The organism is Thorsellia kenyensis (assembly GCF_042432445.1).
GTDB lineage: Bacteria > Pseudomonadota > Gammaproteobacteria > Enterobacterales > Thorselliaceae > Thorsellia > Thorsellia kenyensis.
The window spans coordinates 57,672-103,058 of sequence record NZ_JBHLXE010000105.1 but is presented as its reverse complement, the minus strand read 5'-3'; the positions used below and the strand labels follow the sequence as shown (position 1 = coordinate 103,058).

General features: G+C 35.0%; 38 protein-coding genes, 3 tRNA genes and 1 rRNA gene (1 of these 42 cut by a window edge). 28 read left to right on the top strand and 14 right to left on the bottom strand.

Annotation, left to right across the window (positions count from 1 at the left end; translation table 11 throughout):
* Positions 1 to 149: 149 nt before the first annotated feature.
* The 3 genes from rrf to ACFFIT_RS11095 all read left to right on the top strand — a co-directional run bounded on the left by rrf (position 150) and on the right by ACFFIT_RS11095 (position 478).
* A 5S ribosomal RNA gene (gene rrf, locus ACFFIT_RS11105) occupies positions 150 to 265 on the top strand.
* Positions 266 to 319: 54 nt separating this feature from the next.
* Positions 320 to 396, top strand: a tRNA-Asp gene (locus ACFFIT_RS11100).
* Between the two features lie 6 nt (positions 397 to 402).
* Positions 403 to 478: transfer RNA gene (locus ACFFIT_RS11095), tRNA-Trp, on the top strand.
* An 843-nt stretch (positions 479 to 1,321) separates the two neighbouring features.
* Here ACFFIT_RS11095 and htpG read toward each other — a convergent pair.
* The gene (gene htpG, locus ACFFIT_RS11090; protein WP_385877740.1) at positions 1,322 to 3,214 is read right to left on the bottom strand and encodes a molecular chaperone HtpG; all 1,893 of its coding nucleotides are present in this window, start codon (positions 3,212 to 3,214) and stop codon (positions 1,322 to 1,324) included.
* A 402-nt stretch (positions 3,215 to 3,616) separates the two neighbouring features.
* Between htpG and hisB the strand changes: the two genes are divergently transcribed.
* The 4 genes from hisB to ACFFIT_RS11070 all read left to right on the top strand — a co-directional run bounded on the left by hisB (position 3,617) and on the right by ACFFIT_RS11070 (position 6,433).
* The gene (gene hisB, locus ACFFIT_RS11085) at positions 3,617 to 4,696 is read left to right on the top strand and encodes a bifunctional histidinol-phosphatase/imidazoleglycerol-phosphate dehydratase HisB (RefSeq protein WP_385877739.1); all 1,080 of its coding nucleotides are present in this window, start codon (positions 3,617 to 3,619) and stop codon (positions 4,694 to 4,696) included.
* On the top strand, positions 4,696 to 5,301 hold the full coding sequence (gene hisH, locus ACFFIT_RS11080) for an imidazole glycerol phosphate synthase subunit HisH (protein ID WP_385877735.1): 606 nt from the start codon (positions 4,696 to 4,698) through the stop codon (positions 5,299 to 5,301). Before hisB ends, hisH begins: the two co-directional genes overlap by 1 nt.
* A gap of 50 nt (positions 5,302 to 5,351) precedes the next feature.
* Positions 5,352 to 5,897, top strand: coding sequence for a hypoxanthine phosphoribosyltransferase (gene hpt / locus ACFFIT_RS11075; RefSeq protein WP_385877734.1), 546 nt, complete (start codon positions 5,352 to 5,354; stop codon positions 5,895 to 5,897).
* Positions 5,898 to 5,965: 68 nt separating this feature from the next.
* Positions 5,966 to 6,433 carry a hypothetical protein gene (locus ACFFIT_RS11070; RefSeq protein ID WP_385877733.1) on the top strand — a complete coding sequence of 156 codons (468 nt, stop codon included), beginning with the start codon at positions 5,966 to 5,968 and terminating at the stop codon, positions 6,431 to 6,433.
* A 426-nt stretch (positions 6,434 to 6,859) separates the two neighbouring features.
* Here the strand turns inward: ACFFIT_RS11070 and ACFFIT_RS11065 are convergent, their stop codons facing one another.
* The 5 genes from ACFFIT_RS11065 to pabC form a co-directional block, all read right to left on the bottom strand.
* Positions 6,860 to 7,735, bottom strand: coding sequence for a hypothetical protein (locus tag ACFFIT_RS11065; RefSeq protein WP_385877732.1), 876 nt, complete (start codon positions 7,733 to 7,735; stop codon positions 6,860 to 6,862).
* A 29-nt stretch (positions 7,736 to 7,764) separates the two neighbouring features.
* Positions 7,765 to 8,763, bottom strand: coding sequence for a hypothetical protein (locus ACFFIT_RS11060; RefSeq protein WP_385877731.1), 999 nt, complete (start codon positions 8,761 to 8,763; stop codon positions 7,765 to 7,767).
* 155 nt (positions 8,764 to 8,918) lie between these two features.
* Complete coding sequence (gene tmk, locus ACFFIT_RS11055; RefSeq protein ID WP_385877730.1) at positions 8,919 to 9,584, bottom strand: dTMP kinase; 666 nt, start codon at positions 9,582 to 9,584, stop codon at positions 8,919 to 8,921.
* 57 nt (positions 9,585 to 9,641) lie between these two features.
* Positions 9,642 to 10,661: an endolytic transglycosylase MltG gene (gene mltG, locus ACFFIT_RS11050; RefSeq protein WP_385877729.1), complete on the bottom strand. Its 1,020-nt coding sequence runs from the start codon at positions 10,659 to 10,661 to the stop codon at positions 9,642 to 9,644.
* Positions 10,662 to 11,197: 536 nt separating this feature from the next.
* The gene (gene pabC / locus ACFFIT_RS11045; protein ID WP_385877728.1) at positions 11,198 to 12,064 is read right to left on the bottom strand and encodes an aminodeoxychorismate lyase; all 867 of its coding nucleotides are present in this window, start codon (positions 12,062 to 12,064) and stop codon (positions 11,198 to 11,200) included.
* 412 nt (positions 12,065 to 12,476) lie between these two features.
* Here pabC and ACFFIT_RS11040 point away from each other — a divergent pair, with 412 nt between their 5' ends.
* The 3 genes from ACFFIT_RS11040 to ACFFIT_RS11030 all read left to right on the top strand — a co-directional run bounded on the left by ACFFIT_RS11040 (position 12,477) and on the right by ACFFIT_RS11030 (position 17,803).
* Positions 12,477 to 13,469, top strand: a complete 993-nt coding sequence (locus tag ACFFIT_RS11040) for an aldo/keto reductase (protein ID WP_385877727.1) — start codon at positions 12,477 to 12,479, stop codon at positions 13,467 to 13,469.
* A 218-nt stretch (positions 13,470 to 13,687) separates the two neighbouring features.
* On the top strand, positions 13,688 to 14,998 hold the full coding sequence (gene rsmB, locus ACFFIT_RS11035; RefSeq protein WP_385877726.1) for a 16S rRNA (cytosine(967)-C(5))-methyltransferase RsmB: 1,311 nt from the start codon (positions 13,688 to 13,690) through the stop codon (positions 14,996 to 14,998).
* A gap of 105 nt (positions 14,999 to 15,103) precedes the next feature.
* The gene (locus ACFFIT_RS11030; RefSeq protein WP_385877725.1) at positions 15,104 to 17,803 is read left to right on the top strand and encodes a class I adenylate cyclase domain-containing protein; all 2,700 of its coding nucleotides are present in this window, start codon (positions 15,104 to 15,106) and stop codon (positions 17,801 to 17,803) included.
* Between the two features lie 101 nt (positions 17,804 to 17,904).
* Here the strand turns inward: ACFFIT_RS11030 and cyaY are convergent, their stop codons facing one another.
* Positions 17,905 to 18,231, bottom strand: coding sequence for an iron donor protein CyaY (gene cyaY, locus ACFFIT_RS11025; RefSeq protein WP_385877724.1), 327 nt, complete (start codon positions 18,229 to 18,231; stop codon positions 17,905 to 17,907).
* Between the two features lie 266 nt (positions 18,232 to 18,497).
* On the opposite strand from cyaY, the gene lptM reads away from it, so the two are divergent.
* The 7 genes from lptM to ACFFIT_RS10990 all read left to right on the top strand — a co-directional run bounded on the left by lptM (position 18,498) and on the right by ACFFIT_RS10990 (position 23,586).
* Positions 18,498 to 18,620: an LPS translocon maturation chaperone LptM gene (gene lptM, locus ACFFIT_RS11020; RefSeq protein WP_385877723.1), complete on the top strand. Its 123-nt coding sequence runs from the start codon at positions 18,498 to 18,500 to the stop codon at positions 18,618 to 18,620.
* A 9-nt stretch (positions 18,621 to 18,629) separates the two neighbouring features.
* Positions 18,630 to 19,454, top strand: coding sequence for a diaminopimelate epimerase (gene dapF / locus ACFFIT_RS11015; RefSeq protein ID WP_385877722.1), 825 nt, complete (start codon positions 18,630 to 18,632; stop codon positions 19,452 to 19,454).
* On the top strand, positions 19,451 to 19,996 hold the full coding sequence (tadA, locus tag ACFFIT_RS11010; protein WP_385877721.1) for a tRNA adenosine(34) deaminase TadA: 546 nt from the start codon (positions 19,451 to 19,453) through the stop codon (positions 19,994 to 19,996). The genes dapF and tadA overlap by 4 nt, the downstream gene beginning before the upstream one ends.
* A gap of 156 nt (positions 19,997 to 20,152) precedes the next feature.
* Positions 20,153 to 20,229: transfer RNA gene (locus ACFFIT_RS11005), tRNA-Val, on the top strand.
* Between the two features lie 462 nt (positions 20,230 to 20,691).
* Positions 20,692 to 22,107 carry a pyruvate kinase PykF gene (pykF, locus tag ACFFIT_RS11000; protein WP_385877720.1) on the top strand — a complete coding sequence of 472 codons (1,416 nt, stop codon included), beginning with the start codon at positions 20,692 to 20,694 and terminating at the stop codon, positions 22,105 to 22,107.
* 220 nt (positions 22,108 to 22,327) lie between these two features.
* Positions 22,328 to 22,543, top strand: a complete 216-nt coding sequence (locus tag ACFFIT_RS10995) for an LPP leucine zipper domain-containing protein (protein WP_385877719.1) — start codon at positions 22,328 to 22,330, stop codon at positions 22,541 to 22,543.
* Positions 22,544 to 22,848: 305 nt separating this feature from the next.
* Complete coding sequence (locus tag ACFFIT_RS10990; RefSeq protein ID WP_385877718.1) at positions 22,849 to 23,586, top strand: RNA polymerase sigma factor FliA; 738 nt, start codon at positions 22,849 to 22,851, stop codon at positions 23,584 to 23,586.
* An 84-nt stretch (positions 23,587 to 23,670) separates the two neighbouring features.
* Here the strand turns inward: ACFFIT_RS10990 and ltaE are convergent, their stop codons facing one another.
* A complete protein-coding gene (gene ltaE / locus ACFFIT_RS10985) occupies positions 23,671 to 24,684 on the bottom strand; it encodes a low-specificity L-threonine aldolase (RefSeq protein ID WP_385877717.1) in 1,014 nt (337 codons plus the stop codon).
* A gap of 207 nt (positions 24,685 to 24,891) precedes the next feature.
* On the opposite strand from ltaE, the gene ACFFIT_RS10980 reads away from it, so the two are divergent.
* The gene (locus ACFFIT_RS10980; protein WP_385877716.1) at positions 24,892 to 26,118 is read left to right on the top strand and encodes a Bcr/CflA family multidrug efflux MFS transporter; all 1,227 of its coding nucleotides are present in this window, start codon (positions 24,892 to 24,894) and stop codon (positions 26,116 to 26,118) included.
* Between the two features lie 211 nt (positions 26,119 to 26,329).
* Here the strand turns inward: ACFFIT_RS10980 and uxuA are convergent, their stop codons facing one another.
* From uxuA to ACFFIT_RS10960, 4 genes are all read right to left on the bottom strand, one after another.
* Positions 26,330 to 27,514 carry a mannonate dehydratase gene (uxuA, locus tag ACFFIT_RS10975; RefSeq protein ID WP_385877715.1) on the bottom strand — a complete coding sequence of 395 codons (1,185 nt, stop codon included), beginning with the start codon at positions 27,512 to 27,514 and terminating at the stop codon, positions 26,330 to 26,332.
* Between the two features lie 42 nt (positions 27,515 to 27,556).
* Positions 27,557 to 28,315 (bottom strand): FCD domain-containing protein, encoded by a 759-nt coding sequence (locus tag ACFFIT_RS10970; protein ID WP_385877714.1) that lies wholly within the window; start codon positions 28,313 to 28,315, stop codon positions 27,557 to 27,559.
* Positions 28,316 to 28,376: 61 nt separating this feature from the next.
* Positions 28,377 to 30,158, bottom strand: coding sequence for a glycoside hydrolase family 2 protein (locus ACFFIT_RS10965; protein ID WP_385877713.1), 1,782 nt, complete (start codon positions 30,156 to 30,158; stop codon positions 28,377 to 28,379).
* Positions 30,159 to 30,224: 66 nt separating this feature from the next.
* Positions 30,225 to 31,235, bottom strand: coding sequence for a TRAP transporter substrate-binding protein (locus ACFFIT_RS10960; RefSeq protein ID WP_385877712.1), 1,011 nt, complete (start codon positions 31,233 to 31,235; stop codon positions 30,225 to 30,227).
* 378 nt (positions 31,236 to 31,613) lie between these two features.
* Between ACFFIT_RS10960 and ACFFIT_RS10955 the strand changes: the two genes are divergently transcribed.
* From ACFFIT_RS10955 to ACFFIT_RS10925, 7 genes are all read left to right on the top strand, one after another.
* Positions 31,614 to 32,123, top strand: coding sequence for a TRAP transporter small permease (locus tag ACFFIT_RS10955; protein ID WP_385877711.1), 510 nt, complete (start codon positions 31,614 to 31,616; stop codon positions 32,121 to 32,123).
* Positions 32,124 to 32,170: 47 nt separating this feature from the next.
* On the top strand, positions 32,171 to 33,469 hold the full coding sequence (locus tag ACFFIT_RS10950; RefSeq protein WP_385877710.1) for a TRAP transporter large permease: 1,299 nt from the start codon (positions 32,171 to 32,173) through the stop codon (positions 33,467 to 33,469).
* Between the two features lie 62 nt (positions 33,470 to 33,531).
* Positions 33,532 to 35,931 carry a glycoside hydrolase family 31 protein gene (locus tag ACFFIT_RS10945; protein WP_385877709.1) on the top strand — a complete coding sequence of 800 codons (2,400 nt, stop codon included), beginning with the start codon at positions 33,532 to 33,534 and terminating at the stop codon, positions 35,929 to 35,931.
* Between the two features lie 13 nt (positions 35,932 to 35,944).
* The gene (locus tag ACFFIT_RS10940; RefSeq protein ID WP_385877707.1) at positions 35,945 to 37,411 is read left to right on the top strand and encodes a mannitol dehydrogenase family protein; all 1,467 of its coding nucleotides are present in this window, start codon (positions 35,945 to 35,947) and stop codon (positions 37,409 to 37,411) included.
* Positions 37,408 to 38,820, top strand: a complete 1,413-nt coding sequence (uxaC, locus tag ACFFIT_RS10935; RefSeq protein ID WP_385877706.1) for a glucuronate isomerase — start codon at positions 37,408 to 37,410, stop codon at positions 38,818 to 38,820. Before ACFFIT_RS10940 ends, uxaC begins: the two co-directional genes overlap by 4 nt.
* On the top strand, positions 38,820 to 39,767 hold the full coding sequence (locus ACFFIT_RS10930; protein WP_385877705.1) for a sugar kinase: 948 nt from the start codon (positions 38,820 to 38,822) through the stop codon (positions 39,765 to 39,767). The genes uxaC and ACFFIT_RS10930 overlap by 1 nt, the downstream gene beginning before the upstream one ends.
* A 9-nt stretch (positions 39,768 to 39,776) precedes the next feature.
* On the top strand, positions 39,777 to 40,406 hold the full coding sequence (locus ACFFIT_RS10925; RefSeq protein ID WP_385877704.1) for a bifunctional 4-hydroxy-2-oxoglutarate aldolase/2-dehydro-3-deoxy-phosphogluconate aldolase: 630 nt from the start codon (positions 39,777 to 39,779) through the stop codon (positions 40,404 to 40,406).
* 49 nt (positions 40,407 to 40,455) lie between these two features.
* Here ACFFIT_RS10925 and ACFFIT_RS10920 read toward each other — a convergent pair whose 3' ends face one another.
* Both ACFFIT_RS10920 and ACFFIT_RS10915 read right to left on the bottom strand, forming a co-directional pair.
* A complete protein-coding gene (locus tag ACFFIT_RS10920; protein ID WP_385877703.1) occupies positions 40,456 to 41,454 on the bottom strand; it encodes a LacI family DNA-binding transcriptional regulator in 999 nt (332 codons plus the stop codon).
* A gap of 117 nt (positions 41,455 to 41,571) precedes the next feature.
* On the bottom strand, positions 41,572 to 42,096 hold the full coding sequence (locus tag ACFFIT_RS10915; protein ID WP_385877702.1) for a D-lyxose/D-mannose family sugar isomerase: 525 nt from the start codon (positions 42,094 to 42,096) through the stop codon (positions 41,572 to 41,574).
* A 163-nt stretch (positions 42,097 to 42,259) separates the two neighbouring features.
* Here ACFFIT_RS10915 and ACFFIT_RS10910 point away from each other — a divergent pair, with 163 nt between their 5' ends.
* The 3 genes in view from ACFFIT_RS10910 to ACFFIT_RS10900 are tightly spaced (at most 3 nt apart) and all read left to right on the top strand, a layout consistent with a single transcriptional unit that may run on beyond the window.
* Complete coding sequence (locus ACFFIT_RS10910) at positions 42,260 to 43,297, top strand: NAD(P)-dependent alcohol dehydrogenase (protein ID WP_385877701.1); 1,038 nt, start codon at positions 42,260 to 42,262, stop codon at positions 43,295 to 43,297.
* 3 nt (positions 43,298 to 43,300) lie between these two features.
* Positions 43,301 to 44,812, top strand: a complete 1,512-nt coding sequence (xylB, locus tag ACFFIT_RS10905) for a xylulokinase (RefSeq protein WP_385877700.1) — start codon at positions 43,301 to 43,303, stop codon at positions 44,810 to 44,812.
* On the top strand, positions 44,809 to 45,387 hold the 5' portion of the coding sequence (locus tag ACFFIT_RS10900) for a sugar ABC transporter ATP-binding protein (protein WP_385877699.1). 921 nt of this gene lie beyond the right edge of the window; 579 of the gene's 1,500 nt are visible here — the first part of the coding sequence; the start codon lies at positions 44,809 to 44,811; its stop codon lies off the right edge, out of view. The genes xylB and ACFFIT_RS10900 overlap by 4 nt, the downstream gene beginning before the upstream one ends.

Below are 45,387 nucleotides of genomic sequence, written 5' to 3'. Positions count from 1 at the left end.
TACTAATTGCCCGAGAGGCTTAACCTTACAACGCCGAAGTTGTTTTGGTGTTCTCGAATAGAGAGACTAAAGTGTTTAAACAGAGAGTGGTGTCATGCGAAGCGTGATACACAAAGAATAGCTTATTCTAATTAAGAGCAACAGAATTGCTTGGCGGCAATAGCGTTGTGGACCCACCTGATTCCATACCGAACTCAGAAGTGAAACGCAACTGCGCCGATGGTAGTGTGGGGTTTCCCCATGTGAGAGTAGGTCACCGCCAGGCACCAAATACGTTGTGAAATATTACTTATGTGTAATATTAAGAAGTAAAAAAATTGGAGCGGTAGTTCAGTTGGTTAGAATACCTGCCTGTCACGCAGGGGGTCGCGGGTTCGAGTCCCGTCCGTTCCGCCACTATTTAGGGGCGTAGTTCAATTGGTAGAGCACCGGTCTCCAAAACCGGGAGTTGTGAGTTCGAGTCTCTCCGCCCCTGCCATAAAAGAATAATAACTGCATGAGAAATCATGCAGTTTTTTTTTGCATGTAGTAAATGGCTCTAATTTTTAATTAATAGTTAAACTATAGAGTAAAATCAAAGTAATTATTATATCTATCAATTGTTCAAACTTTAAATGGATAAGTTATACTTAACTGTTTTAAAAAGTAATTTTATAATTAATTTAATAATGCTCTCTTTTAATACGATTAATAATCTAGATAGGATATAAATCACACTATTTATGTCTATTATGAGCCTGCTTTTATAATCCAACTTATACAGTGTTAAATGATGTTGCGGGAATAGCAATAGCTTACTTATATCCAATGGCTATCCATAACCTAATTAAGAAACAATACACTAATACTAGATGGTGCAACTATTCCCCAAACCACAGAAGCTATTCATACCAAGATCAATAACAAATTACAACGGTTAAGGGGGGGCAGCAAAAGTAAACATTACAAATAAAGCCGATAGACAGAATTGAAAGTCAAAAGCAATCTAATGAATAAAATGCTAAATTAAGATAAAAAAATACAGCTTCAAATAGATGGAAATGATAGCGATGTGATTCTTGTTGATTAAGTTAAAAATGGTGGGGAAAACCTGGAATTAATTAATAAAGAATTAAACAAAAAAAGATACATACACAAGCATCAAAAACCTACTAAATAGATTGCGAAGTATAATATCATAGAGTCGGTTACGCCGTGAAAACATACAATATGCTGAGTGCATAAACCCTATAACTTTCAACTATAAATATATATTTATGCTAAAAAAGAAGGATATAAACTCCCCTAAATAGTTTACTTTTCATTTAGGGGAGGAAAGGAGTTAGCCTATGAGTAATTTATTAAGGCGCTTTATAAACTCGTTAGGATCTTCTAGCGAGCCTTTTTCAGCTAATAAGGATTGTTCTAGTAATAACTCGACCCATTGAGCAAATTTATCTTCGTCTTTTTCATCACTTAGACGTTTCACTAGAGGATGATCTGGATTTAACGAGAAAATATATTTGACTTCTGGAGCCGCTTGCCCTGCAGCTGCAAACAGTTTTGCCATTTGTGTAGACATTTCATCTGCATCAGTAGAAACGATTGCTGGAGTATCAGTTAGACGGTGAGTCAGTTTTACATCCTTGACACGATCTTTTAAATAAGTTTTTACTCTGTCTACAACTGGCTCTAATGCTTTTTCAGCTTCTTTTTGTTCTTCAGTCTGTTCAGCAAGTTTATCGAGTGATTCATCTGCCTTACTGATAGATTGGAACGGCTTCTCTTCATATTCAGTAAAGTAGCTCATCATCCACTCATCAATGCGATCTGATAATAGAAGGACCTCAATTCCTTTTTTATTAAATAACTCTAAGTGAGGGCTACTTTTAGCCGCAGCATAGCTATCTGCTGTTATATAGTAAATTTTATCCTGTCCTTCTTTCATACGACTTATGTAGTCATCTAAACTGACTGTCGGTTCAGATGACTCAGTATTAGTTGAAGCGAATCTTAGTAACTTACCAATAGCGGCTTGATTGGAAGGATCTTCTGCTGGTCCTTCTTTTAACACTAAACCAAACTCTTTAAAGAATGTTTGGTAAGCTGCTGCATCATCCTTAGCCAATTTTTCAAGCATCTGTAACGAACGTTTTGTTAATGCACCACGCAAAGATTGAGTAACTTTATTATCTTGTAATATTTCACGGGATACATTAAGTGGTAAATCATTTGAATCAATAAGGCCGCGCATGAAACGTAAATAGTTTGGCATAAATTGTTCAGCATCATCCATGATAAATACGCGTTGTACATAGAGTTTAAGGCCTCGTTTATGCTCACGATTAAATAAATCCCAAGGTGCTTTAGAGGGAACAAACAATAAACTGGTATATTCTTGTTTTCCTTCAACACGATTATGACTCCAAGTCAGAGGATTGGCAAAATCATGTGAGATATGCTTATAGAACTCATGATATTCCTCATCAGTAATGTCACCTTTATTACGAGTCCATAATGCTTGTGCTTTGTTGATTTTTTCAAAGGTTACAGTGGTTGTTGGCTCTTCTTCTTCATTTTCGGGTGCTTCTGTTTTTTCTACTTGTAGTTCAACAGGTAAAGCAATGTGGTCTGAATATTTACTGATGATTGAACGTAATCGCCATTCACTGAGTAGTTCATCTTCATCGGCTCTTAAATGTAAGGTGATTTCAGTACCTCTATTCTCTTTTTCTATACCTGCGACTGTATATTCACCCTCTCCTTCAGATTCCCAAAAAACTGCCTCACTTGCAGGTAAACCAGCTTTACGAGTTCTAACGGTCACCTTATCTGCCACTATGAATGCAGAGTAAAAACCAACACCAAATTGACCTATCAACTGGCTATCTTTAGCTGAATCTGCACCCATTGATTCTAAAAAGGCTTTTGTGCCTGATTTGGCAATTGTACCTAAATTTTCAATGACTTCATCACGTGTCATACCAATCCCATTGTCATCAAGTGTGATTGTACGAGCTTCTTTATCAAATGATATACGTACTCTAAGTTCACCATCACCTTCGTACAAATCTGATTGAGATAGTGCCTTGAATCTTAATTTATCCGCCGCATCAGACGCATTTGAAATGAGTTCCCGCAAAAATATTTCTTTGTTGGAATAGAGTGAATGAATCATTAAATGTAGTAATTGCTTAACTTCTGATTGGAAGCCTCTGGTTTCTTTTTCTTGCATACTCATAAATACTCCTTTTGAATTGTTTGTTTTTTGCCACAGAGATATTTCCGTTGGAAAAAATGTATTATTGTTAGTAAGTGGGGTTATTTGTACAGTATTTTTCAAAATAAAGCTAATCTTGCTCTTTAATAAGGGCAAAAAATATTTTTTCAAGGGTACATAGCAAGTAACAAGCATATTTAATGAGGCAATTAACTAAAATTGCGAACCATCTTAAGGAATAATACATTTTTTGATGGTATCACCGGGCTAAAAAAGGTATTATTTATAGTAATTCACTCTTATGTAAATGTAAGATACCCATATAAATTAAATTGGCTAAACTTTTCAACATTAAGGCATCAATTTCACTTTGGAGTAGACATGTCCTCAACAACACCTCTTAACCCTGCAAAAAAAATGGAAAAAATACTTTTTATCGATCGTGACGGAACACTTATTAGTGAACCTCCAATTGATTTTCAAGTAGATAAATTAGAAAAATTAGCGTTGGAACCTCACGTTATCCCAGCCTTACTTAAACTGCAAAAGGATGGATATAAGTTTGTAATGGTAACGAACCAAGATGGCTTAGGCACAGAGAGTTTTCCAAGGGAAGATTTTGAACCTCCTCATCAGTTAATGATGCAAATTTTTGAGTCACAAGGTATTTACTTTGAGACTGTATTGATATGCCCCCATAAACCTGAAGATGATTGTGCTTGTCGCAAACCTAAATCTTTATTAGTCGATCAATGGTTAAATGAGATAGAAAAAGTAGATCGCATTATTGATAAAGATCATTCTTATGTCATAGGTGATAGAGAGACCGATGTTGAACTCGCATTAAATCTCAGTATCTCTGGCATTAAATATGCCCCCACAGATATGAATTGGGATAAAATTGCGGAGCAATTAACGGCTAGAAATCGACATGCACATGTGAGACGAGTGACGAAAGAGACTGCGATTGATGTCAAGGTTTGGTTGGATAAAGAAGGTGATAACCAAATTAAAACAGGTATTGGTTTTTTTGATCATATGTTAGACCAAATTTGTACTCATGGTGGGTTTAGGCTCAATGTTAATGTTGAGGGAGATTTATTCATTGACGATCATCATACTGTTGAAGATACCGGTCTTGCTTTAGGTGAAGCATTGTTAAAGGCGTTGGGAGATAAAAGAGGCATTGCTCGTTTTGGTTTTGTCCTTCCTATGGACGAATGCCTAGCGCGTTGTGCGCTTGATATTTCAGGACGTCCTCATTGTGAGTATAAGGCTGAATTTAAACATCAAAAAGTAGGCGATTTAACTACTGAAATGATTGAACATTTTTTCCGTTCTATCTCTTACGCAATGATGAGTACTTTACACATTAAAACCAAAGGTAAAAATGATCATCATAGAGCTGAAAGCTTATTTAAAGTTTTTGGACGTACACTTCGCCAAGCGATTAGAGTCGAAGGGGACGTATTACCGAGTTCTAAGGGAGTGCTTTAATGAGGAGTCAACCCAATCTGGTTATTGTCAATACTGGTTGCGCTAATTTAACTTCGGTAAACTTTGCATTTCAACGCCTTGGTATTGATGCATTAATAACGGATAATCCAGATACTATCCGTAAAGCAGATAAAGTATTACTCCCTGGAGTAGGTACTGCCAAGGCCGCCATGATGGAGCTGAAACAAAGGGAATTAATCGAAGTCATTGGGGCATTAACACAGCCTGTTCTTGGTATATGTCTTGGTATGCAACTTTTGACATCTTTTAGTCAAGAGACGTCCGGTGTCACTTTGCTCAACAAGATCAAAGCAGATACTTTATTGATGGAACCTAATGGGTTACCAGTCCCTCATTGTGGATGGAATCAAGTCATCCCTGTAGAAGATCATCCTTTATTTTTTGGTATATCACAAGAAGCCTATTTTTATTTTGTGCATAGCTATGCCGTGCCTATTGGGGGATATACACTGGCTAAAACCCTCTATGGTAATCAATTCAGCGCTGCTATTATGCAAAATAATTTCATTGGCGTGCAGTTCCACCCTGAACGATCCGGTAAGGTGGGTAGCCAATTGCTAAAAAATTTTGTTGAACGCGTTTAAGTGCGTTTACTGTATAACCACTCTTTTACCTAATGGAATAGATAGAAAAAATGATAAAGCATCACGTTGATATTCTAATTGATGAAAACTCACTCGCCGCTTGCGTTAAGCAATTAGGTGATAATATATCGACTTATTACGCTACTTTACAAAAGAACTCAACTCATCCATTAATTTTAATTGGGCTATTACGTGGCTCCTATATGTTTATGGCTGATTTATCTAGAAAAATTACTTGCCCTCATACCATTGATTTTATGACTGCATCTAGTTATGGCTCAGCGACCATGAGTAGTGGCGATGTTAAAATACTCAAAGATTTAGAGGAGGATATTGCAGGTAAACATGTCCTGATTATTGAAGACATCATAGATTCGGGTAATACCCTAAGTAAAGTCACTCAAATCTTAAGTTTGCGTCAACCTGCTTCAATTGAAATTTGTACTTTACTTGATAAACCAGCTAGACGTGAAACTGAAGTTCGAGCTAAATGGTCAGGGTTCACCATTGAAGATCAATTCGTCGTGGGTTATGGTATAGACTATGCTGAACATTATAGGCATTTGCCTTATATAGGCATTGTGGTTCCTGAATGATATAAAATATCGACAAGGAATTCTAAATTAGATGAATTTGAGTAGATAATAGTTTGAGGACCAATTTGATGAAAAAATTTCCAAAGTTTAATATAAGTTTACTGTTTTTACTAAGCACACTATTAATGGGTTGTCAAAACTTGGCTAATGAACAAGCTTCTGAGTCAGGTGATGGCGTAAAATATCAACTGGATGAACAAAAGAGCGAAAGCTCAGCGGTTTTAGATGCACCTAAAAAGGTGGTTAATCCTTGTCCTGAATGTGGTCAAAAAAGAGAGTTCAGAGGTGAGTTTGTCTATTTTGCTGATGCTGCTATTTTAAGAGAATGTGGTTCTCAAGCAGCACTGCCTGTGGGCGTTAATCCTAAGATGCAGCTTGCTTATGAATTACATCGTTCGGCACCTGAAGCACCGCTTTATTTTGTCGCTAAAGGTCAAGTTGAGTTGATGCCTTCAATGGAAGAAGGGCTCACGCAAAGACAATTAGTAGTTGATGGGGATAATTGGTATTTTGACGCTTACGCACATTGCGAATAATAAGAAAACTTGATGTAATTTTTTATAAAATTCGCCTGTAATCGTAATTAAACTAGGATTATTAGACCAAATAAATTTTATCTAGGTTTATTGTTATGTTAATCGATCCTTGACTAAATCCCCTACTTGTTTTAACAATCATATAGATAAATTACTGGTATTTAAGCCCTTAAATAGGTCCATAAACCAAAATAATCAAATTTTCCAAAAAAAATTTTCTTATCTGTGCTGATTGGAAGAATAGTTCTGAATACCAAAGGTAATCCTTTGGTATTCAATTGATTTGGTGGATTAATTTTAGTGATTTCCGATTGACACCAAGATGTGATGTTCTATTGGGTTACTTTGAGATAAATAACTTGGTACTACTATTATCAATAAAGACATAGGGTACAAAAATCTTTTCGGATTAATTTTTCGTGAAACTTATAGGGGTAACATGTTAGGATACATTGACATCTCTATAAGTCTAATTTTATCCTGCTCATTAAATACAAATCGGATGATATTATTGCTGTGATGAATAACATAACAAGTCGCATTATAAATATCGGAGAAACATTCATTATTTGATTGCTTAATTAAATCTTTTGGAGCATAAGCTTGAAATAAATCATCTTTTGAACTTCCTATTCTAATGCCTCTAGCTGTTTGATACTGATTTGTGAGTATTTTAATTGCGATTATAGTATTACTCTTATCTGTCTCTAAGCTATGACAATCATTAATTTGATTTACTCCTAACTCAGGCATCATAGGGTGTTGCAAAACAGTATAAATAACTAAATCATCATAACTGAATTTATTTGCTGGAGTATTAATACCAACACCAAGATCAACACATCGATTTAAGTCTTGAATCCATTCGGGGGCAAATAATATACCTGAAAAGCCATCTAATGCGATATGATAGTAATTATTTCTTATAATAAAATCATTTTTATTAATAGGTTCACCTAAACGAGTGATTATTTTATCTGATTCAAGTCCTTCTGATTTTACCCATCCCGAAGTCACTATTCCTTTTGTTGACGTATATTCAACAAATGTAAACTCGTTATAAGTAGCATAAGCGTTTACGGTATCACCGTGGATAATAAATAAATCTTTGATTTTACATGATTCATTTGTTGGTTGTGAGTAAAAATATAAACGCTCTAATTGTTTAACTTTTTGATATAAATAAGGAGATTCTCCATATTCTTTATCATCTAATACGTCACACTTATCCGCTGAATAGATAAAAGAGGAAAATAAAATACTAAAAAACAATATAAAATATTTAATTATAATAAGTTTCATATGATTTGCCATAGGTTATGGATTAGTTGCTATAATTCTATTGCCACTCTATAAAGCCTCACACTATCATCTATTGGCTTGTATTTTAAATATAAGGCATATTTTTCTGGGTAAATAGTGGTGTCATTTTTCAGATAAAAATTAATAATCAATTGTTCATTTGCTAATGAGATACTGTCTATGCAATAACTATTATAATTAACAACGTTTCCAAAGGTTCTTGATGTCATAAATCTTTCCGCTTTTAACTTGATACAATTTTTTATTAAGTTATCGTTTTCATCTAACTCAATATTTGCTAATACAAAATAGATTGACGCGACAATCCAATCAAAAAAGGCATTGTCTTTTTCGGTATCTTTAAGTTGCTTATAATTGCCATCACCTGTTTTTTTGTATGTCAAATATTCTATAAAGAGATTCTCGTATACCCAATCAGTCTTATTTTGTTTTAATTTTACAGATGACTTTTTAAGCTGATTAATCATTCGAGCACTGGCATTATTTTGAGTGCCATTCCCAATACCTTGTTCTTCTGGGTAGCAATTTTGATCTATATCGTATCCTAGGTAATAATAAAAAGATTTTAATGTTTCTTTGTTTTCTTGAAGTTCCACTGATATGCCATCAGGTGTTAAACAAAGAGAATAGATTAAGCTATTATTTATATAAATCACATTATTTTCGAAGGAGGCAAAAGATGGGGAAGACCAAGCTAAAAAAACAGAATTATGCTCCATTTCTTTTTTAATATTGAATCGATATATCTTTTCATTATAGTCCATAGTTTCTTTGTTATCGCTAATAATTTCCTCGGTAAGTATCCCTTTTTGATCTTCCTCAATGGTAAACTGATTGCAACAAGGTTTTTTTTTCTCCTGATAATAAATTATTTGACCTTGATTTAATATTGGAACATCAGAATAAAAGTAACTAGATTCACCATCATTCACTATTAAGCCAAATATATCAGAGGAAAACACATTAAAACTGATGATTAGTAGTAATAAATTTAAAATTTTTTTCATGGATTATTGGCCATTATATGATCAATTAGGTGGAAATTTAGTATGCTTTATGACTCGATATGTCTTAGCAAATAACCAGAGATTTTTTAATCTAAAAAATAATTGTTTATTTGATTTTTATTAAATTTTATAATTGTACTTATTATGTTACGAGTTTACCTACAATAGTCAAACTTTTTTTCGTGATTCTCAAAATGTACGTCTAATGCTTTTTTTATCTCTTGATTAACTTTTTCAATGGGTTGAGTCGCATCAATTATAATAATTGATGGATCTTTTTGAGCAAAATCAAGATAGGCTTCTCGAACACGGTTAAAAAATGCCAAATCTTCTTTTTCAATCCTGTCTAATTCTCCGCGCACTCTAGCTCTTTGTAACCCAATCTCAGGGGTAACGTCTAGATAGAGAGTTAATTGAGGTTTGAATGAGTCTAATACTAACGTTTTTAATGTTAACATGAACGTTGCATCAAACCCTCTTCCTGCACCTTGATAAGCTTGTGATGATAGGTCATGACGGTCGCCAATAACATAGTCTCCGCGCAATAAAGCAGGTTTAATAATATTTTCCACTAATTGAATTCTAGCTGCATACAGAACAAGCAATTCAGCTTTTCTGGTTAAAACTTCCCCATCTAAATCAGCTTTAAATATATTTCTTAATTTTTCAGCTAAAGGAGTTCCCCCGGGTTCACGAGTAAAGAGGATTTGATTTGATTTAATTCCCCGGTTTTGTAAATAGTGTTTAATTTGCTCTTGGGCATTTGTTTTACCAGCACCCTCCAGTCCTTCTACTACGAAAAATTGGCCATCTGTAGTCATAATAATTGTAAACCTTGTTATTTGTCGTGTGTTGTGTATTTTTATCGATTTAAAAAATCAGTTTTTGAGTGTTTTTAGATAGTCTCTTACTGATTTGTTATGTGCTTGTAAATTTTCATTAAATACATGCCCACCTTTGCCATCAGCTACAAAATATAAATAGTTTGTATTGGCTGGATTTGCGGCAGCTTGGATAGATTCTTTAGCAACAAGACTTATAGGGGTAGGAGGTAATCCCTCTATAGTATAAGTATTGTATGGTGTTGATGTCTCTAAATCTTTTTTACGAATATTTCCTTGATATTGAGATCCCATTCCGTAAATGACAGTAGGATCTGTTTGAAGACGCATATTTTTATTTAAGCGATTGACAAAAACGGATGCCACTTTATTGCGTTCACTCGACACTGCTGTCTCTTTTTCTATGATGGATGCCATAATCAGTAATTCATATTTATCTTTGTAAGGTAACTCTTTTTGCCTGCTTTCCCACGCCTCATCTAAGGTTTTATTTAAAGCTCTATTCGCTCTTAATAGAATTTCTTTATCGCTCGTATTAAACGTATAATTATAGGTATCAGGATAAATCATCCCCTCGGGATAGAGAGACCCCTCCATATCAAATAGTGCCCTAAGAGTATCGTCAGAATAGTCTTCTAATGTATGTTTGATATTAGGTGCTTTTTTTAAGGTTTCTAATGCATCCGAAAGTCTAGTCCCCTCTATAAATTGTATGGTGAATTGAGCCTCTTTGCCGCTAACAAAAAGCATAAGCATTTCTCTCGTGCTCATTCCTGGCATTAGACGAAAAGTACCAGCTTTAATTTTTGCAAGCTCAGGTTCAAGCCTAAGTAGCCATTGTAAAAATTGGGCACTATCACTGTCCATAATTTTGTCTTGGACTAACAGCTCACCTAATGCGACCCTACCTGTTCCAGGCTCAATAGTGAACAAGCGTTCTTCTTTTATAAGAATCTTTTCCTCTGCCAGTTGTTTGACATTTTGGTAAGTCATATTGGCAATTGCAAGGATTGCTAATAGAGCAAATAGAGAGAGAACAAATAATTTTTTCTTCATGGCAGTTCCTAGGGCGTATAGCGGATTAATATCAGAGCAGATCTGACGACAATGAGGCAAATTATACCTACTATATAGGGAGATTGAAACAATCTACTGTGAGAGATTTATATTGATTATAATGAATTTAAAAACAAACATACTGCGTAAGCTAAGCCTTCATTTACTGAGTTTAACTTTAAGCACAGCACGAAACTTTCCATAGCTTTTAAAATAAGTCTAGAAGGAATTGAACATTAAAAATGGCACTTATTGGCAGGTACTCAATTGCAGCATTCTAGTAATATAGGATCATCACAGTCATTTGTTTGGTTCATATTGGGATAATACATTGTTTGAAACAAACTCACTTTATCTTTGTCTAATCAGACTAAGAATATAATAATATATCTCAGGTGGAATTAAGTTTGGCCTAGTAAAAAGATTGCCTTTAGTCAGTAGCCCTAGTTTGTTATAAACTCTTTTCTCAGCTATGTGAAGCAAGTTGATTCGCAAAAATTATACGCTAAGCAACTATTTGCCTTCTAGCTAAGCAACTATTTGCCTTCTAATAGTTGAGTAAATAGATAAGGCCAAGCCTCTCTTTTCAGTGGTGAATAATCCCAATATTGCGTATCACTCACATAAAGCCGCTTGATGGGAATGAGAGGCATTAATGCACTCGATAACATGATTTCATCAGCTTCTTGTAATGTAGTAGTAGGTTCTTTGACAATTTTTAGTTCACAAAATCCACTGGCTTGTAAAAGACTAATGACTCGATTCCTCATTAGCCCATTGATGCCAGCTTGAGTGATGTCTGGAGTAAAAATAATATCGCCTTTTCGCCAAAAAATATTCGCTGCAGAAGCTTCTATTATGTTCTTTTCTTGATCTAATACAATCATGTCATCATAACTACTCAAAGAGAGTTCTCTTTTAATAAGAACTTGTTCAAGCCTATTGAGATGTTTAATTCCAGCAAGTAACGGTTGATGTGCTAAGTTTATACTGCTTATACCTACATCAATTCCAATTTTTTGCCAATCAACATATTGAGTAGGGTAGTGGCTTAGGGTAATAATTCTGTTAATATTTTGGCAACCTAAAGGGCTATAGCCTCTAGTACCTTCACCTCGAGTTAGAATAATTTTAAGAACTCCTTGTGTTTCAATAGGAGTCCCCTTGGCTTTATGGATAAGGTAATAAGATTCTTCAAGGATTTTTTCAGATAACATATCCCAAGAAATGTCGGGAAAATAAAGTCTTTCTGTATCGTTATGTAGTCTTGCTATGTGATGATCAAAATAGATTATTTTTTGGTGGTACACAAGGGCTGTAGTAAAACAGCCATCACCATAGCTAAGCCCTCTATCCAACGCATTGATTTGAGAAGAAGGTTCTCCATTTATCATCATTAACATAGTAAAAACCTTTATATTCATAGCGCTATTTCGAAAAGTATTGAATCTCATATCGAAATAGGCCATATTGAGAAATGTAAGGACAAAATAAAACAAAAAAATGAAACAAAAAAATGAAACGAAAAAATAATTTACCTAATAATCTAACCAATAAATAGATAAAAATTATATACCTAGCTAAGTGGTGAGTCTAAATTATCTTTTAAAGCTGCTTTAACTTAAATATTCTTTGTATTTGTGATGCTTTTAAAGTGTATTTTGAGGCATCTTGATGTATCATCTGAGGTAATTTATCAAAGAGTATTTATCAAGTAATGTCGCATCATAACTTATTTTTTTTTCTTTGATAAGCGCTGCTTTTAACTATTTGTTAAAATAGTCAATTCATTTGGCAATCTGTTGAGGTAAATCAATGCAACAAAAATTCCCCCTAAAAAATAAATTTCCGACAAGTAGCCGAATTATCTATGGATGCATGGGACTAGGTGGTGGATGGGATAATAATCCTGTAACCCCTGAAAACCTGAAATTAACCCATGAAGTCGTTGAAACAGCTTTATCAGTCGGTATTAACTTTTTCGATCATGCTGATATTTATACTTTTGGTAAAGCTGAAGAAACATTTTCTCAATTATTTAAAACAGACTCTACCCTTAGAGAAAAAATTATTTTACAAAGTAAGTGTTGCATTCGTTTTGCAGATGATAAAGAGGTAGGTCGTTATGATGCGTCAAAAGATTATATTATTAAATCGGTAGAAGGCTCACTCAAAAGGCTTGGCACTGAATACCTAGATATTTTGTTGCTGCATAGACCAGATCCACTTATGGAACCTGATGAAATTGCCCTGGCCTTTGAGAAATTAAAAAAAGAAGGCAAAGTGCAAAATTTTGGCGTTTCAAATATGCATCAAGGGCAGCTGGCTTTATTGACACGTTCACTTCCTTATCCTTTACTCGTTAATCAATTAGAAATGAGCCTAGCTAAACATGATTGGGTTGATATCGGGACGACTTTTAATGATTGCCAATCAAGACAATTAAGGTTTATTGGGGAAACGATTGAATACTGTCGAATGAACGAAATTCAACTTCAAGCATGGGGTGCACTTGCTAATGGCCTTTACACCGGTGCGGCTCTTTGCAATGAGACGTTAGATGAAAAAGACCACGAAAATGTTTTAAATACCAAGGCGCTTCTCACTAAATTGGCTGAAAAGTACGCCGTTTATGCTGATGCCATTTTGATCGCTTGGTTATTGCGCCATCCCGCAGGGATACAACCGATTATTGGCACAACTAATCTTTCTCGAATTAAGTCAGTGACTCAAGCCTTGAGAATTGAACTAAGTCGTGAAGATTGGTATGCTTTATATGTTACAGCAAGAGGCCATCGATTGCCTTAAAAGAAAAAATCTTATCAGCTTGCTTCAATAAACTTAAGTGACAAGAACGTTTTAACTTCATTGAAGCAAGCTGTATATGACTATCCTATTTTGTTCAACAACGCCATGTATACTCTCTACGAATAAAAGCGACTAATAAATAGTCTTATGTTTTATCATCGACTGATTATGATGTATTGTTTCTTAGGAGCTATTATGCGTTTAACTATGATAATTTTATGAATTCCACACAATACAATATTAGAAGTATCGCGGCAAAAACATTAAATGAGGTTCTTGAAAAAGGAGCTTCATTATCAAGTATCCTTCCACTTATGCAACAACAAGTATCAGGAAAAGACAAAGGTCTGTTGCAAGAAATTTGCTATGGGGTGCTTCGTTCTCTACCGGAACTTGACTGGTTTGCCAATCAATTAATGGATAAACCTTTAGATAGAAAGCAAAAAACAATACATTATTTGATTCTAATTGGGTTTTATCAATTACATTATATGAGAATACCTGCTCATGCCGCAATATCTGAAACTGTAAATGCGGTTAGTGCGCTAAAGCGACCTCAGTTAAAAGGATTGATAAATGGTGTTCTTAGGCAGTTTCAACGTCAAGAAAGTTTACTTCTATCGCGACTTGAAAATCTAGAGGTGAGATTTTGGCATCCTGATTGGTTATTAAAACGTATTCAAAAAGCCTACTCTGGCGATTGGTTAAAGATTATAGAAGCGAATAATCAAAAACCACCAATGTGGTTAAGGGTGAATCCTAATTACGCCTCAGTTACTGAGTACTTGACGGAACTATCACAAGAAGAGATAGCAAGTCATGCACATGAAACATTATCATCTGCACTGATCCTTGATACGCCTGTACCTGTGGATAGATTAATTGGCTTTGATAAAGGAGCGGTTACTGTCCAAGATATTCATGCCCAATATGCAGCCCATTTGATAGAACCTAAAGAGGGTGAACTCATTTTAGATTTATGCGCGGCTCCAGGTGGTAAAACAACACATCTTCTTGAACTAGCACCAAAGGCTAAAGTGATTGCAGTTGAAATAGATGAAACAAGAGGCATCAGGATTAAAGAAAATTTAAAACGCTTGCATAAAAACGCTGAAGTCATCATTGGTGATGGCACAACGCCAGAAGTTTGGGCTAATGGGCGGCAGTTTGATAAAATTTTGCTAGATGCACCATGTTCTGCAACGGGAGTGATAAGACGCCACCCAGACATTAAATGGCTTCGCCGTTCTACTGATATTCCTGAGTTAGTTTCACTGCAATATAAATTACTTAATGCAATTTGGCCTTATCTTAAAGAGGGAGGGACATTAGTCTATGCAACGTGTTCTATTTTACCTGAAGAAAATAGCCAGCAAATTAAGGCGTTTCTTGCTAAACATCCGAGTGCTAAACTTAAAGAGATTAATGCACCAGAAGATTTTCAAAAAGCGACTACTTCAGTCGGATTGCAACTTTTACCGTCGCCATCTGGTGGGGATGGTTTCTATTATGCCGTCTTGGAAAAATGATTATCTTGGTCAAATGATATTCAAATTCAAAAAAAAACGTTAAAATACTGTTAATTTTTTTTTAAAAGTTATTTTCTTACTATCCAACAATTGATTTGGTACTTTGTGCAAATTTATTTAGAGCGATTAAAACAGCGAATAGACGCTATCAATCAGTTAAGAATTGAGCGGGCATTAGAAGGAATGCCTGCCCATTTTTGTCTTGTCTATCAACTAATCCCTCTTTTTTTGCATTATGAGCATCCTGCTATGCCTGGCTATTTATTGCAAGGTTCCCCTCATGGTATCACAGGATTTCAACCCAATAATCAGGATATCGCTCTTTTATTACAAGAAGTGGATTCACTATTAAACGACCCAGAATTTTCGTTTCACACATTCAGCGCTAACAAAGTAAGCAATTCAAGGGAAAATAACTCAAATTGGCAGGCTCCTATCATAGCGGTCTATTCTATGGGGAGCACCTCTTATCTTGGGCAAAATCAATATTCCGATCTTGATATTTGGGTATGTCATCAATCCTGGCTTTCTGAGTCTGAGCTCGAACAACTCGCTCACAAATGTTCGTTGCTTGAACTATGGGCGAGTAACTTAGGTGTTGACTTGACCCTATTTTTGGTCGACGAAAATCGATTTAGGCATAAATTAAGTGGTGAGCTTGATAATGATGATTGTGGTACTTCTCAGCACTATTTATTATTAGATGAATTTTATCGCTCAGCGGTTCGGTTAGCTGGTAAAAGGTTACTATGGTACCTTATACCTAAAGAGGAAGAGAGTCATTATGATGAATATGTCACCTATTTATATTCTCATGGAGTGTTAAAACCCAATGAGTGGCTAGATTTAGGCGGAGTAGGTGCAATGTCAGCTCGTGAATATTTTGGAGCGAGTCTATGGCAACTTTATAAGAGCATTGATTCTCCTTATAAATCGGTCATCAAAAGTTTATTACTTGAAGCGTATTTCGCTCAATCTCCTAAAACTACTTTGCTCGCCATAGAAATCAAAGACTATTTGCAACAAGGAGATATTATCGCTTCTGGTTTAGATGCTTATTTATTTATGTTGAAAAAAATCAGTGATTATTTGATTTCGAATGAAGATTTTGACCGATTGGAATTTATAAGACGCTGCTTTTATTTGAAAATTAATGATGCAGATAGACAAAGTAAAGAGAGCTTGGCCTCAGGTACTAAAGAGAACTTTTCAAGTCCTTGGCGTAGAAAGCTGATTGCTCAGTTGGTGAAAAGCTGGGGGTGGTCTGAGGAGAAAGTTGCATTTTTAGACAATAGAGCACATTGGAAAATTGAAGAAGTTAAAGAAGCTTATGATGAAATTTTAGTTGCAGTAATGGAAAGTTATCGCAATTTAATCCGTTTTGCAAGGCAACACGATCTCAGTGTCAGTGCAAGTCCTAGAGACATTAGTATTTTGACTCGTAAGCTTTATGCAGCCTATGAACAATTACCAGGAAAAATTACGTTAATAAATCCTCAAATTTCACCTGATATTTCGGAAAAGCATTTAACATACGTCTATGTACCAAAAGGCAGAGTAAACAGGACAGGATGGTATCTTTTTAACAGAGCGCCTTATGCAAAGGAGATGCTAGGTGCCAGAACCATAGAATATAGTTTTTATCTATCTAAGCTGATTTTGTCAAGCTATTTGAATGGTCTTTGGATTGATGAAACGGTTATCTCTTTATTTAACCAAACACCACACCAACATGACAAAATCCTACGGTTTTATCAGGATTTAAAAAAACTAATCCCTAAAGAGGTAGAAAGTCCTTCTCCTACAGATCTTTATGCACCCGCAGAAATTAGGGATATGCTAGTCGTGCTCAATCTAGAAAAAGATCCTACCATTGATTATTTAGATGAAATTCATTTTGCTACTGAACAGCAAGGAGGTAAATATCTTGAATTTAATGATTCTACACTTTCCTATGAGCTCAATGGCGAATTAATTTGCCTTGTGGGTAGCGTAGATATTATTTATCGAAACAGTTGGAACGAGATGCGAACACTACATTTTAATCAACAGTTTGCGCTAATAGATGCTTTAGAATCCATTTTATCTAAAATGCATCAATATGCGATTCCCCCAAAAAATTTGGATGTAGTAAGTTATGGACATTACGAAAATATTAAAATGGCTGAAGAAGTCAAAACAATTTTTATGCAATCAATTAATTTAAGATTAATCCATGCCATCAAAGATGAAACTGAAACAGTCCAGCAGAGTATTCATAAGAGAACCCCTGCTATGCAATTAAGTCCTGATGATGAAGAAGCACTTTATTTACTAGGTCGGCAGACAGGGGTTAAGTTGATAGTTCTTGGCCAACAAATTTTTGGACTATTTTTTGAACGTTTAGGGGTGAAAGTAAAACAATTTGAGCACACCCATGATATTTTTAAAGACATTACTGAACATAAGTTAGAAATGCTCAGTCATAATAAATCAGTAAATACTTCATCTCTTATAGGAATAAAGCAGCACAACATTCCACAAATTATAGAAAGTTATGCGTGTGAAGGAATCATTCAATTTTTCTTTGAGACACTCTCTGATAGCCGATATTTCAATACATATATCTTAGATGAAAGAAATGCACTAGAAGTATATTATCATTGTGAAGGTTCTCAAGAAGCTTTGGTAAACGATGTAAGTCGTTTCTATTCCGCTTCACATGAACGATTTACTCTCTCTTCAAGAGGGGTAAGTTTTAATCTACCACAATTTTACCATGTGAAAACACAAGGAACGAGTCAAATAATTACTCCTTACGAGTGAGATATTAGATTAAATGCTTTCATGGGAAAATGGCCCATATTCTAATCAATTAAAAAAATCTCACCAATTTATCCCAAGAAGAAAAGTATATAAGCACGAATTTATTTAATCAAAAATGTCTCGCCAGATTGGCGGCACAGAGCATCAGTTAATACATCAAATAAATCATCCCCAGCCCTGATACATAACCATTTATTGGATGCTTTATCAAATGCAAAGTGGTGTCCATTGAATTTAGTCGCCATCCAGACCTGATGAAGCGGTTCTTGCTTATTTAAAATGATTTTACTGTTGTCATGAAAGCTTATTGTTAGAATACCCGAATGAATTTCATAATCTAAATCATAATCACCAGTGTAATTATCTAACGCATCTTCAATATAAAAGAACAATGTATCTACTTTTTCATGAAATTCTAAATCTTGCATGGTTTACCTGCCAATGATTATTAATAAAAACTTTCTCGTCAGCCTAAATTCTTTGAAGATATCATATCATATCCCATCAAAAGTTTCTGATTTTTAAAAAGGCAAATTGTTAAATTTACAGTCAAGTGAGTAAACGAGGCACTGAACTAATTCTGGGAAAAATGAAGAAAAATGAATTCATAAGTTGACGATTAGAGATGCCTTGTAGATAATGAGGTGATTGTCTTAATAATTCAAAAATTCATTTTACAAAGTAGGTGTATTCAATGGCCAAGTTAACTAAAATAGGATGTATTATCATGCTATTTCTCTCTTTAACTCAAATTGTAGGGTGTGGGCTAAAGGGGCCTTTATATATGCCTAAAGCTTTTGTATCGATAAATAAGTAGATTCTGAATATGCAATTTACAAAGATGCATGGGCTAGGTAACGATTTTATGGTTATTGATGCCGTAACTCAAAATGTATTTCTTACTCCACAAACGATTAAACATCTAGCAGATAGACATCTTGGAGTAGGTTTTGATCAACTTTTATTAGTTGAGCCTCCTTATGAACCAGATGTGGATTTCCATTATCGCATTTTTAATGCCGATGGATCAGAGGTCGCCCAATGTGGTAATGGTGCTCGTTGTTTTGCTCGATTTGTTCAACATAAAGGACTCATCAAAAGTAATACTATCAGTGTATCGACACAAAATAGAAAAATGGTGTTATCAATTCTATCTAATGGTCATGTTAAAGTAGATATGCAAGCACCTATTTTCGATCCCGCATTGATTCCATTTAAAGCCATAAAACAAGAAAAGACGTATCTTTTGAGAGTAGATGATAAAACAGTTTTTTGTGGTGCAGTTTCTATGGGAAATCCTCATTGTGTTCTGACGGTAGATGATATAGATAAGGCTCCCTTAGAGTCATTAGGTGCAAGCATTGAATTACATGAGCGTTTCCCTGATAGAGTAAATGTTGGGTTTATGCAAATATTGACAAAAGATAGCATTGCCCTTCGAGTGTTTGAGCGAGGGGTGGGAGAAACCAAAGCATGCGGGAGCGGTGCTTGTGCTGCTGTAGCAGTAGGTATTTTGCAAGGTGAACTTATTAACAAAGTAACCGTAAAACTTTTGGGCGGAGAACTTGTGATTGAATGGCAGGGAGAAGGTCATCCTCTTTATATGACTGGACCTGCTGAGATAGTTTACGACGGATATATCACACTATGAGCCTCACTTTAGCCCCTAATTTAGCCGACGAGAACGTTAATTTAGATAGCTATTGGATGCAAAAAGCTTATGAACAGGCTTTGATTGCCCAGTCACTTAATGAAATTCCGGTAGGAGCAGTTCTGGTTGCTGATAATGCATTGGTTGCAGCTGGGTACAATCAAATGATTTTATCTCACGATCCTTCAGCCCATGCTGAAGTGATTGCTTTAAGAAAAGCAGGACAAAACATCAAAAATTATCGTTTTTTAGAGACTACGCTTTATGTGACGCTGGAGCCTTGTATCATGTGCGCAGGGACGCTTATCCATGCACGAGTAAAGCGAGTGGTTTTCGGTGCTTATGATATGAAAACAGGGGCCGCAGGTTCGTTTATTGATATTTTCACTCAAGAGAATCTGAATCATTATATTGAGGTTCAAGGCGGAGTTTTACAGGCACAATGCCAGCAACTTTTGAGTGATTTTTTTAAAAGAAGGCGTAAAGAAAGAAAAGCTGAAAAACAGGAACGTACCTTAAATCATATAAATAACGATATCTGATCTTGTACTGGATGAAAATGCTAGCCGATGACTTCTATTAATTTCTGTATCTTCGGGTCGTTAAGGTTATTTATTAGGCGTTCAGACTAATGATTTATTAAAATAAGTTGCACGAAAAAAAATAATTGCTATCATAGTGTCTGTAACAATTAATAAGTGTCTATAGCTCAGTTGGTTAGAGCACCACCTTGACATGGTGGGGGTCGGTGGTTCGAGTCCACTTAGACACACCAATCTACAAAGTACCAATCTACAAAGTACCAATCTAAAAATTCATTTCTAAATTAGGCTCAACAAGTTATAACCTAGCTATTAAATAATCCTGAAATTATTTGATAAGTGGTATAGTAAAATTACAGTTGAATAAGTCACAATTTTACTCATTTTAGGTTATGCATAGTGTTACTTTTAGTAAAAATCGTTCTAGGATGCATATTTTTATATCTGCCTATCTCTTTTAAATATACCTCATCGCTTATTTATTGCCATTATTCGATAGTTGATACTAAAGTTGTACAATGTTTTTGTGAGCAAAATAGGATAAAGTGACTTAAAGCAACTTAAGGCCATTTATACTCAGAAAGAAAAGCTTTCTTCCTCTTCATGCTTTATAATAGTAAATAAATTCCTTATAATGCATTTAGTGAATTATCAGAACTATCTTTTTTGATTTAACTATAACAGAGTGACTAAAAATGAAAAAAACTAAAATTGTTTGTACGATAGGTCCAAAAACCGAGTCTGAAGAGATGCTTGGCAAATTAATTGATGCCGGTATGAATGTAATGCGTTTAAATTTTTCTCATGGTGATTATGAAGAGCATGGTCAGAGAATTAAGAATTTTAGGGCGATTTTAGCTAAAAAAAATACTCTAGGTGCTATTTTATTAGATACTAAAGGGCCTGAAATAAGAACAGTTAAGCTAGAAGAGGGGAGAGATGTTGCTCTGGTCCCTGGTCAAAGATTTACTTTTACTACGGACAGTTCAGTCATCGGTAATAATGAAAAAGTCGCTGTAACTTATTCTGGATTTGCCAAAGATCTCAGCGTGGGTAATACTGTGCTGGTTGATGATGGTTTAATTGGTATGAAAGTGATTGAATTAACCCCAACAGAAGTGATTTGTGAAGTATTAAATGCGGGTGAACTTGGAGAAAATAAAGGGATCAATTTACCTAACGTCACTGTTAATTTACCTGCCTTATCTGAAAAAGATAAAAATGATCTTATTTTTGGGTGTGAACAAAACGTTGATTACATTGCAGCATCTTTTATTCGTAAGAAAGCTGACGTGCTAGAAATGCGAGAGCACCTTGATAAAAATGGTGGTCAACATATTAAAATTATCTCTAAAATTGAAAACCAAGAGGGGCTAAACAATTTTGATGAAATTTTAGAAGTTTCAGATGGTATCATGGTTGCTCGAGGTGATTTAGGTGTGGAAATTCCTGTAGAGGAAGTCATTTTTGCTCAGAAAATGATGATTGAAAAATGTAATGCAGCGCGTAAAATTGTTATTACTGCAACTCAAATGCTGGACTCAATGATTAAAAACCCTCGTCCAACACGTGCTGAAGCAGGGGATGTTGCTAATGCGGTGATAGATGGAACGGATGCGGTGATGCTATCTGGGGAAAGTGCTAAGGGTAAATATCCTCTTGAAGCGGTTACAACGATGGCTACAATTTGTCAGCGTACAGATAGAATTATGCCGATGCGTGTAGACATTAGAGCACCAGGAAAAAAATTACGTATTACCGAAGCTGTGTGTCTCGGGGCAGTTGAAACAGCTGAAACATTAGATGCATCTCTAATTGTGGTTGCCACTGAAGGTGGAAAATCTGCTAAGTCTATACGTAAGTATTTTCCACATGCAATGATATTAGCGCTGACAACGAATCCTACGACTGCACGTCAGCTGTCCTTATGCAAAGGCGTTATACCTATGATCACAGACAAAATTGACTCTACCGATGATTTTTATCATTTAGGAAAAAAAATGGCTGTGAGTTCAGGTCTAGCTCAAAGAGGTGACGTTGTGGTGATGGTTTCTGGTGCTTTAGTACCCCAAGGAACAACGAATACAGCCTCAGTCCATGTTTTAGATTAAAAAAACATGAATAGATGTTTGTTTTTATATGTAACAAGGTGTAGAATAGAGAAAGGTATCAGTAAGCATTTTAATTATCTTCAAAACTGATTGGGTTTTAGATTACTTAAAAAGCGTAAAATAAAACATAGAAAATTATTTCTTTTTTATGTGATACCTGCGATAATAGTATCGCTACATGGAAATAATTTAAATTAATTTTTTTTTAGAGGATGTAATAATGAATCGTAAAATCGTTTTAGGTGCTATCGTTTTAGCTTCTACAGTTCTTGCTGGTTGTGCTTCTAACTCACGTGTTGATGCAATCGAATCTAAAGTTGACGGTATCTCTGGTCAATTAACTGCTATCAGCGGCCAATTAGATGCAGCTTTAGGTGAAGCTAAACGTGCTAACGATCGTTTAGACAACATGCAAAAGAAATCTTACGTTAAATAAGATTCTTTTAAATGTTTTTTTGGCGCACTTAGTGCGCCATTTTTTTTGCCTTTTTTTTGCCTTTTTTTTGCTTTTTGACTTATTGTGCCCATTTAATCTTTTCTTTACATAGCCAAATTATGATTTTGAGTGTATTATAACAACAATATGTTTTATTTAGTTTAATGGGGTAATTCGCAGGTAAGTTGTCTCAAATATTTATACTCAGTACCTATTGGGTGTTAGATAGTTAAAATAGTTCACATGATTTTATGTTAGTTTAAACCGATTTAATCGCACTAAGGTTTTAATATTAGGTAAAAGTGATGTATAAAGCTGATCTATACAATTCTTCAGGTTCTATGAACAAAAGGGCACAGTGGGAACAATTTGCCCCTCTTGTCAGACAAGAGGCCCTCCGACTCCAAGTACGTTTACCTGCCTCTGTTCAATTAGACGATCTTATTCAAGCAGGGGCAATTGGGCTATTAGATGCGCTAGATAAATTTGACTCTTCACATGGAACAGCCTTTAGTACATATGCAGTTCAAAGAATCCGAGGTTCCATGTTAGATGAACTTAGAAGTCGAGATTGGGCTCCTAGAAGCGTTAGACGTAATGCTCGAGATATTGCTAAAGCGATTAATAAATTAGAGCAATTGCTACTAAGGCAACCCTCAGAAGTTGAAGTCGCAGAATACTTAGGGATTACGTTAGAAGAGTATTGGAAAATGCTTCAAGACACAAATAATACCCAAATCATTGACTATGAAGAGTGGCAAGATGAAAATGAAGAAACCATCATCGATGCAGCCGCTTCTATTGAACTTGAGCAAGAACAGCAAAATCCATTAAAATCTCTTATGGGAGATGAACTAAAAACACAAGTGATTGAAGCGATAGAAACCCTACCCGAAAAAGAAAAAATGGTACTTCATCTTTACTACCAAGAAGATCTTAATCTCAAAGAGATCGGCGCCGTACTTAATGTAGGAGAATCAAGGGTGTGCCAGTTGCATAGTCAAGCGGTGAAAAGAATAAGAGCCTATCTTTCAGATTATTAGTCGTTTTTTTACCAGTATTTTAAGGTGTCTGATTTTAAAAGCATTAAAAAAGGCCTACGATGAGGCCTAGTCGGATTAACTTAATTAATATCCGCTTATTACTTTCATGATATGCTGAAATTTTACTTCGTTGATGTCTTTGTGAAGAACTAATCGCAATTGTGTTCCACTACCATAGTATCCTATCAAAATGCCATTTTTCTCCATCAATTGATGTAACTTTTGCAACTTTTCTTCTGTATCATCAATAAAGAGCATGTTTGTATGTGCTTGGTTACCTTCAAGATGAAAGCCTTTTTCCATAAGTAACTTAGCGAGTAATTCTGCATGCAGATGATCTTCTTTTAAACGTTCCACGTTATGATCTAAAGCATATAAGCCTGCACTTGCAAGTACTCCACTTTGACGCAAGCCACCACCAAGCATTTTTCTCCAAGACCGAGCTCGTGCAATAAAATCTTTGCTACCACATAATACTGATCCGACAGGAGCCCCTAAACCTTTAGATAAACAAATTGATACAGAGTCGTAACATGATACGAGATCATGAATTGCTATACCTGTCTCAATAGATGCATTAAAGATTCTAGCACCATCAAGATGCGTTTTTAAGCCATGGGTCGATTTTGCCCAATGACAAACATCCTGCTGATACGTTAAGTCAACGACTCGACCATTGAATGTATTCTCAAAGCAAAGTAGTGCCATTGGGGCAAAATGAATATCTTTGGGTTTTATGCTTTTTTTAATTAATTCAAATTCTATCTGACCATTCGCAGATTGAGGAAGTGCCGTAGGTAATGTACTTCCTAACACTGCACTTCCTCCCCCCTCATATTTAAAAATATGTGCATCAGAACCTACGATAAATGCCTCACCTCGCTGGCAATGTGATAAGATAGCCACAAGATTAGATTGTGTACCAGAGGGCATAAATAATGCCGCTTCTTTTTGGGTTAATTTGCACAGTGTTTCTTGTAGTTGATTAACTGAGGGATCATCAGAATATACATCGTCTCCAACAACAGCATTTGCCATGGCTTGACGCATATCATTACAAGGACGGGTTACTGTATCGCTTCTTAAATCAATTATCATTTTTTTCTCCAGTACTCTGTTTAATCGTTATATTTGAGGAGTAATTTACCATTAAAAGGGCTTGAAGACACGATATTTGTTGTACAGAATGCACCTTAAACCCTGGTAAATACGAATCTTATTAGGTAAATATTTATGTGGAGACAGGTTAATTTCATCTGTTTTTTCAAGTTTTTTGATTTATTTGCATAAAAGGCCTTTATGATAATGAATTCTTCCTCCCAGCAAATTGAGCCCAATAACAAGGACGTTGAATTTTTTCGCAAGAAACGATTTGTTCTGCTTTTAGGCATAATTTCTATGTTAATGCCTTTAGCTGTTGATCTCTATTTATCAGCTATACCGGCTATGGCTAAGTTTTTTCAAACAACCGATGGGCATGTCCAAATAACACTAAGTAGCTATATTTTAGGATTTGCTTTAGGGCAACTGATATATGGTCCTATCTCAGACAGTATAGGGCGACGTCCCATCATTATTTATGGTATATTAAGTTTTGCTTTGATATCAATTATTTGCGGATTTGTTTCCAGCATTCAACAATTGATCCTTTTACGATTTTTCCATGGCTTTGTTGCAGCCTCTGCTGCAGTGGTCATCAATGCCTTATTAAGGGACATATATGAGAATAAAGAATTCTCAAGAATGTTTTCTATGGTGCTTTTAGTAAGTAATATCGCGCCATTAACTGCCCCTTTATTAGGGGGGTGGATTTTATTATGGTTTAATTGGCAGGCAATATTTTGGGTATTAGGTACGTTGTCTGTTGTTACTCTTTTCGTCTCTTTTTTATATATTAAGGAAACGCTTAAACCTGAAAATAAGCAGCGATTTAGTTTAAGGCATATTCGAAAAAATTTTTATGCCATTGTAACAAATCGTGCAGTTTTCTTTTTTATTTTAACTACAGCCTTCTCATTTGCAGGTATGTTTGCATTTATTACTGCGGGCTCTAGCGTTTATATTGGACAATTTGGTATAAGCGAAGCACATTTTGGTTACTATTTTGGCTTGAATGTGCTTTGTATGATGTTACTTAATATAACGAATACCCGTTTAGTAAAACATGTAGGGGTATTTAAAATGTTTTGTATCGGAATATCGTTACAAGCATCTATGGGTTTATTGCTCATTATTGCTGCTTGGCTTAAATTTCCATTTATCTATTTTGTTTTTTGTATATCTGGTTTTGTGGGAAGCTTAGCGATGGTCAATTCAAACGCAATGGCCATGATTATGGATAAATTTCCTAATTTTGCAGGTACCGCCTCCTCATTAACAGGGACATTTCGGTTTGGGGTTGCTGCCCTGGTTGGGATGTTATTAGCAAGAGTGCACACCCAAAGTGTCTGGCCTATGGTGTTGACCATGAGTGGATGCGCATTTATTGCGATGTTATTTGCCTTAATTGCTATTAAATCTGTGAAAAAGTAATTGCTTGACTGTATCTGAGTGGGGACTGATGGACTCTTGTAGTGAGTGATATTAAAAATTAATTAAAAATCCATAAGTAGTTTGTATAGAATTTAATACTTTGCAGAGATATTTCATTTAGTTATCTCTGCAAGAGATTCTACAAGTAAATAACTTACTGTTAGGTGGGTTGTTACATATTCATTGTGTTTGGCATTTCACTCTATTAAAACTAGCTTAATAAGGAAGATTGATTAATAGCATATTCAATTCCTCGTAATTCTGCTAATCCTTTTAATCTGCCAATGCATGAATAACCAGGATTGGTTTTTTTGTGTAAATCATCAATCATTTGGTGACCATGGTCTGGTCTAAAAGGAATAAGAATAAGATCGCCACTCTTTTGCCTATTTTTTTCGATGTCCAAGAGTGCTTTAATTATGTGGTACATATTGGCATCTCCTTCTAGATGGCCCGCTTCATAAAAACATCTAGGATCTGCTTCTCTTTTCACTGATCTTAAATGAACAAAGTAAATTCTTTCCTTAAATGCTTCTATCATTCCAAGTAAATCATTATCCGCTCTGACTCCATATGAACCAACACAAAAGGTAATGCCATTTTGTGTGCTTGGGACTGCATCAAGCAATAATTTTACATCTTCCTGTGTAGATATTATTCTAGGCAGACCCAATATAGGATATGGGGGATCATCAGGATGAATTGCCATGCGGATATTTTCTTTCTCACAAACTGGCATTAATTCGTTAAGAAAATAGAATAAGTGTTTTCTTAAAAGAGAAGCATCGATATGATGATAAGTATCTAATGCAGATTGAAATTCTTGAAGTGTATACCCTTCCTCAGAACCAGGTAATCCCGCAATGATATTATTAGTTAGTGTCTTTACCTCAGTTTCTGTTAATTGTTTAAAATAGATGCTTGCTTTGTCATAATCTTCTTTCGAATAAGAATTTTCAGCACCTGGTCTTTTTAAAATAAAAAGCTCAAAAGCTGCAAATGCATGATAGTCAAATCTTAATGCCTTAGCGCCATTTTCTAATTTAAATCCTAAATCAGTTCTTGTCCAATCAAGAATTGGCATAAAATTATAGCAAATCGTTTTAATACCACACTGTGATAAATTAACTAGTGTTTGCTTATAATTTTCAATCCAAATGTGAAAATTACCTGTCTGTGTTTTAATTTCTTCATGTACAGGGACACTCTCGACTACAGACCAAACAAGACCAGCTTCTTCAATTAAATTTTTTCTAGTTAATATTTCTTCTATTGACCATATTTCACCATTTGGAATATGGTGCAAAGCTGTAACGATACCCGTAGCTCCAGCTTGCCTAATATCTTGTAAGCTGACAGGGTCTTTAGGTCCGAACCAGCGCCATGTTTGTTCCATCTTCATTTCCTTTATTAAGTTGCTATAATTGATACTGATAAATTATTTGAATAAAAAACCATCAAATTCAGGATCATCAACATTAGATAGCTTAAATAATGTCTGTTTTACATTTTCTAAGTGTTGCCACATGGCATCTCTAGCCCCTGTTGGATCCCTTCGTTGCAGGGCAAAAAGAATTTTTTCATGATCATCTATCCATTGAGTTCGATAACTCTTATCTAAAATTCTTTTATGAAGTTGAGCCCACATTTCACTTTTATTCCTTAATAGCCATAGTGCCTTGATGGTCTCAACTAAAATAGAGTTTTGGGATGCCTCAGCTATCGTCAGATGGAAAGTTTCATCTGCTTCATAATCTTCAATATGTTGTCCTAAATTCAGTTTATCCTCTTCAATAGTCTCTTTAAGTTTTACTATTTCTTGTTTAGTAATATTGATTGCAGCAAAACTTGCTATTTGGCTTTCCAAAATTTGTCTAGCTTGAAGTAACTCAAAAGGACCACACTCTATGTCCATAGAAAATGGGCTGCTCTCAGATTTTAGAGAATTATCATTTTCCTCTTCCATATTAGGTAGTTGAATAATATAAACTCCTGATCCTTGTTTTACTTCAACATACCCCTGTATTTCCAGCATTATAATTGCTTCTCTAACAATAGAACGACTAACGCCGAGGTTTTCAGCCAGTTCTCTTTCTGGCATGAGCCTATCATTGATATGATAGTTCCCGCTATTGAGTATTTCTTTTATCTTTTCAGCAATTGCTTTGTAAGGTCTATTTGAGTTGGCATGCTTCATTTATCTATTCCTTTTAGTTCTGAACAAGCATACTCCATTTATTTTATTGGTCAACCAATTTCTAGAGCGATTGATAAAAATTAGATAGCACTGAAAATGCCTGTTTCTTTGTTTTCTTATCATTGGCAATAAGGCCTTTAAGGTTCCATCCTTGCTGATAAATATTTTGTCTTCTTTCTACTCTAAAATCATAAAGAATCCAAGGAGATATCCCCTTAACATAAGATAAACATTTTAAATAAGCAATTTGTTTTTCATATACTTCTGTCATATACATTTCACTAAAAAAACCAGACATAGGTTTATTTGGTCCAATATAGCCATCAGCTCCCATTTCAGAAATAATTACGGGTTTATCTGGATTTGAATTTTTTCCAATTTCAATCAAATCGTTGAAGTTTTCTTCATACCAGCCATAATATTCATTTATACCGATCACATCTAAATATTCAGTTAATCTGTCTTCTATTGTATTATTTGAATGATTGATTAAACAGGCAGCTGAAACTAAGCGTGTCGGATCGTAGTCCTTTGCCATTTTAGCTAGCGATGACATAAAGTGTAATCGTTCATCAGTGTCAGCATTTTCATTACCAATAGACCAAATAATTACACTTGCTCTATTCATATCCCGAATAATTAGCTCAAGCAGCTGATTTTTTGCGTCTTTTAATGTGGCATGATTATCGAATGCAATAGCCCAGTAAACGGGAATTTCAGCCCAAAGAAGGATTCCGTAATGATCGGCAAGTTGGACTGCTTTTTCATGGTGTGGATAATGTGCAAATCTCATATAATTACAGCCAAGTTCTTTGGCGTGTTTAAATCGACGATGAAGATCTTTCTCTGTAACCACTTTTCCTAATAAAAGATCATCTTCATGTACACTGATCCCTTTTAAAAAAACAGGCCTAGAATTAAGTAAAATTTCAGTACCTCTTACCTCAACTTGTCGAAATCCAACAAAATCAGTAACTGAATCATTTTGGTATGTAAGCTTAACTTGGTATAATTTTGGAAAGTCAGGCGACCATAATTCAGGTAAGGCGTTAAATTCAAATAATGTTTCTCCATGAGTAATCGGGATAGTCTGTTTTATTCCAAGTTCATCAATAGACAGTAGGGCATCTTTTGCATGGCCATGCGCCGTAACTTTTACAATTAACGTATTGTATTTAGAATCAGGTTTTAAATAAATATGAAAACTTTTTATGTACTCTTGAGGAAGATGGAATAATTCAACTTCTCTGTATATACCACCATAATTAAACCAATCGGTATTTCTCATAGGAACGCGGTCTAATGTTCTCGTATTATTAACACAGATCATTAGGGTATTAGTACCTTCCTTTAAATTCTCTGTTAATTCGGCAAATATAGGCGTTGAACCACCATAATGATTACCAATATATTTGTTATTCAAGAATATTTTGCATTCATATTGTGCAGCCCCTATTTTAAGAAAAGTCAGTGGCTTATCTTGGCTTTTGGTATAAGTAAATTGTTTTGTATACCACGCGCTTCCTTCAAAAAAATACCACTTTTCTTTTTGCATTTGCCAGCATGAGGGAACAGGAATGGTTTCTCCTTGATAGGGATCATAATCCCAAGGTTCAATTCTGTCTTGCTGTTTTGTAGGTAGCATCTCAAACCATTTTTGCCTTAGACCTGTATCTAAAAGATCTACTGCAAAATTCCAATCACCATCTAGAGAAATAGCCGGCCTATTGGCGGAAAAAATCATGGTCTCGTGATTGAGATTTTGTAAGTTAAATGGTAGGTCATAATTTTCATCATGTAGGCAATTTAAGGCATTTTCAGCTAAAGAAGATCTTTCAAGCATGTGATTATATCCTTTGTATAAGGTTCATCTTATGAAGCGTAAGATGAACCTTATATTGTATGTTATTTATTTTAAGGCTTCGATTTGTTTTACATATTCCGCAATTGCTGGATTATTGATGGCTTCATCTCTAATAGGTTTTACAGCATCTTGGAAGGGTTTTTTCTCAACGGTAACAAATTGAACATTCATTGTCTCTTCAGCTTCTTTCATTGAGGCTGCTGTCATTTCTTGCCAAAGAGTTTTATGATGTTGCATAGACGCATCAGCTGCTTGCTGTATTATTTTTTGGTCCTCGGGGCTGAGTCCATCCCATACAGTAGAGCTTATTAACAGAACATCTGGGATCATGGTGTGTTCATCTAATGAAAAAATATTTGCAACTTCGCCGTGTCTTGCAGTTGTCAATGCGGTTGGATTATTTTCAGCTCCGTCTACTACACCTTGCTGCAGTGCTGTGTATAATTCACCATAGGCTAGAGGTGTTGGGGCACCTCCCATTAATTCAATCATCTTAACTGCTGTAGGACTAGGTTGAACTCTAATTTTTAAACCATTTAAATCTGCAGGGGTGTTGATGGGTTTTTTAGCATAAAAACTTCTTGCACCAGCGTCGTAATAGGTCAATCCAATGAATCCTTTATCTTTTGAAGCCTGAAGGATCTCTTTCCCAACCTCTCCTTCTAATGCACGATAGTAATGATCAATATCAGTGAATAAATAAGGAACATTAAAAGCACCATAAGCAGGTTCAAAAGACTCCATTTCACTTGCATTGGATTTAACCATATCAAGGGCGCCATTTTGCATCAATTCCATTGATTCTCTTTGAGTTCCTAATTGACTATTTGGATAGATGCGAATTTTGATGCCACCATCACTTAAGCGTTTCGCTTCATCTGCCATAAATTGCATTGATAAATGTACCGGATGATTTTTATCTTGATTATGGCTTAATTTGAGTGTGGCATCAGCAAATGCAGTAGCTGATGTAAAAAGAGTGGTGACTATAACAAGAGCACTTAGAGAAAATTTAATTTTGTTATGTTGTTTTTTTGAATCTACACGATTTAGCATATGTTACCTCTCATTGTGAATGTGAATTAATTGATTATCACTGATTTGAGGTGTTCATTAAATGAACACAAACAAAATATGAAGATGAGAAAGAAGAGTTATGTCCAGTGATGCTAAAACTATGAATGACCCCACTTAAAAGTTCAACCAAAAAATCTTAATTGGTAGACCTTTGTCATGTTTTTACTTTAAATGATCGACCAATTTTTCTAATTGTGATATAAATCACTAAATAAAATACGATTGTATGTTTGAATGCCTGTTAGGCAAAAAGGTTTGATTGAGATTTAAATGTAATCTTTGATTTTATGAATTTAATTTAAACATCTAATTAATACAGAAATTTAAGTTAACGAAGAATTGTAAAAGGGTGGTTGTATGAAATTTTTAAATGATATGTTGAATAAAATAGCGCAAATTTTTTGTGTTTTGATTGGTACAACGTTAGTTTTTTGTGTTGTTTGGCAGGTATTCTCACGATATGTTTTAAATTCTCCAAGTACTTTTACTGACGAACTTGCTAGATTCTTGTTTATATGGGTGGCGTTATTTGGCGCTGCATATACTGTAGGATTAAAGAAGCATTTAGCTATTGATTTTCTTTTAGTGAAATATGAGAACACCCCAAAAAAATTAGCATTATTACGCATATTGATTACTTTGATAAGCTTAGCTTTTGTAGGCCTTATCATGATTTATGGTGGTATAAATTTAGTACAAAAAACGTTTTCTACGGGGCAAATATCTCCTGCCTTAGGTATTCAAATGGGCATAGTTTACATTGCTATTCCAATAAGTGGAGTCATGATGCTTTGGTACATGATGGTTGAATTAGTACAAAGCATTGACTTGTTCAGAACTGGAAATGAAAGAAAGTCTAGCATCTAATTTTCATTGCTTGATATCAAAAAGAATTATTGGCAGGAGTAAGAATTATGGATTGGCAAGTACTTATTGTTTTATTTGGTAGTTTTTTCGTTTTATTAGGAATTGGTGTACCAGTCTCTTTTGCGATAGGAATTTCAAGTTTGTTGACAATTCTATTGGCCTTACCGATGGATGCTGCAATTGCGGTCATATCTCAAAAAATGGCTACAGGGCTAGATAGCTTTGCTTTATTGGCCATTCCTTTTTTCATACTAGCAGGAAACATTATGAATCAAGGGGGGATTGCGATGAGGCTTGTTGAATTTGCAAAAATCCTTGCAGGTCGACTACCAGGTTCTTTGGCTCACGTAAATATTATTGCAAATATGCTATTTGGTGCAATTTCTGGTTCAGCAGTTGCTTCTGGTGCAGCAATTGGCGGGACAATGGCTCCATTACAAAAAAAAGAAGGCTATGATCCTGCCTTTTCAGCCGCTGTTAATATCACCTCATGTCCAACCGGATTGTTAATACCTCCAAGTAATGCATTCATTGTGTATTCATTAATCTCAGGCGGGACTTCCGTGGGCGCTCTGTTTCTGGCGGGCTATATTCCAGGGATTTTAATGGGACTTGGACTTATGCTTGTTGCTGCTATCATATCAAAAAGAAGAGGTTATACCATAACGATTAAACCAACAAGAAGCGAAGTATTTAAAAAAACGTTCGATGCAATTCCTAGCTTAGGTTTAATTGTTGTCATCATGGGTGGGATTGTTGGCGGTATATTTACTGCAACGGAGGCTTCTGCTATCGCGGTAGTTTATACTTTTGTTCTTGCTGTTTTGGTATATAAAGAGGTAAGCCTAAAGCAGTTACCTAAGATCATGCTGGAATCGATTGTTACTTCTTCTATAGTATTACTCTTGATTGGCGCTTCTATGGGAATGTCTTGGGCTATGTCTAACGCTGATATACCTTATATGATCAGTGACAGTTTACTTGAATTATCTGATAATCCGTACATCATTCTTCTGCTTATTACAATCATTCTTTTGATTGTTGGAATATTCATGGATATGACACCGGCATTATTAATTTTTACGCCTATCTTTTTACCTGTAGTAACAGAATTAGGCATTGATCCTGTACATTTTGGTATTGTGATCGTGTTCAATCTCGCAATTGGTATTTGTACACCTCCTGTGGGTAGTGCTCTTTTTATTGGCTGTTCTGTCGGGGGAGTAAAGATTACAGATGTTTTAAAACCATTAATTCCTTTTTACGCTATCCTTTTAGTAACACTATTACTCGTAACCTATATCCCACAAATCAGTTTATTTTTGCCAGAATTATTTTTAGGTTAGATTAATTTTTTAGTATTGTTCTCGTTTATTTCTTTATTACTTTTAAGTATAGGTTGTTGAATATGAAAACCGTAAAAAACTGGGTTATTGAAAGTATTACTCCAAATTTCATTGAGTTGATTTGTGATGAAAAGCATTCCTTAAGGATTTATGTTTTAGAAGAAACCCTTTTTAGAGTCATGTTTCAAAAAGAGGGTAAGTTGCAACTTGATAGAACTTGGACTGTTGCACCAGGCTCTAATGAAACGCCTATAGAGGGACGTTCTCGATTTGATTTATCTGGTTTCTCTTGTCCAAATTTCAGCACCGAACAGATTTCTAAACATGAATTGAGAATAGAAACGACTCATTTAAGATTGAGCATAACTCAGCCACTATGCTTGCATTGGGAACATAAATTAGACGGCCAGTGGCAGTCTTTAGTGCATGACAGAAAAACAGGAGCTTATCAATTAGGTGTAAATTCATATAAAAATGCACATTTTATGAATTTTGCACCAGATACTAAGTTTTATGGTTTGGGGGAAAAGTCAGGATGGCTAGAAAGAACTAAAAAACGTTTCGAAATGCGCAATTTAGATGCCATGGGGTATGATGCTGAAAATACTGATCCTCTCTATAAACATATACCATTTTTTATTGCAAAACCTAATTCTCACTTAGGTACCCAAGGGGCTTATGGTGTTTTTTATGATAATTTAGCTCATAGTTGGTTCGATTTAGGTAACGAGCTTGATAACTATCATGTGCGCTACACAAGTTACAGAGCTGAAGATGGTGATTTAGATTATTATTTTATATATGGAACAAAAATAAAATCGGTGACTCAACAGTTTGTGAATTTAACTGGTAGAACACTTTTTGGCCCTAAATGGGGGCTAGGTTATAGTGGTTCTACCATGCAATATACTGATTTACCAGATTCACAAAAATTACTTACTCAGTTTTTAGATAAAACCTTCGAGCATCAAATAGCTTGCGATTCATTTCAAATGTCATCCGGTTATACTTCTATTGGAGACAAACGCTATGTTTTTAACTGGAATAAGGAAAAATTTCCTGATATTTTTGCGTTTACCAACTATTTTCACTCTAAGGGAGTACATCTTGCGGCAAATATAAAACCTTGTTTATTGCACGATCATCCATATTATCAAGAAGCTAAGTCTAATAGACTTTTCATTCAAGATAGCCAATCAGATTCTCCCGAATTTTCTGTATTTTGGGACGCTGAAGGTTCACATCTAGACTTTACGCAACCCAAAACAATTGAATGGTGGAAAAAACAAGTCACAGAACAGCTTTTATCAAAAGGAATTGAGTCTACTTGGAATGACAATAATGAATATGAAATATGGGATAGTGGGGCTCGTTGCTTTGGTTTTGGTCAAGAAATTCCCATTAATTTAATAAGGCCTATTCAACCGCTATTAATGATGAGATCTTCCTTTGAAGCGCAAAAAGAGTTTGCTCCTGAAAAAAGGCCCTACCTTATTTCTCGTTCTGGATGTCCTGGAATGCAACGATATGTTCAAACTTGGAGTGGTGACAATAGAACGAATTGGAATACTCTAAAATTTAACATTCAGATGGGTTTAGGAATGAGTCTTTCTGGTTTGTATAATGTAGGTCATGATGTCGGCGGATTTTCTGGTCAAAGGCCTGATTCAGAATTATTCATTCGCTGGGTTCAAAATGGCATTATGAATCCAAGATTTACAATTCATTCATGGAATGATGATGGGAGTGTTACTGAGCCTTGGATGCATTCAGAAGCGACGCCAGTTATCCAAGATATAATTGCGTTAAGATATAAACTCTTACCTTATATCTATGATGCGTTCTACAAAGCTTGTGCTTATAACGAGCCTATGCTGAGGCCTACTTTTTTAGATCATGAACATGATTTAGAAACCTTTGTCCCTTCTGATGATTATTTATTTGGTCAAGATTTATTGATTGCTAGTGTTGTTGAACCGGGTGCTCGTAAGCGAACAGTTTATTTACCTGATAATACTGTCGGTTGGTATGATTTTTACAGTGAGCAATGGTTAAGTGCAAAACAAACAATAACACTTGAAGCTCCTCTTGAAAGAATACCTCTTCTTGTTAAAGCGGGTACTTGCTTACCAATGAGTGAAAGGATTGGAGCGGTGAATGCAAAACTTGATGATAAACGGGTTATTAAAGTCTATCCGTTTAAGGGAGTGAATGAGGGTTCTTGTTTAATTTATGATGATGATGGTGAAAGTTACAATTATCTAGATGGCTTTTATTTAAAGTTAAATATTGCAATGAAAACTAATGGCGAGACAATTGAGTTAACTGTTGAAACCGAAGGAAGTTACACTCCTGCTTATAAAACCATTGATTTTGTAGTGGTAGGTAATGACTCAAGGCAATTATTTGTGAATGGTCAAAAGCAACAAAACTGCCGTTATATTTTTGAATTAAATGGTTAATAAGGATCTCAAAATGACGTTTACCGCTTCGAATTCAGAGGTTCAAGTTCAAAAAAAATTGCTCAAACCCAAAATAATTCATTTGGGTTTTGGCGCATTTCACAGAGCCCACCAAGCCAGATATTTTGATGAACTTTACAAGAAAGGTGAAAGTGATTATGGAATATGTGGTGTCAATTTGTATAGTGGAGTACCCTTAATTCAGTCACTAAAGCTGAGTAATTATCAATATCCTATACTAGAACAGACTGCGACTTCTTCTGATGTAATTAATATTGACAGCGTGGTGAAATGTTTACATCCACAAATTGATGGTTCTCAGGCTATCATAGAACAAATAGCTGATTGTTACACAGAGATTGTTTCTTTAACGATAACAGAAAAAGGCTATTATATTGATGAGGCGACTCAGAGACTTGATATACTGAATCCCTACATTGCTCAAGATTTAAATAATTTACATACACCACAAACTGCGATTGGATATATCGTGGCAGGATTAAAACTTCGTTATGAAAGAGATATGGTTCCTATTACCATATTATCTTGTGACAATCTTCAAAATAATGGTAATAAAATTAGAATTGCGGTAATTGATTTCGCTCATCAAATTGACCCGGGTTTAGCGAACTGGATCAGCACTCATATTTGTTTTCCTTCAACTATGGTGGACAGAATTGTTCCTGCAATGACTGAAACAAGCTTTGATGAGTTTACCAAAATCACCAGACTTTCTCATCCAGGTGCTTTGATGACAGAATCATTTCGTCAGTGGGTAGTTGAGGATAATTTTGCTCAGCCAAGACCAAAATTAGAATTAGTGGGTGTTCAATTTGTTAAGGATGTTATGCCTTTTGAAGAGATGAAATTAGGTATGTTAAATGCCAGTCATTCATTTCTTGCGTATTTAGGTTTTCTTGGCGGTTTTAAAACAATTGACGAAGTAATTAATGAGGAAAGTTTTCGACAAGCCACATTAGATTTGATGATTAAATATCAGATCCCTACATTAAAAATAACAGATCAAGGTTTTTTAATAGATTATGCCTATGCATTAATAAAACGATTTTCAAATCCTCATCTAAAGCATCAAACTCAGCAAATCGCTCAAGATGGAAGTCTTAAAATTCCCCAAAGGCTATTACATAGCCTTAAATGGCATTTAGCCCAAAACACTGTTCCTATCCTACCTGCCCTAGCTATAGTAGGATGGATGAGATATGTTGCAGGTATTAATGAAAGCGGGGAAGTATTTAATGTTGTAGATCCGAAATCTCAAGAATTTAAATCTATTTATCAAGAGTATAGCTTTACCGATGGATATGTAGAAACATTATTAAGCATCTCAACAATTTTTGGTCAAGATCTTGGTAAAAATACTGCTTTAGTTAATACCTTATGCAAACTATTTAATGCGTTAAATAAACATGGAGCTAAAGTCTTTGTAAAACAATTAGTCACTCAAGAGTACAAATTATGAAAACCTTTCTAGACGATGATTTTTTATTACTGTCCGAGCCTGCAAAAATTTTATACCACCAATTTGCAAAAGATATGCCTATTTATGATTATCATTCCCACCTCAGCCCTAAGCAAATAGCTTTAGATACTAAATTTGAAAATTTAACTGATATATGGCTCAAAGGAGATCACTACAAATGGCGAGCGATGAGAACATTTGGCATCGATGAAACTTTAATAACAGGTGACGCGAGTGATGAAGATAAATTTTTAGCATTTGCCAAAATGATTCCCTACACTATTGGTAATCCCATTTATCATTGGACTCATTTGGAACTGAATCGTCCTTTTGGAATTAACGAAGGAATACTATGCATAAAAAATGCAGGTGATATATGGAACAGAGTAAATCAAAAACTTAAAGAGGATGATTTTTCTTCACGAGGAATTTTAATGAAAATGAATGTTAGGGTGGTGGGAACAACAGATTGCCCTACGTCTTCGTTAAAATATCATCAAATACTTGGAGCGGCTAATGATGGGGCATTCAAAATGGTGCCTAGTTTTCGGCCTGATCCTGTGCTAAAGATTGAGCGCAATGGCTTTGTTGAATATATAGATAAATTGTCAGAGGCTTCAAATATTTCTATCAATTCATATCAAAGTCTAAAGGATGCTTTAATTCAAAGAATAGACTTTTTTAATGAACTAGGTTGTGTAGCGGCTGATCATGGACTAGAAATTTTAAGATATCATTTATGTAGTTCTGAATTAGAATTAGAAAGGATCTTTACTAAGGCTCTAAAAAAACAATCATTAAGTGAAGATGAAGTGGCTCAATATTTTACTGCAATGCATACTTTCTTGGGTGAACAATACCATGCTCGTGGATGGGCGATGCAAATGCATATAGGAGCTATTAGGAATAATAATACAAGGATGTTTAATCAGCTAGGAGCTGATGCAGGCTTTGATTCGATAGGGGATAGAACCTATGCGTATGAACTATCGAAATTATTAGATGAGTTAGATAAGAGAAATGTACTACCTAAAACTGTCATTTATTGTTTAAATCCCAGAGATAATGAAATGATTGCAAGCATGATTGGTAATTTTCAATCTAATATTCCAGGAAAAATTCAATTTGGCTCAGGGTGGTGGTTTAATGATCAAAAAGATGGCATGCAAAGACAGCTTCAACAACTCTCATCTTTAGGTTTACTGAGTCAATTCATAGGTATGACTACTGATTCAAGGAGCTTTTTATCTTTTACGCGGCATGAATATTTTAGGCGTATTTTATGCCAAATGGTGGGGCAATGGATTGTAGAAAAAGAAGTACCGGATGATTTTGAATTTTTGGGTAAAATAATTCAGTCAATATGCTATGACAACGCTCATAATTATTTTAATCGAGAGGTCCGTTGATGTTAAACATAGGTATGCTTGGTGAGTGTATGATTGAACTAAAAGGTGAGCCTTTTCGTTCGGTATCACAATCTTATGGTGGCGATACACTAAACACTGCGGTCTATTTAAGTCGTTGTATTCGTAATAATTTCAATGAAACAGATGTGAAAGTACATTTTGTGACTGCTGTTGGAGAAGATGCTTTAAGTCAAAAGCTCGTTGAAAAATGGGTTGAGGAAGGGATAGAAACTGATTTTGTTTTTACATCTAAGACACGTCACTGTGGATTGTATTTTATTCAGTTAGATGAGAGAGGAGAGCGTTCATTTCAATATTGGCGCAATGATTCGGCTGCGAAGTATTTCTTTACTGAGTTTTATGATGACAAGAGAATTGAATTACTGGCGCAGCTAGATTATCTGTTGCTAAGTGGAATATCTCTTGCCATTTTACCTGATGAAGATAAACCAAAATTAATTGAGCTTTTGAAAAAGTTAAAGGCTAAAGATGTAACAATTGTTTTTGATGGAAATTTTAGACCCAAATTATGGGGTGATTTAGATATAAGTACTATTAAGGGATGGTATGAAGAGATCTATAAGTTGTGTGATATTGCATTAGTAACAGATGAAGATGAATTTGCCATATTTGGCAAGTGTCATACTGATGCTTTGCTATCACGTCTCCATCATTATGGGGTTGATAAAATTGTGATAAAAATGGGCGCAGATGGATGTTTATTAAGTCAGTTTGGTGAAGAAAAAAAACATGTTGCAACTGAGAAAATTCCTCATGTTGTCGATACGACTTCTGCTGGCGATTCATTTAACGCAGGGTTTTTATATGGGATTTTTTCTGGAGACTCTTTGGTAGGGGCCTGTGATTTTGGTAATTATGTTGCAGGACAAGTAATTCAATACCCTGGCGCAATTATTGAACCTAGTGTTAAGTTTATTAAAAAATAAGAGGCTAAAATGTTAAAAGAGAAACTCAGTCAATTTCAAATTGTTCCTGTTATTGTGATTGAAAATAAAGATGATGCGTATAAATTAGGTCAAATTCTTATGGAAGAGGGGCTTCCTGTTGCTGAAATTACTTTTAGAACAAAGGCTGCAGCAGAATCTATTCGAATAATGAGAGATAATTTTCCTGAGCTATTAATCGGCGCTGGAACAGTTTTAACAGGTAAGGATGTTAAAATAGCAAAAGAAGCTGGGGTAGATTTTATTGTTTCTCCTGGTTTTAATCCTAGAACCATCGATGCGTGTAGAAATGAAGGTATACCTATTGTACCCGGTGCTAATAATCCAACAGCGATTGAAATGGCATTAGAACTGGATGTGACATTACTAAAGTTTTTCCCAGCAGAAGCCTCTGGGGGTGTTCCTATGATTAAGGCTTTACTTGCACCTTATCAAGACATTTATTTTATGCCTACTGGTGGGATCACAATAACTAATATTCAATCTTATTTATCTATCGATAGAGTGGTTGCATGCGGCGGTTCTTGGATGGTAAATGAAATTTTCTTTAAAGAACAAAATTTTGATAAAATACGGCAAGAAATAAAAACAATAGTAACTTTATTGGGAAAAAATAAATAATAAAATCAGGCAGGTCGATTAATTTGAATATGAGTAAATTAAATAGTATTTAGATTTGTAATTGACCTCTAACAACGACATTCCCTATCGTAGAAAGCTCTTCATTGATTCGTCTAAGAGCCATGTTAATCGCTTGCCAGGCAATTTCATTAAGGTCACTAACAATACAAGGGAACTTGAATCCATAAATATTAGCGTGAGAAACTTCATCAATACTAAATAGGCAAAAGTCTTTTTGGGGCATCAATCCCTTTTCAATACATGCTTTTATAATCCCTAGTGATATTTGGTTGTTACACCCCACAAAATAATCAGGAATATTCGCTTTTTTTAAGTGCTCTACTGTAGCTAGATATGCTTCATTCATCAAAAAATCCGCAAAAATAGTTTCAATGTTGGTATAGTTTTCTAATATCATTTTGATACCGGAAACTCTTTCTTGTGCAACAAGGGAATCTTTTGGTCCGGAGATTATGGTAACTTTTTTTACCTTTTGATTGACCAAATAGCGACCTACTTGAATTCCACAATCTATATTATCGATATAAACACCACTAAAAGGGCTGTCAGGAATATGTCTATCTAACAAAATGACTGGAATTCCCAGAATTTTAAGTTGTTTAAAATAGGGAGGATTATAAGAAATTTCAGAGGATACTACTGCGAGAATAATGGCGTCAACGCCATAACCAATTAATTTATCGATTATATTTTGTTCATTATGAATGGATTCATAGGAATCAAAAATTAGAGTATCATAACCATTTTGATGGGCTTCTTCAGTCATGAACTTGGCTAAGTGACTAAAAAAAGGATTAGAAAGATCTGGTGTTACAATACCTATTGTCTTAGATGATTTAGCTCTCAGATTTCTAGCTGCGGTATTGACAACATAGCCTACTTTTTCAGCAGCATCTAGTATTCTTTTTAACGTTGTTTGATTTACTTTTTCTGGCTGAGAAAAAGCTCTAGATACAGTCACCTTACTGACATTCGCTAATTGGGCCACATTATCTAATGTAACTTTATTTATACGATAATTAGCCAAAATATCTCCTAAGAAAGTCTCAATGAAACATAACATTTATCTTAATGTTATTTTATCATGATTTGGAAGAATAGAGGACATATTTTAGAAAAATTTATACTACATGTTTTTCTAGTGTCATCGTATAATCCTAGGATCAGTAAAAATATCGTATTCATCTCTACTTTGGCTTGAAAACTCGGAAATAACAGCTCCTTCAATACCAGCTTGAAACCAGTGTAAAGTATTAGGTTCAATGGTGTATTGATCCCCAGGTTTTAATATGATGTAGTGATCACATGTGTACCAGTTTTCGTCTCCTTTAGGTACCCGATATTTTTTTTGTTGATCTAATGTTAATGAATTATCGTCAACAAATAGCACAACCTCGCCATATCTACACCTAAATGTTTCTTTTTTTCCGGAAGATGAACCCACAGGAGGATGTTTATGTTCGGGACATGTTTGATGTGGAAACAAAATCAAATCTTTTGCGCAATATTCTGGTTCATTAATGTAGGTTATTAATTGAAGTCCTGTTTGCGGATAACTATCTAGATTGAATGTTGCTATTTCAATTTTTTCCTTTTCTTGATTACTCAATATGATATTTGCTTTGTCAAAAAACTCTAGTGTTTTAATGATGAAATGATTATTTTTCATGGTTTTCCTTTTATCTTAATCATGCAATATGATTAATTTAATACATTAATAATATTTTTATTTAAAAGAAATTTGAAAATATGATGTGTATCACATACAAAATAAATCTAATTGAGTATTATTTTTTCACTTAAATGAAATCGATTACATAAAAGAGGTTATTATGAAAGCATTAGTTCTAGTAGAAACTGGGAAGTTAGAAATTCAAGATTATTATAGTAATCATATTTTAGGCCCAGATGATGTTGAAATTAAAATTAATACCGTTGGTATTTGTGGCAGTGATGTGCATTATTTTACTCATGGTAGGATTGGTCCTTTTGTTGTTAACTCTCCTATGGTTTTAGGGCATGAGGCTTCGGGAACAGTTATTGCAAAAGGTGAAAATGTTAATCATCTCAATATAGGTGATAGGGTTTGCATGGAGCCAGGCATTCCTAATATGAATTCAAGTCAAACAATGGCAGGGATTTATAATTTAGATCCTGAGGTAAGATTTTGGGCTACGCCTCCGATTGATGGTTGTCTAAGAGATTCAGTGATTCACCCGGCTGCCTTCACTTTTAAGTTACCTGATAATGTCTCTTTTGAGGAAGGGGCATTAGTCGAACCTCTTGCTATTGGTATGCAATCTGCAACAAAAGCAAATATAAAGCCAGGCGATATTGGTCTTGTATTTGGTGCTGGCCCAATTGGAATAATTACAGCACTTTGTGCTTTAGCGGGTGGTTGTTCAGATGTGATCATATGCGATATTTTTGATGAAAAATTGAATGTAGCGAATAAATATCCAGGTTTACATCCAATAAATAGTAATAATTCTGAGGAATTAAAGCGAAAAGTTGAAGAATTAACTTCGAAGGAAGGGGTCAACGTACTATTTGAATGCTCAGGAGCAGCTGCTGTAATAAAAAAAGTTACGCAACACGTTGCTCCTGGTGGAACTATAGTTCTAGTAGGTATGCCAATAGATCCTGTTCCTGTGGATATTGTATCTGCTCAAGCAAAAGAGATAACATTTAAAACCATTTTTCGATACGCAAATATGTATCCAAGAACCATTCGGTTACTTGCTGCTAAAAAATTAAATGTAGGCCCTTTGATTAGTGCAAGATATAAATTTAAAGATAGTATAGAAGCTTTTGAAAGAGCAGCTAAAGGCTTGGGTTCTGATGTTAAAATCATTCTGGAAATGGAGTAATCTATGACTCTTTACCTAGGCGTTGACTGCGGAACTCAGAGCACAAAAGTTTTAGTTCTTGATACGCAAAATGAGCGAATTTTAGGACAAGCAAGTGCTCCCCATCAAATTATTTCTGATACAAATGGAAAAAGAGAGCAACTTGCAGAGTGGTGGACAACTGCATTTTCTGAAGCTTTTAATGAAGTGTTAACTCGAAATAAAATTGATTCAAGGCGTATCAGAGCTATTGGCATTTCAGGTCAACAGCATGGGTTTGTTCCCCTAGATGTCGATGGAAATGTTATAGCTCCAGTAAAGTTATGGTGTGATACGGAAACAGTCATTCAAAATGAATTGTTGATTGAATGTTTAGGGGGACAATCAAGTGCATTTAAAAAATTAGGTATTATTCCTCAAACTGGGTTTACGGTTTCTAAAATATTGTGGTTTAAACAAAAGTATCCTGAATTATGGAACAAGTTAGACAAAATATTACTTCCTCATGATTATCTGAATTATTGGTTAACCGGAAAATTATCCATGGAGTTTGGAGATGCATCAGGTACGGGCTTATTAAATGTTATAGATAAAAAGTGGAACCTTGAAGTTTTAGCCACTATATCTAGCGAACAAGACGTATTAGCGCTTTTACCTCAATTGAGTGAAGCGCAAAAAGTCATAGGTACTGTTAGCGCTGAAATTGCAAAGAAATTTAATTTAGATCCCTCAACTAAAGTATCAACTGGAGGGGGGGATAACATGATGGCTGCAATTGGCACTGGTAATATTGAACCAGGAATTACTACAATGAGTCTAGGTACTTCCGGCACTATTTTTACTTATTCTGATACTCCTGTTGTAAATCAGTCACAATCGATTGCCCAGTTTTGTTCTTCAACAAATGGTTGGTTGCCTTTAATATGTACGATGAACGTTACATCAGCTACATCTTCGATTCAAGAATTATTTAAAAAAGATATTGAACAATTCAATAGCGCCATATCTTCTGCCAATCCTGGAGCAGATGGAATTACTATTCTCCCTTTCTTTAACGGTGAAAGAACACCGGATTTGCCTACTGCAAAAGGGAGTATTCATGGTATTGATCTTACAAATCTGAGTGAATCCAATTTATGCAGGGCTGTTATAGAATCAGCTACATATGGTCTTAAATATGGTATTGAATTGTTCATTAGAGAGGGAATTCAAGTAGAAGAAATTAGACTTATTGGCGGTGGTTCAAAAAGTCAAATTTGGCGAGAAATAGTAGCTAATGTCACTGGAAAACCTGTTGTTTCTGTAATTAATGAAGAAGCTGCAGCATTAGGCGCTGCTATACAAGCTGTATGGTGTGATACGTTTGATGAAAATCTAAATGAATTCAACCAATTAAAAGCGCTGACAGATAAATATGTAACTTTAGACGAGACGTCAAGGATTTTTCCAAATAAAGAATTATCAGAGAGTTACGCCAAATTGTATCAAAATTATTTGAAACTATTAAAACATAATTTTCCTGAGGTTACTGTATGAAGCCCCTATTAGATAACGATTTGCCCTTATTACAAATTAAGGGCGTAAGTAAAAAATTCGGTAAAGTGCTTGCGCTGAAAAATGGAGAATTCACTCTGCAAAGAGGATCTATTCATGCACTATGTGGTGGTAATGGAGCAGGAAAATCAACATTTTTAAGTATATTAATGGGATTTATTGAGCCTGATGAAGGCCAAATACTTATTAATGGAGTAAAACATTCGTTTAAATCAGCAAAAGAAGCGATGGATGCAGGAATAACAATAGTTCAACAAGAATTGAGTGCCATACCAGACCTGACTGTTGCTGAAAATATTTGGTTAGGGAGAGAACCCACTAAAAAAGGACTAGTAGATTTTAAGATGCTAAATCTTCTTACTCAAACCCTATTGGATGATTTAGATTTTGATATATCGCCAACAGAAAAAATGCGTTATTTGAGTGTTGCAGAACAACAACTTGTTGAAATAGCAAAGGCCTTATCTCATGACAAGGCGGACATTATTATTATGGATGAACCAACATCTGCGATTGGAGAAGAAGATGCTCAAAAAATGTTTAGTGCATTAAAAAAG

Bases quoted from the DNA above. Each gene is read 5' to 3' on its own strand.
- htpG (WP_385877740.1), bottom strand. From the start codon at position 3,214: ATGCAAGAAAAAGAAACCAGAGGCTTCCAATCAGAAGTTAAGCAATTA.
- hisB (WP_385877739.1), top strand. From the start codon at position 3,617: ATGGAAAAAATACTTTTTATCGATCGTGACGGAACACTTATTAGTGAA.
- hisH (WP_385877735.1), top strand. From the start codon at position 4,696: ATGAGGAGTCAACCCAATCTGGTTATTGTCAATACTGGTTGCGCTAAT.
- hpt (WP_385877734.1), top strand. From the start codon at position 5,352: ATGATAAAGCATCACGTTGATATTCTAATTGATGAAAACTCACTCGCC.
- ACFFIT_RS11070 (WP_385877733.1), top strand. From the start codon at position 5,966: ATGAAAAAATTTCCAAAGTTTAATATAAGTTTACTGTTTTTACTAAGC.
- ACFFIT_RS11065 (WP_385877732.1), bottom strand. From the start codon at position 7,735: ATGAAACTTATTATAATTAAATATTTTATATTGTTTTTTAGTATTTTA.
- ACFFIT_RS11060 (WP_385877731.1), bottom strand. From the start codon at position 8,763: ATGAAAAAAATTTTAAATTTATTACTACTAATCATCAGTTTTAATGTG.
- tmk (WP_385877730.1), bottom strand. From the start codon at position 9,584: ATGACTACAGATGGCCAATTTTTCGTAGTAGAAGGACTGGAGGGTGCT.
- mltG (WP_385877729.1), bottom strand. From the start codon at position 10,661: ATGAAGAAAAAATTATTTGTTCTCTCTCTATTTGCTCTATTAGCAATC.
- pabC (WP_385877728.1), bottom strand. From the start codon at position 12,064: ATGTTAATGATGATAAATGGAGAACCTTCTTCTCAAATCAATGCGTTG.
- ACFFIT_RS11040 (WP_385877727.1), top strand. From the start codon at position 12,477: ATGCAACAAAAATTCCCCCTAAAAAATAAATTTCCGACAAGTAGCCGA.
- rsmB (WP_385877726.1), top strand. From the start codon at position 13,688: ATGAATTCCACACAATACAATATTAGAAGTATCGCGGCAAAAACATTA.
- cyaY (WP_385877724.1), bottom strand. From the start codon at position 18,231: ATGCAAGATTTAGAATTTCATGAAAAAGTAGATACATTGTTCTTTTAT.
- lptM (WP_385877723.1), top strand. From the start codon at position 18,498: ATGGCCAAGTTAACTAAAATAGGATGTATTATCATGCTATTTCTCTCT.
- dapF (WP_385877722.1), top strand. From the start codon at position 18,630: ATGCAATTTACAAAGATGCATGGGCTAGGTAACGATTTTATGGTTATT.
- tadA (WP_385877721.1), top strand. From the start codon at position 19,451: ATGAGCCTCACTTTAGCCCCTAATTTAGCCGACGAGAACGTTAATTTA.
- pykF (WP_385877720.1), top strand. From the start codon at position 20,692: ATGAAAAAAACTAAAATTGTTTGTACGATAGGTCCAAAAACCGAGTCT.
- ACFFIT_RS10995 (WP_385877719.1), top strand. From the start codon at position 22,328: ATGAATCGTAAAATCGTTTTAGGTGCTATCGTTTTAGCTTCTACAGTT.
- ACFFIT_RS10990 (WP_385877718.1), top strand. From the start codon at position 22,849: ATGTATAAAGCTGATCTATACAATTCTTCAGGTTCTATGAACAAAAGG.
- ltaE (WP_385877717.1), bottom strand. From the start codon at position 24,684: ATGATAATTGATTTAAGAAGCGATACAGTAACCCGTCCTTGTAATGAT.
- ACFFIT_RS10980 (WP_385877716.1), top strand. From the start codon at position 24,892: ATGAATTCTTCCTCCCAGCAAATTGAGCCCAATAACAAGGACGTTGAA.
- uxuA (WP_385877715.1), bottom strand. From the start codon at position 27,514: ATGGAACAAACATGGCGCTGGTTCGGACCTAAAGACCCTGTCAGCTTA.
- ACFFIT_RS10970 (WP_385877714.1), bottom strand. From the start codon at position 28,315: ATGAAGCATGCCAACTCAAATAGACCTTACAAAGCAATTGCTGAAAAG.
- ACFFIT_RS10965 (WP_385877713.1), bottom strand. From the start codon at position 30,158: ATGCTTGAAAGATCTTCTTTAGCTGAAAATGCCTTAAATTGCCTACAT.
- ACFFIT_RS10960 (WP_385877712.1), bottom strand. From the start codon at position 31,235: ATGCTAAATCGTGTAGATTCAAAAAAACAACATAACAAAATTAAATTT.
- ACFFIT_RS10955 (WP_385877711.1), top strand. From the start codon at position 31,614: ATGAAATTTTTAAATGATATGTTGAATAAAATAGCGCAAATTTTTTGT.
- ACFFIT_RS10950 (WP_385877710.1), top strand. From the start codon at position 32,171: ATGGATTGGCAAGTACTTATTGTTTTATTTGGTAGTTTTTTCGTTTTA.
- ACFFIT_RS10945 (WP_385877709.1), top strand. From the start codon at position 33,532: ATGAAAACCGTAAAAAACTGGGTTATTGAAAGTATTACTCCAAATTTC.
- ACFFIT_RS10940 (WP_385877707.1), top strand. From the start codon at position 35,945: ATGACGTTTACCGCTTCGAATTCAGAGGTTCAAGTTCAAAAAAAATTG.
- uxaC (WP_385877706.1), top strand. From the start codon at position 37,408: ATGAAAACCTTTCTAGACGATGATTTTTTATTACTGTCCGAGCCTGCA.
- ACFFIT_RS10930 (WP_385877705.1), top strand. From the start codon at position 38,820: ATGTTAAACATAGGTATGCTTGGTGAGTGTATGATTGAACTAAAAGGT.
- ACFFIT_RS10925 (WP_385877704.1), top strand. From the start codon at position 39,777: ATGTTAAAAGAGAAACTCAGTCAATTTCAAATTGTTCCTGTTATTGTG.
- ACFFIT_RS10915 (WP_385877702.1), bottom strand. From the start codon at position 42,096: ATGAAAAATAATCATTTCATCATTAAAACACTAGAGTTTTTTGACAAA.
- ACFFIT_RS10910 (WP_385877701.1), top strand. From the start codon at position 42,260: ATGAAAGCATTAGTTCTAGTAGAAACTGGGAAGTTAGAAATTCAAGAT.
- xylB (WP_385877700.1), top strand. From the start codon at position 43,301: ATGACTCTTTACCTAGGCGTTGACTGCGGAACTCAGAGCACAAAAGTT.